This window comes from Variovorax ureilyticus (assembly GCF_037889935.1).
Taxonomy (GTDB): domain Bacteria; phylum Pseudomonadota; class Gammaproteobacteria; order Burkholderiales; family Burkholderiaceae_C; genus Variovorax; species Variovorax ureilyticus.
In genome coordinates this window covers 276368-330092 of record NZ_JBBKZU010000002.1, presented here as the reverse complement: position 1 = coordinate 330092, position 53725 = coordinate 276368, and the positions used below count along the sequence as shown (strand labels likewise).

Genomic DNA, 53725 nt, shown 5'->3' with positions numbered 1-53725 from the left:
CGCGGATGGCCCGGAACTCGCATCCATCGCCGCGGCTGCCGCCGAGGCGAATGTCAACGTGGTGATCGGCTTCTCGGAGATCGATGGCGGATCGCTCTACATCAGCCAAGCCCTGATCAGCGACAAGGGCGAGATGGTCTTCAAGCGCCGGAAGCTCAAGCCGACCCACGTCGAGCGCACCCTGTTCGGGGAAGGCGACGGTTCCGATTTTCGGGTGGTCGACACCAGCGTCGGGCGTCTGGGCGCTCTCTGCTGCGCCGAACACATCCAGCCGCTGTCCAAATACGCGATGTACTCGATGCACGAGCAGGTCCATGTCGCCTCGTGGCCTTCGTTCACGCTGTACCGCGGCACCGCCTACGCGCTGGGTCACGAGGTGAATCTCGCCGCGAGCCAGGTCTATGCGCTGGAAGGCGGGTGCTTCGTCTTGCATGCGAGTGCCCTCACGGGGCAGGACATGTTCGACCTCTTGTGCGACACGCCCGAGAAGGCGCTGTTGCTGAATTCGGATGGCCGCAAGCCCGGCGGAGGGTACTCCATGATTTTCGGCCCGGATGGTCAACCCTTGGTGGAGCACATGCCGCAGGATCAGGAAGGAATCCTGTACGCGGACGTCGATCTCTCCACCATCGCCATTGCAAAGGCGGCCTACGATCCCGCCGGGCACTACGCCCGGGGCGACGTCGTCCGGTTGATGGTCAATCGCAATCCGCGCCGGACCAGCATCAACTTCGGAGAAGGCGTGACGGAAGGTGCGCAGTGGACCGAGGCGAAGGTCGAATAGTCAAATCGGATGACTGCAGATCGCTGCGGAGCACTGAGGGCCTGTTCACTCTATGGCGCCGATCGAATCCCGCGCAGTGCCGCCCTGTAAGCATCCGGGAGACCCCATTCCCAAGCACCATCGACCATGAGTCCGAGGTAGTCCGCGCTCGGGACATGCTCGACGGGTGACTTGTCGAAGACCTCGTAGGTGATCGCCTCCACCGAGCCGCCATCGGGCGTCGAGACCTGCACATGCACTCGCACGTACGCCGGCGGGCTCAGGTGCGCGCCTTCATGCCGGTCGAGTGCGGCCAGGTCCTCTTCGCTCATGTCGAACAGCGCGCCCCACACGGAAGCACCGGGTGAGGCCACGATGTCGGCGACGCCGCACTGGCGCTTCGGTGAGTAGCGCGTGAACGCCAGCCTGTAGCCGCGCAACTCCGCGACGCAGACGAATGTCCGGGACGGACAGCGCGTGCGGATCTGGTCATGCGACATGTTGGATCCGTAGGCGAAGTATCTGGGCATGGACCGGGCCTCCAGGGTGGCCGAAAGAGCGGCCGGGCAGGGGCGCACCATTGTCGTCGCGCGAGCGGAGGGTGAATCAATTGGCCCGATCCCGCCATCGAGCGAGCCGGTGCGTGCCCCCGTTCAGCCGCCGAGTTCCTCCACCCGCAGCGTCGTCACCGCGCCCGCCACCACGGGATGCGCCTGCAGCATGCGTGCCGTCGTGTCGAGCGCTCCCTGCGCGACCGGTGCCGTCAGCACCAGGACCTGGGCACCGATACCGGGCCGCTCGGTCGCCAGCACCACCTGCCGCACCGGCAGCTTCTGCACTGCCAGCCATGCGGCCACCGTCTCGACATCCGCCGCGAAGCGCACCGGCACGCGCATGTAGTGCGGCGTGCAGACGGCGGCGCCGGGCAGCACCGGCAAGGCGTTCATCGCTTGGGCCTGAAAACCCAGGTGCGGCACGCGTTGCGCTGCGTGCGTGCCGTGAAGGCGCGCCACGTCCACGAGGTCGGCGATCACCGCGGAGGCGGTCTGCTCGGAGCCGGCGCCCGCGCCGTAGTACATCGTCAGTCCCGCCGCGTCGCCCTTGACCATGACGGCGTTCATCGATCCGTTCACGCTCGCCATCAGATGCCCGGCGGGCACGAGTGCGGGCTGCACGCGCAGCTCGACCCCCTCTTCCCGCCGGCGGGCCACGCCCAGCAGCTTGATGCGAAAGCCCAGCTGTTCGGCGCACGCCACATCCAACCCTTGCAGTTGAGTGAGGCCCGTCACCTGCGCATCGGCGAAGCGCAACGGCATGCCGAAGGCATTCGAGGCCAGCAGCGTGAGCTTGTGCGCGGCATCGATGCCCTCGATGTCGAAGCTCGGGTCGGCCTCCGCATAGCCGAGCGCCTGGGCTTGCGCGAGTGCGGCGCCGAAGTCCAGCCCTTCGTCACGCATCTTGCTCAGGATGAAGTTGGTCGTGCCGTTGATGATGCCCGCCACCCACTCGATGCGATTGGCCGCGAGGCCTTCGCGCAGCGCCTTGATGATGGGGATGCTCACCGCCACCGCGCCCTCGTAGGCCACGGCCACGCCATGCCGACGAGCCGCAGCGAAGATCTCGGTGCCGTGCACCGCCAGCAGCGCCTTGTTGGCCGTGACCACGTGCTTGCCATGGGAGATCGCGGCCAGAACCCAGTCGCGCGCCGGCCCGGTGCCGCCTGCCACCTCGACCACCACATCGACGTCGGGGTGCGTGGCCACGCGCAGCGGATCGTCCGTCAGCGCGACGCCCTCGCCCACGACGCCGGCGGCTCGCACGAGGTTGCGGGCCGACACGATCACCATCTCGATCGCCCGGCCCGCGCGGCCGGCGATGTCGGCCTGATTGCGGGCGAGCACGCGGAACGTGCCCGCGCCCACGGTGCCGATGCCGATCATGCCCACCCGCAGGGGACGGGTGAATGCGTGGCTGCTGTGCAGCGGTTCGAGGGACTGGACGGGATCGCGATACATGGACTTCTCCGGACATGAACGAAAAAACCCAGCTGCCAGAGCTGGGTTTCATTCATTCGGGAGAAGAGAGACACCAGGTGGCTGCCGGAACGGCCACCTGCGCGTGCTCAGGTGGCCGCGGTGGTAATGGTGGTAATCATTCGTGCATCCATTGCCCGCACTGCCCGCGCGAAGGCGGACGGCATCATGCGGCCCATGGGGGCGGTGCTGATGGCGGTTTGAAGCGGATGGCACGACATGAGGCAGCAGTGTACAGGAGTACTCGGTTATCCGACATAACCATAATCGTCACCACAACCTCAAGGAGACAACGACCATGCCGCCCACCATCGATCTCGGCTCATCAACCTGGAACCCCTCGCGCCGACGCGTTCTGTTCGCGGGTGTGGCCGCGGGCGCGTCTGCCGCTGCGGCGCATGCGGCAGATGCGCCTGCGCCCGCACTGCCTTCGACCGCCACCACCGGCACCATCCCGATGAACGTGCCGAGGACGGAGTTCGTCTACGAATCGGTCGTCGACCTCGCGCCGACCGTGCAGCTGGGCATGTCGCCCTTCGGCGAACGCCGCATGGTTCCGATCACCGGCGGGACCTTCGAGGGACCGGGCCTGCGCGGCATCGTGGTGCCCGGCGGCGCGGACAGGCAACTGGTACGCCGCGACGGCTCGGTCGCGCTCGATGCCATCTACGAACTGCAGACGGACGACGGCGTGACCATCTCCGTGCGCAACCGCGTGCTCTCGCGTCGGCCCAAGGATGCGCCGGCGTACGTCTTCTCGAACATCGAACTGACCGCGCCCGAAGGCCGCTACGGCTGGCTCAACGACTTCGTGTACGTCGGCACCCTCAACAGCCTGCGCCCGCAACGCGCTGCGGTGGTCATCCGGGCCTTCCGCGTTCTCTAGAGTTGGGCCGCGAGCAGCTGCGCGACGTGGATGGCCTCGCGCTGCGCGCCGTCGGCGATCTGGTGGCGGCAGCTCGTGCCGTCGGCCACGACGATGGCGTCGGGGCTCTTGCGCACCGCGGGCAGCAGGCTGGCTTCCGCCATCTGCATCGAGACCTCGTAGTGCGAGGCCTCGTAGCCGAAGCTTCCCGCCATGCCGCAGCATGAACTCTCGATCAGCTCCGGCCTGGCGCCGGGGATCAGGTTCAAAACATCGAGGATCGGGCTGACCGCACCGAACGCCTTCTGGTGGCAATGGCCGTGCAGCAGGATCGGCTTGTCGATCGCCCTCAGCGCCAGCTGGAAGCGGCCCGCCTTCACTTCGCGCGCGATGAACTCCTCGAACAGCAGCGCCTGGCCCGCGACCGTCTCCGCCTTCGTGCCCAGGCCCATGACCAGCGTCTCGTCGCGCAGCGTCAGCAGGCACGAGGGCTCGAGCCCCACGATCGCGATGCCCGCTTCTGCCAGCGGCAACAGCGCGTCGATCAGCGCGCCGGCCTTGGCCTTGGCCTCGTCCACCATGCCGCTCGCGAGGTAGGTGCGGCCGCAGCAATGGTGGCCGCCGTCCTTTTGCACCGTGTGAAGCGCATAGCCGGCGGCCTTGAGCACGCGTGCGGCCGCCAGCGCGTTCTCGCTCTCGAAGTGGCCGTTGAAGGTATCGACGAACAGCACCGCCGCCTTGCGCCCTTCGCGCGCCGCGGCGATGACCTCGTCGCGACCCGCGAACATCGAAGCATCGCCGGCGCGCCAGAAGGTGTCGCTTCGCCATTCGGGCAGCGAGCGCTTCGCCGAAAGCCCCAGCACCTTCTCGCCGAGCCAGCGCGCGCCCGGCACCGTGTTGCGCAGGTTGAAGAGCCATGGCACGCGGCTGGCCGCATGCGCGTAGTCCGGCAAGCGGGCGATGAGCTTGTCCTTGAGCGAGTGCCCGTGCTTCGCCTTGTAGTGGGACAGGAACTCGATCTTCATCTTCGCCATGTCGACGCCCGTCGGGCAGTCGCGCTTGCAGCCCTTGCAGCCGACGCACAGGTCCATCGTCTCGTGCATCGCCTGGCTGGTGAAGGCGTCGGGGCCGAGCTGGCCCGAGATCGCGAGCCGCAGCGTGTTGGCACGGCCCCGCGTGAGGTGCTGCTCGTCGCGCGTCACGCGGTAGCTTGGACACATCGTGCCGGCGTCGAACTTGCGGCAGTGGCCGTTGTTGTTGCACATCTCCACGGCTTTGGCGAAGCCGCCCGTGACATCGCCGCCGGTGCCCGGCGCCGTGGTCACCTCGGTCACCGGATCGGCCTGCACGTTCCATGCGGACCAGTCGAGCACGGGCGTGAGCGGGATGCGCCGATAGGGCCTGGGCGCGGTCTCCGGCGCGAAGCGGAACAGCGCGCCATCATCCATCTTCGGCGGATCGATGATCTTGCCGGGATTGAAGAGATTGACCGGATCGAGCTTCTGCTTGATGGCGCGAAAGGCTTCGTTGAGCGCAGCACCGAACTGCCATTCGATCCACTCGCCCCGGCACAGGCCATCGCCGTGCTCGCCACTGAACGCGCCCTTGTACTTGCGCACGAGCGCGCTCGCCTCCTCTGCGATGGCACGCATCTTGGCCGCGCCGTCGGTGCGCATGTCCAGGATCGGGCGCACGTGCAGCGTGCCCACGGACGCGTGCGCGTACCAGGTGCCCCGGCTGCCGTGCTTCGCAAAGACTTCGGTGAGACCGTCGGTGTATTCCGCCAGGTGTTCGAGCGGCACCGCGCAATCCTCGATGAAGCTCACCGGCTTGCCGTCGCCCTTGAGGCTCATCATGATGTTGAGGCCGGCCTTGCGTACTTCCCAGAGGTTCTTCTGCGGCGCGTCGCCCTGCATCTCGACCACGCTGCCCGGCAGGCCGAGCTCGCCCATCAGGTCGACCAGGTCCTTCAGCTTCGGCAGCAGCGACGCCTTGTCGCCGCCCGAGAACTCGACCAGCAGGATCGCCGCGGGCCGGCCGATCAGCGCCGTCTCGACCGTCGGCCTGAAGGCCGGGTTGGCGAGGCTCAGCTCGATCATCGTGCGGTCGACCAGCTCGACCGCCGAGGGACCGAGCTTCACGATGTGCTGCGCCGAATCCATCGCCGCATGGAAGCTCGGGAAGTTGACGATGCCGAGCACCTTGGCGCGCGGCAGTTCGGCAAGCTTGAGCGTGAGGTTGCGCGTGTAGGCGAGCGTCCCTTCCGAGCCGATCAGCAGGTGCGCCAGGTTGACGCTGCCGTCTGTGGTGTAGGGCTTCTCGCTCTGGTTGTCGAAGATGTCGAGGTTGTAGCCCGCGACACGGCGCAGCACCTTGGGCCAGTGGGCCTGGATCTCGCTGCAATGCTGCACCGCCAGTTGCTTTACGTGCAGCGCGATGTCGCTCGCCCGTGCGCTCAATCCCGACACCGGTCCGAAGTCGACCCGTTCGCCATCGGACAGCCATGCACTCGCGCCGGCCACGTTGTGCACCATGTTGCCGTACGCGATGGAGCGCGAGCCGCAGGAGTTGTTGCCCGCCATGCCGCCGAGCGTGGCCTGCGCACTGGTCGACACGTCGACCGGATACCAGAGCCCGTGCGGCTTGAGCTGCGCGTTGAGGTGATCGAGCACGATGCCCGGCTCGACCGTGACGGTGCGGCGTTCGAGGTCGAGGTCCAGCACGCGCCGGAAGTGCTTGCTGTTGTCGATGACCAGCGCCGCGCCCGTGGTCTGGCCGCACTGGCTGGTGCCGCCGCCGCGCGCCAGCACCGGCACCTTGAGGTCGCGCGCGATGTCGATGGCCGTCGCGATGTCGCGCTCGGTCTTCGGCACCAGCACGCCGGCCGGCATGATCTGGTAGATGGACGCATCGGTCGCATAGCGGCCGCGCGACGCGTCGTCGAAGAGCACCTCGCCCTGTGTCTCGGCCGCAAGTCGCCTTGCGAGCGCCTCGCAGGTTTCGTTGGGGGGAAGAACCGTACCGGCTGGCTGGAGACGACTCGCGGGCTCGATGCGCATGGGATGAGGCTTCAGGTCTTGGCCGCGCTGGGCCGTGGATAGATCTCGCCGGCGCGCAGCAGCGCCAGCACGGTGTCGCGCTTGCGGTTCAGGTGCTCGATCAGCACCTGGCGCATCGCGGCGGGGTCGCGCGCATCGAGGGCTTCGATCATCCGTCCGTGTTCGGCGACCGCGTCCGCCCACTTCGCTTCGTCCTGGTTGGTGCGAAAGCGCAGCGACTGCACGCGCGCGTTGACCGAACGGTAGGTGCTCGTCAGCAGCGGGTTCTTGGCCGCGTCGTTGATCGCCGCGTGGATTCGCGCGTTGATGCGGTAATAGCCGGACAGGTCGCGCCGGGCGAAGCAGGCCAGCATCTCGTAGTGCAGCGCACGCAGTTCGGCCAGCTCCTCGTCGGTGATGCGCTGCGCCGCCAGCTCGCCGGACATGGCTTCGAGCATCGAGAGCAGCTCGAAGGTGTTGAGCACGTCGGCCTCCGTCAGCTTGACGGCCACCGCGCCGCGGTTGGGCAGCAGGTCGACCAGGCCTTCCGCCGCCAGCAGCTTGATCGCCTCGCGCAGCGGCGTGCGCGAGACGCGCAGCTGCTCGCACAACTCGCGCTCGTTGAGCTTGGCGCCGGGCGCGATCTGGCCTTCGATGAGCATCGTGCGCAGCCGAGACGCCACCTGGTCATGCAGCGCGAGACGCGAGATTTCAATCACTTCCGCCATGGGTTCACTTCCTTGAGTTGCATTTTGAATGCAAATTCAGGCTGTCTCAAGCCACACGTCTAGGTGATAACCATCAGCAGGATTTGCGTTTTGAATGCAAAACTGAAAAAGAAAGGACGGTTCCATGCTTCAACTCGACTCCCATCCCACCGGCAGGCACTTCCTGCAGATCCCCGGTCCGAGCCCGGTGCCCGACCGCATCCTGCGCGCGATGAGCCTGCCCACCATCGACCATCGCGGACCCGAGTTCGGCGCGCTCGGCCGCCAGGTGCTCGCGGGCATCCGGAAGATCTTCAAGACGCAGCACCCCGTCGTGATCTACCCGGCTTCGGGCACCGGCGCCTGGGAGGCCGCGCTGTCGAACACGCTCGGCCCCGGCGACCACGTGCTGATGTACGAAACCGGCCACTTCGCATCGCTGTGGCAGAAGATGGCCACCCGGCTGGGAATCTCGACGGAGTTCCTGGCGTACAGCGGCACGGACGAACATCTGCCGCAGGCGCCCGGCTGGCGACGCGGCGTGCAGGCGGACCTGATCGAAGCGCGCCTGCGCAAGGACACGGAAAAGAAGATCAAGGCAGTGTGCGTCGTGCACAACGAGACGTCGACCGGCGTCACCTCCGACATCGCCGCCGTGCGCCGCGCCATCGATGCGGCCGGCCACCCCGCGCTGCTGATGGTCGACAGCATCTCGGGCCTCGCGAGCGCCGACTACCGCCACGACGAATGGGGCGTGGACGTCACCGTCAGCGGCTCGCAGAAGGGCCTGATGCTGCCGCCGGGCATCAGCTTCAACGCCCTTTCGCCGCGCGCGCTCGAAGCGTCGAAGAGCGCCGGCCTGCCGCGCTCGTTCTGGGCCTGGGACGAGATCGTCGAGATGAACAAGGACGGCTACTGGCCCTACACGCCCAACACCAACCTGCTCTACGGCCTCTCGGAGGCGCTGGACATGCTCCTCGGCGAGGGCCTGGACAACGTCTTCGCGCGCCATCAGCGTTGGGCAGCCGGCGTGCGCGCCGCGGTGAATGCCTGGGGCCTGCCGATCCAGTGCGCGGACCCTGCGGTGTACTCGCCGGTGCTGACGGGCGTGATCACGCCGGAAGGTGTCGACGCCGATGCGGTGCGCCGGCTCATCCACCAGCGCTTCGATCTGTCGCTGGGCACGGGGCTCGGCAAGCTCAAGGGCCGCATGTTCCGCATGGGCCACCTCGGCGACAGCAACGACCTGACGCTGGTCGCGATGGTCGCCGGTGTCGAGATGGGCCTGAAGCTCGCCGGCGTGAGGCTCGCCGGCAGCGGCGTGCAGGCCACGATGGACCATTTCGCCGCCCATGCCGCGCCGGCCGCGCTGCAGAAGGCCGCCTGAACACCCACGCGTTCATTCAAGAATCGGAGATGGTATGGACGCCTCCCCCTCACTGATCGATTGCGAGTGGTGGAGGTGCAGGTGATGAAAAGGGGGGCCTCGCAGTCGACGGCATCGAGTGCCAAAGTGGAAGTTCGATCTACCCACTTACAGACGGAGGCCCCGAAATGGATCGTACGACGTATGGCTTGGACATTGCAAAGAACGTGATGCAACTTCATTGGGTTGATGGCGAGACGGGCGAGATCGGGCGCAAGAAGCTCGCTCGAGCCAGGCTGAGCGAGTTCTTCGCACAGCGGCAGCCAGCGCGCGTGGCGATGGAGGCGTGCGGCAGTGCGCACCACTGGGCGCGCGTGCTGGGCGGTCTTGGCCACCAGGTGGAATTGCTGCCGGCCAGGCAGGTGCGCGCGTTTGTACGCAGCAACAAGGATGACGCGGCCGATGCGCGTGCGATCTGGCTGGCGGCGCAGCAGTCGGACATCCGTTCGTGCACCGCTGAAGACCGTCGAGCAGCAGACGGTGATGTCGCTGCACCGGGCGCGTTCGCACTGGGTGAGCGTGCGCACGGCCACGATCAACATGCTCAGAAGCTTGTTGTACGAGTTCGGTGTCGTGCTGCCGGGCGGCAAGAAGGCCGGACTGAAGACGATGAGTACCAGGCGCGCCGAGATCGACGACCAACTACCGCAGTTGATGCGTCGACTGGTCGAGCTGCAACTCGAAGCGCTCAAGGCGGTAGAGCGCAGCATCGATCAGCTCGAAGCCGAGATCGCCCAGCAGCAACGCCAGATCGGCACGGCGCGCACGCTGCGTGAGGTGCCCGGCATCGGCGTGCTCGGTGCGTCGGCGCTGGCCGCCACGCTGGGAGACGCGAGCGGCTGGCGCTCGGGGCGAGAGTTCGCAGCCAGCCTGGGGCTAGTGCCTGCGCATAGCGGCACGGGCGGCAAGACCCGCGTGGGCCATCTGAGTAAGCGCGGCGACCCTTACCTGCGGACATTGCTCATCCATGGCGCGCGGGCAGTGATTGCGCACGCCAAGGCCATGCCCGCATGGCTCGAAGAATTGCTGCGACGCCGGCCGCTGAATGTGGCGGTGGTGGCGTTGGCCAACAAGATGGCTCGCACGGTCTGGGCGCTCCTGGCGCACGGGCGGGCGTACCAATCGGAGTGGAAGAGCACTCCACCACGTGGTTGCGGCGTGCGAGCGCAGGCAGCTTAAGTCAACAACCAGAGACAACAACCATAGGAGTGGATGCCGCAAAGAGTGCGTGAGTCGAGTCGATGAAGTGATGGTGGAGCGGTCGGACCGCGGGTCGGGTAAAGCTGCATGTTGTCTCGGGCAAGCGTTGAGCGAAGCCCGCAACGGAGATGAGCACCGGCCTCGCGCATGACCATCAAGGCCAGCGGCGGACTTCGGTCCGATCTGCACATACAGGCCGGATATAAGACCGCAGTCATTACCGCCCAGTCTGAACTTCAAGAACTCGCTTGCCACACGGGAGGCGTCCATATAAGACAACATGCAACGACGTTCGTTCATCCAGGCCGCCGGCGCGGCTGCGGCCACCCTCGGCGTACCCGGCGTGTTCGCGCAGGACTGGCCCTCCGGCCCCGTGCGCATCGTGGTGGGTTTTCCGCCGGGCGGCGGCACCGATGCACTGGCCCGCGTGGTCGCGCAGAAGCTGTCCGTGATGTGGAACCAGACCGTGATCGTCGAGAACAAGGGCGGCGTGGCCGGCGTGCTGGCGGCCGAGTACGTCGCAACGCAGCCGAGCGACGGCAGCACGCTCCTGATGGCGCACATCAACAGCCACGCCCTCGCGCCAAGCCTGCAGCCCAAGCTGCGCTACAGCGTGGAGCGCGACTTCGTGCCGATCGTGCTGGTCGGCGTGACGCCCAATCTGCTGATCGCGAGCCCGACGCAGAAGGCCCTGACGGTCAAGGACATCACCGCCCTGTGCGCTGCGGAGCCCGGCAAGGTGAGCTTCGGCTCGGCCGGCTCCGGCTCTGCGCAGCACCTGGCGCTGGAGATGTTCAAGCTGCAGGCCAAGGTCGATGCGATGCATGTGCCCTACAAGGGCAGCGGTCCCTTGCTGACCGATCTGATGGGCGGCCAGATCCAGTACAGCTTTGAAACCATGACGGCCGCCACGCCGCATGTGAAGAGCGGCAAGGTGATCGGCGTGGCCCAGACCCGGACCAAGCGCGCCAAGGGCCATCCGACCATTCCGACCATGCAGGAGCAAGGCTTCGACGGCTTCGAAGCCACCACCTGGTACGGGCTCGCGGGCCCGGGCAAGCTGCCGACGGCCATCGCCGACAAGATCAACCGCGACGTCAACACGGTGCTGGCCATGCCCGACGTGCAGGAGCGGCTCGATGCCTATGGCGCCGAAGACGGCGGCGGCTCGCGCGACAAGTTCGCCAGGTTCATCTCGACCGAGATCGACAAATGGGCACGCGTCGTCAGGGACGGCAAGGTGAAGGTGGACGCATGACGGACCTCGCGGCATCGCTCGCATCGGCCTGGCGCGAGCACCGCGCGCTGGACCCATCGGCGTGGACAGGCAGCGTCGTCGACGCGGCACAAGCCTATGCCGTGCAGGACCGCGTGGCACAGGCGATGGGCTGGTTCGGCGCGGCCGTACCGGGCCACTGGAAATCCGGCGGGCCTTCGCGCGATGCGGTGCTGACGCACGCCCCCTTGCCGCCCGCCGGTGTGCGCACCAGCCCTGCGAACTACGGCGACATGCACTTCCATGCGCCTGGCATCGAATCCGAGATCGCACTGCGTCTGGGCGACGCCGTGACGCCAGAACGCGCTGCGACGCTCACGCCCGAGAGCGCCGCGGACTTGATCGACGCGATGACCGTCTCGATCGAGATCGTCGATTCGCGTTGGAAGGACCCGACACAGGCCACGCCCCTGCTCCGGCTCGCCGACCAGCAGTCGCACGGCGCGCTGGCGCTGGGCACATGGGCGCCCTATTCCGCGCGCGACTGGATGGCGCAGACGTGCGAGACGCGCATCGGCGGCAACCCCCCCGATCTGCGCCGAGGTACGCATCCGATGGGCGACCCCGCGTGGCTGCTGCCGGTCTGGCTGCGGCACGTGACCCGCGATGGCGCGACCGTGCCGTCCGGCACGGTGGTCACCACGGGCTCATGGGTCGGCGTACTCCCTGTGCAAAAGGGCGACACCGTCGTCGTCGAGTTCCCGGGCATCGGACGGGCCGAAGCGCGGCTCTGAAACGCCGGGGCAAGGCCCCTCAGCGCAGCGTCAGCGCGAACTCGTCGAGCTGCGTGATGCAGGTGTTCCAGCCTTCGTAGAAGCCCATTTGGTCGTGGCGGTCGCGCGTGGCCTTGTCGGGATGCATCACCGTGGCGACATAGCGGGTGCCTTCGGCCTCGTCGGCCATGGTGATCACGGCCGAGAAAGCCATCCACGGCGTGGCCGGCCGCCATCCGCCGGTGAGCATCGAGGTGAAGGCGATGCGCGATTCGGGCACCACTTCGAGGAAGCAGCCGGGGTTGTCGCTGGTGCCGCCGTCCGGCCCCTGCATGAAGGTGTGGAAATCCCCGCCGGGGCGCAAGTCGAAGGCGCGGACCTCCGTGGTCCATGGCCGCGGGCACCACCACTCCTTCAGCAGCCGCGGATCGGACCACGCCTGCCACAACGCCTTGCGCGGCGCGCGGACGATGCGCGAGATGACGAGATCCTGATCACTGCCGACGCTTGCGTTTTCCTTGGGCACGGGTGTTCTCCTGATGAAGTTTCTCCACGAAGGCGACCATGCGATCGGTGCGCGCTTCCCATGTCGCACGCTCCTCGGCCAGCCAGCGCTCCGCATCGTTTAACGACGCGGGCACGAGCTCGCAGGTGCGCACACGGCCAACCTTGTCCGAGCGGATGACGCCGCTTCGCTCGAGCACCGACAGGTGCTTCATGAACGAAGGCAGCGCCATGTCGAACGGCGCGGCGAGCACCGAGACCGTTTCCGGTCCGCGGCCCAGCAGGCTCACGATGTCCCGGCGCGTGGGATCTGCCAGGGCATAGAAGATGTCCGTGAGGGTCGCGGTGTCGACGCATTGGTTAGCCATTTGGATAAGTATAGACGCTCAATCCGAGTTGTCGAGCGAAGGCTTCTGGTGCGAGCGAACAGGGTGTCGAAACGCGAAGCCCTGCATGGACGCGAATTTCCTCCGGTCCAACTCTCTCGCCAGGTCTTGGTGAATCCGATCACTCGCAGCCGGTGACATCGCCCCCGGAATTCCATGGGCTTCGATTCCCTATCAACAAATGGCGCCGCATCGCACGGGTGGCCGGATTTCCGGTCCTGTTCAGATCACCAGGCCCCCGTTCGGGCTGATGACCTGTCCGACAAGGTAGTGCTCGTCGGATGCGAGATAAACGGCGAGCGAAGCGTACTCTTCGGGACGACCGACGCGCCCGAGCGGCACCATCTGGAACAACGTGTTCTTCTGCGCTTCCGTCGCGCGGTCCAGGTAGTCCTGGAAGGGCGGCGTCAGTACGCCGCCGCAGGCGATCGCATTGACGTAGATGTTGGCGCCAGCGGCGTCGAGAGCCGTGGTCTTCGTCAGGCTGATCACGCCGGCCTTGGTGGCGGAGTATCCGGGGCTGTGGGTACTCGCCGTCCCCAGTCCGGCGACCGATGCGATGTTGACGATCTTGCCTGAGCGGCGCGGCTCCATGATTCGAAGCGCCGCACGCGTGCAGTAGAAGACCCCGTGCATGTTGACGTCCCACCACTTGAGCCAGTCGTGGTCGCTCAGCGAGGAGACGATGCCCAACGACTGGCGCGGCATGGGCGTGGTCAGGTACGCATAGTGACGATTGCGCCGAGCCTCCTCGGCCGCAGAGGTGGGGATGCGCGCCGCATTGTTCACCAGGATGTCCAGCGTGCCGAAGCGCTCCACGGCCTGTGCGAACGTCGCATCGACGGCTGCGCTGTCGGAGACATCGCAGCGCAGCGCGAGGCATTCGCTTCCCAGGTCCTCAAGCCGTCTTGCCGTATGGGCCAGCGCTTCGGCATCGATGTCGCAGATGACGATGCTGGCGCCTTGTTGCGCCATGCCATGCGCTATGACGCCGCCGAGACCCGGACCCGCGCCGGTGATGAGCGCGACCTTGCCGGCCAGGCGCCCCAGTTTGCTGGATGTAGTCATGGAGAAGTGCCCGTTTTTTCAGTCGATCAATGCGCGGCGATTGGCGTCTGGGCGCCCATTACCTTCGGCCCGCGCGCGGCAAGGATGAAGAACACGCCCGCGATGACGGAGAAGACATCCGTTGCCAACAGGACCGTCGTCAACGGGGATGTCGATCCTCCCGCGGCGAGGCGGTCGCTCACGGCGCCGGCGGCCAGGTTGCCGATGGCGATGGCGACGACGTTGATAAGCAGCATCGTCACCCCGGTCACCGTGGAACGCATCTGCGCCGGGGTGTGCCCCTGTATCACTGCAAGCGCCGGCCCATAGAGCGCCAGCGGCAGGAAGAAACTGGCGCACAGCCCGACGTAGAGCAGCGGCGAACCTGCCGGCACGAAGCGCGAGGCGATCATGAGCGGCGCGCAGAGGACAACGAGCGTGGCCATGAAGCCGGCGTGACCGCCGGCCATCCGGCGCGCGAAACGGTCGCCGAGCACCCCGCCCACGAGCGAGCCGAGCACACCGAAGAGGATCTGCAGGCCGCCGATTTGCCGGGCGATCTGGCCCGGGTCGAATCCGCGCTCGCGAACCAGCCACAGTTGCATGAACGCGAGCCCGACGAAGGCCATGTGCGCGAGGACGAAGCCGGCTATCGCCGCCTGGATGGTGCGGCTGGATCGCAGCACTGCGAACACATTGCGCACCTGCTGGCGGAACGGCGCGCCACGTGGGGCCTCGTCCTTCGTGCCGCGGTGATCCCGCAGCAGCACCAACGGCAGCGCAACCATCACGCCCGCCACACCGAGGGCGGTGAATGTGGACCGCCAGCCCTGACTTTCAAAGCTGCCGGCCAGCAGGAAGCTCAGCCCGATGCCCAGCGGAATTCCCATGAAGAACACGCCCATGGCACCGCCGCGCCGCTCGGCGCTGAACAGTTCCGCCAGGAGCGAAACGGCGGCGGGCACCAGCGCGGCCTCGCCGCTGGCGACGAAGAAGCGCGCCAGCGCCATCTGCTCGAAGCTGTGTGCCATACCGGAGGCGGCGGTGCACGCGCTCCAGACCAGGATGCCCGCTGCCATCACCCGGGTGCGGCTGAAGCGATCGGCCAGCGTCCCCATGAAGAGAGCCATCACGCCGAAGCTCAGCACCCATACGGCACCCGTGAGGAATCCGTATTGCGCGTTACTCAGGGCAAGGTCGCGCGTGATCTGCGGCGAGAAGCCGAGCACCATGTTGCGATCGATGTGCGCCAGGATGTGGATCACCAGCAAGGCGATCAGCACCGCGCGGGGGTTGCTTTTCCAGCTCATCGTTGTCTCCTGTACTTGCCCCGCACGACGCTCAGGCGACGCGGCGCAGCGGCTCGCCGCGTTCGCCGCGCTCGCCGGCGCGGCGGTTCGGGGCGTAGCCGAGGCGAGCCAGCGTCTCGTCGGCGCTCTTGTATTGCGTGCCGATCTGGTAGATCTGCCTGGCCTGCTCGCCGGTAGCGACCTCGCGGTACAGCTCGCGCGAGATGCGCGCCATCTGCTCGACCTGCTGGACAGAGGTCATGCGCTCGCCCTTGCGGCCCCACAGGTTGTCCTCGATGCCCACGCGTACATGCAGGCCCATTGCGATGGCCATGGTGTTCAGCGGCAACACATGGCGCATCAGGCTCTCGACAGTCAGCACAGCGTTTTCCGGGCAGCGGTTGATGAACTCCATCACGTTGCGCGGGTTCGGGCCGTCGGCGCCGCCGCCGATGGCGACCCAGTTCAGCACCAGCGGGCCTGTGTAGACGCCGCGACGGATCAGCCGCTCGACCGATTCGAGCTGGCCGACATCGCCGAGCATGAAGTGCGGCTGGATACCGTTGGCCTGCAAGCGCTTGAGGTGCTCGGCGACAAAGGACGGACCGGAGGGGATCGTCATTTCGCTGTAGGCGGCCTGGAATACCGGGTCGGCCAGCGAGGTTCCGGCCACGTCGTCGGCGGTCAGGAGCTCGCAGATGTTCATCTGATTGGTGTTGATCGCGATCGTCACCTGGTCGGGCTTCGGGGTCAGCTCGGCGAGCATATGGCGCGTGTCGTCGTTCAGCCACTTCGCTTCGACGCCTTCGCCTTCGGGAGCGAACGAGATCGAGCCGCCGACCTGCAGCACCATCTTCGGCACCGCGGTGCGCAGGCGATCGAGCATCTCGTTGAACATCGACAGGCGCTTGCTGCCCTTGCCGTCGGCTTCGCGGCAGTGCACGTGCAGAACGGTGGCTCCGGCGTTGTAGCAGTCGACCGCCTTTTGTACCTGTTCGGCCATGGTGACCGGGATGTCGTCGGAATCACCGGGCAGGAACTCGGGGCCGTAGGGCGCGACCTGGATCACCAGGGGTTGCTGGTTCTCGGGCAGCAGGGAATCGTCGAGGAATTGCATGAGGGTCTCCTTTTTCAGCGTTGATGGGTGTTGGGGGTGCTGCGCTCATGCGCTGCGAATTCTTCGAGCAGGATCGGTGCGCTCAGGCTCATGGTGTGAATGCCGAGGACCGATACGCACTGCAGCACAGCGGTGATCTCTTCCTTGGTCGCGCCCAGTTCGAGCGCCTTGCGGATGTGCCGGCGCACGCCGGGCCCGTACATGTGGGTGCAAGAGGCGTCCACGGCGATGGCGATGAATTCGATGGTCTTGGCATCGAGGACGCCGCTGCGCATGGGCGACAGGCCCATGTCCATGAATCTCTCGGTCCAGGCAGGGTCGAGTTCGTAGAACGGATCCCAGTTGGGATTCCATTGCTTCGCCTCTCGCAGGTGGTCGCACAGTGGTGTGGCGATGGTTGCTTTGTCGGTCATTTCGGGGCTTTCACGATCGGTTCGGAGTGACACGATTCTTCTTCTGAAGGCCCGGAATCACTTGACCGAACGGGGCATCGACTTACCATTTCGGGTCAACAGGAATCTCCCGATGACGGCCCTCGTTCGCAGCGCCAGCCTCACCGGCTTCACCGAAGTCGCCACGTCATGTGGCCTGGATCCCTATGCGCTGGCCACCGAGGTCGGCCTGCCGCGCCGCGGTCTGGACGAACCAGACCTGATGATTCCCACGCAGTCCGTGGGGCAGTTGCTGGAACTCGCGGCCGCGCGCGGGCGCGAGCCGGCGTTCGGGCTGCGCATGGCCGAGTCGCGCCGGCTGTCGAACCTGGGGCCGCTCGCGCTGCTGGTGCGTGACGAGCGGACCTTGCGTGATGCCCTCGAAGTGCTGGTGACCCACATCCACATGCACAACGAGGCCCTGTCGGTCCGTGTGGAGCAGGTGGGCAATCTCGTATCGATCCGCGTCGAGATGGGCGTCGGACCCGGCGCGTTCCGTCAGTCGAGCGAGTTGGTCATCGGCGTGACCTTCCGGGTCCTGAGCGTCTTCATGGGTGCCGGGTGGCAACCGCGCCTCGTGTGTTTCACGCATCGCGCGCCGGCCGACCTGCGGGTTCATCGGCGCCTGTTCGGCCGCGCGGTGGAGTTCGGGCACGAGTTCGACGGCATCGTGTGCAATGCCTCCGACCTCGACGTGCCCAATCCCGGCGCCGACCCGGTGATGGTCCGCTACGCACGGCGCCTTCTGGAACAGTCCTCCGGAAAGCGGCCGCGCGACTCCGCCAGGGTGCGCGAGCTCGTGGTGGTGCTGATGCCGCGCGGACATTGCCGCGTCGAGGTTGTCGCGCAGCACATGGGGATGGACCGTCGCACGCTGGCGAGGCGCCTGGCGGCCGAAGGCACAACCTTCAGCGCGGTGGTGGACAACGTGCGCCGCGACCTCCTCGGGGGCTACCTCAAGGACGGCGCCCGGCCGCTTGCGGAGGTTTCGGACCTGCTCGGCTTCTCTGCGCCAAGCGCGTTCTCGCGCTGGCATCGCAACCAGTTCGGGATTGCGGCGCGAAGCAGAGTGAACCAGCCCTAGCCGTTCCTCAACTCAACCCCGATTTCGACGATTCTTCAATCCCTCTTCACCTACCAGAACTTCCAGAACGGCCATCGGCGCGGCGGATGCTCCAAAGGAGCCCCGATGGTCGTGCCGCTCCCAAAGCGGCGCCGAACTTCGCGCTCATGCTCGTGGGCGGGACCACGCGCATCGGAATGCCCGCGCAATGCCAGCAACCGAAGCTGGTGAGCTCGATCGAGCAGATCCTCGTCTGATAGTTGGGCGGGTTCAGTCATCATGGCGATCACATTTTGCAGCAGGCGCCCCACTCGGCTGCTTCGAAAATGGCCTCCCTCCTCCACTCTCCCCGGTGATCGTCTCGCCAGTCATAGGCCGCCACTTGCCCGCCGGCGACCGCGCCCTCGAAGTACCGAGCATCCGCTCTGTCGGCCATCGTGGCAGTTCGGGCCCAAAGCAGGCGTCCGATGTTCGAGAAAGCAGTGATCCGCGTCCCTCAACTGGGTCTCTCCGCCTCTGCGAGGCCTTACTTGCAAAGCGCAAGCAGAGCCTCAATTCCCGTCAAGGGTTTCGCAGTCCAAGGCACCACGTACGTCCTTCGAGCAAGGTTTCGCACTCTGTCCAACTGCTTCGCCTCGCCGGCCATCCGCGAGGCCAGGAGAGGGTCCCGGCTCCCGCTCGCCATCAGACTGCGGTTGACGACCCAGGCAAACGGTTCGATGTTGGCACGCCGAAGGTCGTCTTGCAGGGCCGCAGCCTCTGAAACAGGGGTGACTTCGGGCAGGGTGACGATGATGATGCGGGTGTAGTCCGGGTCTTGAAGACGCATCAGCGGGGTCACTATTCGGCTGCCCGCTTTCCCCTCGAACTCGCGGGCCATCTGCCGGTGATATGCCCCGGTGGCGTCCATGAGCAGCAAGGTGTGCCCGGTGGGGGCTGTATCGAGCACGACAAAGGCACTGCGAGCCTCGCCCACCGTCCGCGAGAAGGCGTGGAAGACGGCGACCTCTTCGGTACACGGCGAACGCAAGTCTTCGAGCAAGAGTGCGCGGCCCTGTTCGTCCAGGTCCTTGCCTCGACTGGCCAGGATTTTGTCGATGTATCGCTGGGTCTCGGCAACTGGGTCGATGCGGCTCACTTCGAGTCCCGCCATCTGGCCCTCGAGGGTCGAGGCGAGATGCGCGGCGGGGTCAGTGGTCGAAAGATGCACGGACTTGCCGCGCTGGACGAGCGCAGCCGCGAGTGCCGCGGCGATGCTGGTCTTGCCGACGCCTCCCTTGCCCATCACCATCACCAGCCCATGGTCCTGCTTTGCGAGCTCATCGGTCAGCGCCTGCAGTCTTTGAACGTCTTCCGGAACCTTCGACACCGTTGCTTCGGCAGTCACGACGGTCGCCCGCGGCGCGAGCAAGGCTCGCAGCGCCGGCAATCCCACCATGTCGAACGAGCGCAGGGGTACTTGGTCTTGCGGCAGGGCTCGCAGGGCATCGGGCATTTCTGCAAGGGCCTTCTCACCGATGTGCTGCAACGCATGGGCCACCGCATCGTCCGGCAAGGTGGCGCGGAACACCGCATTGACAAGCAGGCGCTGGTTGGCCAATCCCAGCTGCAGCAGTTCCTGATGCGTGCGCGCAGCCTCGCGAAGAGCGCCGCTGTCGGCGCGCGTCACCAGCACGATGGACGTCTGGTCCAAATCGGAGAGGGCCTCGAGACCGGCCCGGAAACGCGCCTCCTGCATCTTCAGGCCCGAGTGCGGTCCGAGACACGAGGCCCCGCGGTCGTTGCCTTCAAGGAACCCAGTCCAGGCCCTGGGCAGGCTGAGCAGGCGCAAGGTGTGCCCGGTCGGGGCCGTATCGAAGACCACGTGGTCGTAGCCTGTCGCATCCCCCGCCAGCAGGCCGATGAATTCGTCGAAGGCCGCAATCTCGGTCGTGCAGGCCCCAGAGAGTTGCTCGCGAACGGCGTCGCGCTCTGGTGTCGAACTGCCTTCGGCCATCTTGTCGAGGACGCGAAGACGGTAGGCTTCTGCGGCTGCGTCCGGGTCGATGTTCATGGCCCAAAGCCCCGAAGCATCCGGCACCTCGCGCGGCTGGTCCGACAGGGCCACGCCGAGCATTTCATCGAGATTGGAGGCCGGGTCGGTGCTGACGAGCAACACGCGCTTTCCTCCGTCGGACAGGGCCAACGCGCAAGCGCAGGCGATGGAAGTCTTGCCGACGCCTCCCTTGCCGGTGAAAAAGAGGAAGCGGGGGGTGTCGCGCAGCAGCGAGAGAGGTGGTTCGGCCTGGTCCATGTTTGTCCTTGAAGGTCGCGTAGCCACGATACGACATGAATGCCGTCTTCCTCAATACTACGACTTTTCCGGTATGATGGCGCAATGGAAGAACGCGACGTCATTCAATCCCTTGCAGCTCTCGCCCACCCGCTGCGCCTCCAGGTCTTTCGGGCCTTGGTGGTGACGGGACGGCAGGGGCTTACGCCGGCCGTGATGCAGGAGGCTCTGGGTGTGCCTGCGACGACGCTGTCGTTCCATCTCAAGGAGCTTGCCTCTGCCGGCCTGGTGACCCAGGAACGAGCCAGCCGGAACATCATCTACCGAGCCGCTTTCGAGCGGATGAATGGCGTCCTGGGATACCTCACCGAAAACTGCTGCCAAGGCGAAGAGTGCCTCGCCGACGCCGCGACATCCTGCAAGTGCTGAATCCATGAAGGAGCGACAAATGAAGCGATTCCACGTCCATGTGCACGTCAACGACCTGAAGGCGAGCATCGCCTTCTACTCGAAGCTCTTTGCAGCCGAGCCGGCCCGCGTCGAGGCGGACTATGCCAAGTGGATGCTCGAAGACCCGCGCATCAACTTTGCCATCTCGACGCGCGGCGAGGCCGCGGGTGTCGACCATCTCGGGTTCCAGACCGACGACGCCGAAGAACTCGCCGAGTTGAAGGCCCGGGCCACGGAAGCCGACATGGCGCTTCTGGACCAGGGCGAGACCAGTTGCTGCTACGCGCGCAGCGAGAAGCACTGGGTCACCGACCCACAGGGCATCGCCTGGGAGCACTTCCACACCCTGGACAGCATTCCGGTGTTCGGCGAGGGTAGCAAGGAGCCAGCAGCAGCGCAGGCGTCTGCGTGTTGCGCGCCCACTTCTCGCCGCAAGCCTGTCGGTGTGGCCGTCAAACCTGCCTCCTGCTGCTGAAGGAACATCTTGGCCGACAGGACCTGCAACGTGCTGTTCATCTGCACGGGAAACTCCGCGCGCTCCATCCTTGCCGAAGCGCTCATGAATGAGCTTGGCAAGGGGCGCTTCCACGCGTACTCGGTCCGAATTCGAGCGGACGGGTTCCAGTCATGACCATCAACGTACTCATCCTCTGCACCCACAACTCGGCACGCAGCGTGCTATCGGAGGGGATGCTCAACCATTGGGCCAAGGCTCTCGGCAAGGACGTTCGAGCGTTCAGCGCAGGTAGCGCACCGAGCGGTCGCATCAATCCTCGGGCACTCGAGGCGCTCCAGACTGCCGGGATAGAGACCGGGGGCTATCGAAGCAAGAGCTGGGACGAGTTCACCGGCGACGCTGCGCCGGAGATGCACATCGTCATCACCGTGTGCGACAGCGCCGCGGCCGAGCAGTGCCCCTATTGGCCGGGCAGCCCGGTCAAGGTCCACTGGGGGTACCCGGACCCCTCGAACGCACCGGAGGCCGACAAGGCGACCGCCTTCGAACTCACGCGCCAGGCCATCGGCTACCGCATGTTGCAACTCCTGGCGCTGCCGCTGGCCGACCTTGGGCACGCCGATCTGCAGGCAGCGCTCACCCGCATTTCGAAAAACTAGTGCTCCCATGACGACATCCACCATCGCCGCGGCGGCGCCGGCCAGGCCCGCCATCAGCTTCTTCGAGCGTTACCTGACCGTATGGGTGGGCCTGTGCATCGTCGTCGGCGTTGCCCTGGGCCAAGTGGTGCCGGGCTTCTCGAAGGCAGTGGCCAGCTTCGAAGTGGCCAAGGTGAACCTTCCGGTGGGTTTTCTCATCTGGGTGATGATCATTCCGATGCTGCTGAAGATTGACTTTGGTGCCCTCGGGCAGGTCACTTCTCATTGGCGCGGCATCGGCGTCACGCTGTTCATCAACTGGGCGGTCAAGCCATTCTCGATGGCGCTATTGGGCTGGTTCTTCATTCGCCACGTCTTTGCGCCGTACCTTCCTGCCGAACAGCTCGACAGCTATGTGGCGGGGCTCATCCTGCTCGCAGCGGCTCCATGCACTGCGATGGTCTTCGTGTGGAGCCAGCTCTGCAAGGGCGACCCCTACTTCACGTTGTCCCAGGTGGCCTTGAACGACGCCATCATGGTGGTTGCCTTCGCGCCGATCGTCGCGCTGCTGCTGGGCCTTTCCTCCATCACCGTTCCGTGGGACACCCTGCTTGTCTCGGTAGGCCTCTATATCGTCGTGCCGGTCATCCTCTCGCAGCTCTGGCGCAAAGCGCTTCTGCGTCGAGGGGTCGGGCACTTTCAGGCCGTGACTGCCAAGCTGGGCCCGCTCTCCATTTCGGCACTGCTGCTGACGCTGGTCCTGCTGTTCGCGTTCCAGGGAGAAGCCATCCTGAACCAGCCATTGGTCATCGCGCTGCTGGCCGTGCCAATCCTCATCCAGGTGGTTTTCAACTCGGGTCTTGCCTACCTGCTCAACCGCAAACTCGGCGTGAAGCACTGCGTGGCCGGGCCCTCCGCCTTGATTGGCGCAAGCAACTTCTTCGAGCTGGCCGTGGCCACCGCCATCAGCCTGTTTGGCTTCCAGTCCGGCGCCGCGCTGGCCACCGTGGTGGGCGTTCTCATCGAGGTGCCCGTGATGCTCGCGGTCGTTGCAGTGGTGAACCGTACCCGAGGCTGGTACGACGCCGGCCAAGCTACCTCCTGAGACAGAGCAATATGTCCGACGCTACCCCGCTCAGAACGCCCGCGTCCTTCCCGGCTCTCGATGCCGAACTGTTCGACCCGCCGACGCCCGAACGCTTGAGCGTGCGTGAACCCTCGCAGCACAAGCCGCGCTTCTTGATGCTCTACGGCTCCCTGCGGGAGCGCTCTTACAGCCGTCTGGTCACCTTCGAGGCGGCCCGGCTGCTGGAAGCGATGGGAGGTGAGGTCAAGATTTTTGACCCCGCCGGCTTGCCGCTGCCAGACAGTGAGCCGGACAGTCACCCCAAGGTTCGAGAGTTGCGTGAGCTCGCACGGTGGGCCGAGGGAATGGTCTGGACCTCACCGGAGCGGCACGGCGCGATGACCGGCATCATGAAGGCGCAGATTGACTGGATTCCACTGGCCTTGGGCGCCGTTCGTCCCACCCAGGGCAAGACACTGGCCGTGATGCAGGTCTCGGGCGGCTCGCAATCCTTCAATGCCGTGAACCAGATGCGTGTGCTCGGGCGATGGATGCGCATGGTGACCATCCCCAACCAGTCGTCGGTCGCCAAGGCGTTCCTGGAATTCGACGAGGCCGGCCGGATGAAACCCTCCAGCTACTACGACCGCATCGTCGACGTGATGGAGGAGCTCTTCAAGTTCACGCTGCTGACCCGCGATGTCAGCAGTTACCTGGTCGACCGATACAGCGAGCGCAAGGAAAGCGCCTCCGAGCTCTCGAAGAGAGTCAACCAGAAGTCCATCTGAACCGAGCACCATGTCCGACATCGTTATTCGACCAGCGAAAGAGTCGGACTGGGCTGCCGTGGCAGAGTTGTTGCGGGTCTGCGCGCTTCCGCTGGACGGAGCACAGGAGCACCTGAGTGGGTTCTTGCTCGCAGTTGTCGATGGTGTCGTGGTGGGCACCGCTGGCCTCGAGGCATATGCCGACACAGCGCTGCTACGCTCGGTCGCGGTATCGCCCGCCGTTCGAGGGCGGGGTATCGGCCATGCCCTGGTTGAGGCCATCCATTCAGAAGCGCGTCGGCGCGGCGTCAAAAAGCTGTACCTGCTCACAACGACCGCAACGAACTACTTCTCGAAGATGGGATTCTCGACCGTAGCTCGACGCCAGGCACCAGCAGAACTTGAAGCTTCGGCCGAGTTCCAGGGCGTGTGTCCCAGCTCTGCAGCGTTCATGTCACGAGAGGTCTAAGGACTTGAATCTCCGAACGGGCCACGTTCTGACCGAGTTGTGCGGACGGTTGAGACGAATGACCGGTCAGGAACGAATCCTGCGTTGACCGCAACGGGCAGCGCCTGGCCGCGATGCGACCTTGCCTTGACCATATCGGCTGAATCCGCGGCCGGTTCGTTCAAGCCGGCTCGCGCTCGCCGGGGCGTCAAGGTATGCTCCCATCGTGCAGCGCGACGCCGCAATCATCGGTTCCGCGATCTTCCTGGTCATTGCTCCGGGCACGCTCGCCGCGTACGTCCCTTGGTACCTCACGCACTGGGACTTCTCTCCTCCGCTATTCCCGATCGCGCGCGTGCTCGGCGCCGCCCTGATCGTCGCCGGCTTGCCCATCTTGCTCGATTCGTTCGCTCGCTTCGCGTTGCAGGGCCTCGGCACGCCGGCGCCCGTGATGCCTCCCAAGCGCCTCGTCGTCACCGGGCTCTATCTCTACGTCCGCAATCCGATGTACGTCGCAGTCACGGCGTTGATCACCGGGCAGGGACTCCTGTTCGGAAGCGTCACGGTGCTGGAGTACGGCGCGATCGTGTGGGGCGGATTCTTCTTGTTCGTTGTCGCCTACGAAGAGCCTGCGCTGAGCGAGCAGTTCGGCGACGAGTACAAGCGCTACCGGGCGAACGTGAGGCGATGGTTGCCGCGCATCACCCCATGGCGCGGGTAGGCTCCGACGCCTGACACTCCGCAGGCTCCAACTCGCGTTTCGCCAAACACAACGCGTTTCGCACAATGCAATGGCATTGTGACGTGTGGAACGGCCATCTAAAGTCTCCCCCAACCCAGCGCGCAGACGCTGGGGAAATTCGGAGACAGACAGATGCCCGCTTCGCAAAGCGTTCACAGCCATGTTCCGGCCGGGGTGCCTTACTCGGCTGGCTCGCAGCCACCCGCCGCGCTCGTGCCCCACGATGCATGCGATTGCCATCTGCATGTCTACGACAGCCGCTTTCCGACCGCGCCGGGTGCACGCCTTCTTCCTCCGGACGCATCGATCTTCGACTATCGCCTTCTTCAGCAGCGCATAGGCACGCGCCGCGCCGTCCTCGTCACGCCTTCGACCTACGGCACAGACAACCGGGTCATGCTGCAGGCGCTGGCCGTACTCGGCGCGGAGGGCCGCGGTGTCGCGGTCATCGGCGGCTCGGAGAGCGACGCACAGCTTGAGGAATTCCACGCGCAGGGCGTCCGCGGCGTTCGCCTCAACCTGTCGTTGGGTGTGACGGGTTCGGTCCAGATGCTTGCGCCCATCGCACATCGCATCGCCGAACTGGGCTGGCACCTTCAACTGCTGATGTCGCCCGAGGTCCTTGCAACGCTCGGCGACACGTTGCACCGGCTGCCGGTGCCACTGGTCTTCGATCATTTCGGCCGCATCGCCCCCGCCCAGGCAGGCAGTCATGCTGCGCATGCCCTCGTGCTCGCGTTGCTCCGGGAAGGCCGGGCATGGGTCAAGTTGTCCGGCGGCTACCTCGTGAGCGCGCAGGCCTCCACCGACGATCCGGCCCTGGCTCCCCTGGCTCGCAGCTATCTCGACGCTGCGCCCGACCGTGTCATCTGGGGAAGTGACTGGCCCCACGCCACCGCGTCAGCGGGCCTCCAACCCATGCCGGACGACGCGAACCAGATCGACCGGTTGGCCGACTGGAGCGCAGATGAGGGCCTGTTTCATCGCGTGCTCGTCGACAACCCGCGTGCCCTCTACGGCTTTGCCGCCTCGACCACCCGCCATTGAAAGACAAAGAGACATGACGAAAAGCAGCCATCCGCCGTCCTCGCCGCTTCGCAGAGGCCTTCTCCTGGGCGGCCTCGCCTTGGCGGCGCCCTTCGGCGCATTCGCCGAAAGCAACTGGCCGACGGGCCGCGTCATCACATGGGTCGTTCCGTACCCTCCGGGTGGAAGCACGGACGTGCTGGGCCGCAGCGTCGCGCAGCGGATAGCCAGCGCGCTCGGCACCAACGTGATCGTCGACAACCGCGCCGGCGCGACGGGAACCATCGGCGCCGCCTACGTCGCAAAGGCCGCGCCGGATGGCTTCACGCTGCTGGGCACGTCCATCGGCCCGCAGGCCATTGCGCCTCACCTGATGGTGAAGCTTCCCTACGACCCGATCAAGAGCTTCGCGCCGGTGGTGACGATCGGCACGATCCCGCACATTCTGGTCGTCGGAATCAATGAGCCCTACAAGACCGTTGCCGACCTGATAGCCGCTGCAAAGGCACAACCAGGCAAGCTGGCTTTCGCTTCGGGAGGAACCGGGACGGTCCTGCAGATGCAGGGCGAACTGCTCAAGCAGCAAGCCGGCGTGCAGTTCATCCATGTGCCCTACAAGGGCGACGTGCCTGCGCTGCAGGACACCCTGGGTGGGCAGGTGAACTTCATGTTCGCTCCTGCGGCCGCGGCGCTTCCCCATGTCCAGTCGGGAAAGTTGCGCGCGCTTGCAGTGACCTCGGCGGCTCGCCTCAAGGCGCTCCCGGATGTCCCCACGATGGGCGAAGCCGGCATGAAGAACTTCGTGGTCGAGCAATGGCAGGCCGTCTTCGCGCCTGCCGGCACGCCTGTGCCTGTCGTCGAGCGACTGAACCGCGAGATCAATGCCGCACTGAAAGATCCGTCCGTGGCTGCGCTCGCCGACAAGTTGGGCGTGACCCTCGTCGGCGGTACTCCGCAACAACTCGGCGACCTGCAGAAAGCCGACTTCGCCAAATGGGGCGAGGTCATCCGCAAGGGAAACATCAAGGCCGAGTGAGGCGATCCGTTTCGCCCGTTCCTGTCTTCCACCTGTCTTCTTCCCCTCCTCTTCCAACCCTCGAGAGACCCATCACCATGAGCCAGCTTCCTGAAATCGTTCGCGAGTTCGAACGCGTGTCCGCCGACGTCGTCGCCAAGGCGGCAACCTTCCAGGCCGCCATCCTGGCGGACGTCGCGGGACGTCGCGGCACGATGAACGCCCGCGTCGCTCCCGTTCACCACAGCATGGCCGTCGCCGGGCCTGCCTTCACGGTCGAAGTGCGCCCCGGAGACAACCTGATGGTCCACGCCGCGATCGCGCTGGCCAAGCCCGGCGACGTCCTGGTGATCGACGGCAAGGGCGACCAGACCGCTGCGCTGATGGGCACGCTGATGCTCAGCGCCTGCAAGAAGCAGGGCCTGGCCGGCGTGATCGTCGACGGCGCCATCCGCGACAAGCTCGACCTGCTGGAACTGGGCTTTCCTGTCTTCAGCGCGGGCTTCAATCCCGCAGGGCCGACGAAGTTCGTGCCGGGTCGCATCAACCACACCATCTCCGCAGGCGGCACGATGGTGAATCCGGGCGACCTGATCGTCGGCGACGCCGATGGCGTGGTCGTGATCGAACGCGAAAAGGCGCCCGCCATGCTGGCCCTCGCCGACAAGAAACTCGCGGACGAAACCGCACGCCAGGAGGCCATCAACCGTGGGGACACCGCGTCCAAATGGCTGCCCGCCGCTCTGCGCGCCGCCGGCGTGCTCAAGGAAGGGGAATCGCTGTGAGCACCATCGTCGTGACGGGTGCGGACCTCGCCCCGCAGGCTCTCGAATTGCTCGACGGCTACGAAATGGTCTATGCAGGCAAGACGCCGACAGAAGAGGACATGGTCGCTCTCTGCAGGAGGCACAACCCGGTCGCCATCATCGTGCGCTATGGCAAGGTCACCGCCGCGATGATGGACGCGGCTCCTGCCTTGAAGGTCATCGCCAAGCACGGCACCGGCACGGACACGATCGACAAGGTCGCAGCCAAGGCGCGCGGCATCGAGGTCGTCGCCGCGGTCGGGGCCAATGCGGCGGCGGTGGCCGAACAATCGCTCGCGCTCATGCTGGCCTGCGCCAAGTCGGTGGTCGAGCTCAACGATCGCATGCATCACGGCCACTGGGACAAGGCAACCCACAAGAGCCTCGAACTCGGGAGCCGGACCGTGGGGCTGGTCGGCCTCGGTGCCATCGGGCAGCGCTTCGCCAGGATGGCGGACGCGATGGGCATGCGCGTGATCGGCTTCGATCCCTATGCCAAGGACGTACCCGACTACATCAAGGTCGTGGACCTCGACACCATCTGGCGCGAATCGGATGTCGTCTCGCTGCACTGTCCGCTCACCGACGACAACCGCGGCATGCTGAACGCGACGGCACTCGGGAAGTGCAAGCGGGGCGTGATCATCGTCAATACCGCGCGTGGAGGTCTCGTCGACGAGGGCGCGCTGCTGGCTGCGATCCAGGCCGGTCAGGTCGCGAGCGCAGGCCTGGACTCGTTTGCCATCGAACCGCTGACCGCCGGCCATCCTTTCCAGAAGCAGGAGCGCATCGTGATGAGCCCGCACATCGGCGGCGTCACCGGAGATGCTTACGTGAACATGGGTGTCGGCGCTGCCCGGAACCTGCTCGCCGTTCTTGCCCACGCTTGACCAAGGGAACACCGATGCCCGACTCACGCTGCCTGATGAGAGTTGCTGCCACGTCCTTCGTCGTGTCCCTCGCGGCATGCGCCCAGACGCCGTCACGAGCATTGGATGGCACGGCGTCCGAAGCAACGATCGCCGCGCACGTCGCGGCCGCCACGAAAGCCGCAGGCGGCGATCTGGGCGAGTTGCTTTCGCTCTGCAAGCCCGCCCCCGCCTCGCGCGCGCCGCAGAGCGAACTGGACAAGGGCCTTCTGGCACTCATCGACAAGCCTGCGCCGCCTCCGGGCAAGGCCTTCGACAACCTGTACTTCGTCGGCGCCGATTGGGTCAGTGCCTGGGCGATCCGGACGTCCGACGGGATCATCCTGATCGATGCGCTCAACAACCAGATGGAGGCCGCCGCGCTGATCGAAGCCGGCATGCGCAAGCTGGGCCTGGACCCATCGCAGATCAGGTACGTGATCGTGACGCACGGCCATGGCGATCACTACGGCGGCGCGCCCTACCTTGCGCAGAAGTACGGGGCCCGAGTAGTGATGAGCGATTCCGACTGGACGATGACCGAAACCCGCCTCGAGTTCGCCACGCCCATCTGGGGCGCACCACCCAGGCGGGACATCTCGGTCAAGGACGGCGATCGCATCACGCTGGGTGACACCTCCGTGACGCTGTACCTGACCCCGGGGCACACGCTCGGTACGCTTTCTCCGGTGTTCGATGCGCAATGGAAAGGCGAGAAGCACCGCGTCATGCTATGGGGTGGCACGGGCTTCAACTTCGGCAAGGATGTGCCACGACTGGTCAGCTACAGCGAGTCGGCGCGGCGGATGGCATCCGTGGCCAAGGCTCAGGACATCGACGTCCTGATCTCGAACCACTCCCGGGTCGACGGTTCGCAGACCAAGCTTGCCGAATTGCGGAAATCAGGCCCCCGAGAACCGAACCCCTTCGTCCAGGGCACGCCGACGGTCGAGCGCGCACTGACCGTCATGGACGAATGCGCACAGGCGCAGCGCGACAGATTCGTGCTGCAGCCGTAGGAGACAAGACATGCATCACCCAAGCCATTCCAAGACTTTGCGCCGGACCGCATGCCTGAGTGCGGCGCTGTTTGCCGCAGCGATACCGCTTGCTCACGCGGATGCGGCCAACTACCCCTCCAAGCCCGTGCGAGTCATCGTCGGCTTCTCGGCCGGTGGGCCGACCGATGTGGTCGCGCGAGCCTTCGCCGACTTCGCCGCGCGGTCGCTCGGCAAGCCTTTCGTCATCGACAACAAGCCGGGCGCCAACACGATTCTTGCGGCCGAGGCCGTGGCAAGCGCGCCTGCCGACGGCTACACACTGCTCGTCGGCGCCACGAACCACACCATGATCCCGGCGCTCTACAGCGCCCGGGTCAAGTTCGATTCGGTTCGATCCTTCGTGCCGCTTTGCACGGTGGCCGTGAGCCCGACGGTGCTCGTGGTGGGCCCGTCGATGAAGACGCCGACCCTTGCCGCCTTCCTTCAGCAGGTGAAGGCGGAGCCCGGCAAGCGCACCTATGCCACGCCAGGCACCGGCAGCTCGGGTCACTTCGCGAGCGAGCAGTTCACCCGCCTGACCGGCACCCGCATGAACCACATCCCTTACAAAGGGGCAGCGCAAGTCGTGACGGACCTGATGGGCGGCCAGGTGGACAGTTCCTTCGCCACGCTCGGCTCCGTCCTTCCGCAGATCCAGGCAGGCAAGCTGACCGCCCTCGCCGTGGCGTCGCCGCAGCGCTCGTCGCTTCTGCCGCAGGTGCCCACGTTCGAGGAAGCCGGCGTGAAGGGCTACCGGGCGGACATCTGGTACGGACTGCTCGCGCCGGCGGGCACGCCGCCCGAAGTGGTTGCCACACTGCAAAAGACGGCGCAGGCATTTGCGCAAGCCCCGTCGACGCAGGAAAAGCTGAAGGGCCTGGGCATGGAGTCGCAGAGCGTGTGCGGTTCCGCGTTCGGCGACCAGCTCCAGCGCGAAGTGCAGAGCTACACGCAGCTCGCACGCGAACTCGACATCAAGGCCGAGTGACCACAGAGCCGCCCCCCTCTTCTGAAACCGGAATCCACACCATGTCTTCGTTCAAGTTCTCGTTCGCCCGCCGCACCGTCGTCGCAGCCCTTGCGCTTGCTGCCTTCGCTGCGCACGCGGCCTATCCCGACCGGACCATCACCGTCGTCGTGCCCTATGCGCCGGGCGGCGCTGCGGATGCGGTCGCACGGGTCGTTTCCGCGCGGCTGGGCGCCAAGCTCGGCGCCACCGTGATCGTCGACAACCGCGCAGGCGCGAGCGGCACCATCGGCGCCGCCTATGTCGCCAAGGCCGCACCCGACGGCTACACCGTGCTGTACGACGCGACGCCCTACTCCATCAATCCGCACCTCTTTCCCAAGATGCCGTTCGCTGCGGGCGCCCTGCAGCCGCTGTCTCTGGTGCTGCTGGCGCCCAATGCGCTGATCGTCAAGGCAGATTCGCCCTTCAAGACCGTCAACGACCTCGTCGCGAAGGCCAAGGCCCAGCCCGGCAAGGTGAACTTCGCCTCGGGCGGCAGCGGCACGGTGCAGCGCCTTGCGTCGGAGCTGTTCCGCCAGAAGCTGGGCCTCGACATGGTCCATGTGCCGTACAAGAGCGGCGGCCCGGCGATCACCGACGTGATGGGCGGCCAAGTCGACTTCATGTTCGCGACGGTCGCCGCAAGCTACCCGCTGATCAGCTCGGGCAAGCTTCGCGCGTTGGCCGTGTCGTCGCCGAAACGATCGCCTCGCCTGCCGGATGTGCCAACCGTCGCCGAGACCGTCATTCCGGGCTATGAAGCCTTCGAATGGAATGGCATGCTGTTGCCCGCCAGGACGCCGAAGGAAATCACCGAGAAGCTTCAGCGTGCCCTGGTCGAAGTCCTGAAGGAGGATGAGGTGCAGAAACGCCTGAGCGACCTGGGCGCCCAGCCCGTCGGATCCACGCCCGAGGAGTTCGCCACCTTCCTCAGGAGGGAAGACGCGAAGTGGGGCGAGGTCGTGCGCAAGGGCGACATCAAGCTGGACTGACGCGCCGTGACCTCGAGGCCCACGCTTTCGCAGCCGGTGCCGCATTCGGCCGGTACGGCGCGGCCTGCGCGCCGGCTGCCGCCGATGGCGTGCGACAGCCACATGCACATCTTCGATCCGCGGTTCCCGCCCTCGCCGCACTGGACGCGTCAGCCGCCCTGCGCGCCGGTTTCCGCCTATCGAGGCCTGCAGGAGCGCCTGGGAACGAGCCGGGCGGTCGTGGTGACGCCGTCGACCTATGGCGCGGACAACGCGTGCACGCTCGATGCACTCGCGCAGTTGGGCTCCGAGGCCCGAGGCATTGCCGTGGTGAACCAGGATGTGCCCGAAGCCGAGCTCGACCGCCTGGCGTCACATGGCGTCTGCGGCCTTCGCGTGAACTTCGTGACGCCGCAGTCATGGGGCGCCACGACGCCGGCCATGCTGACCACGCTGGCCTCGAAGGCGGTTCGGCTCGGATGGCACATCCAGGTCCTGATGCGTCCGGAGCAGCTGATCGAGCTGGCCGCTGTTCTCAGGGCGCTTCCGGTGCCCGTGGTCATCGATCATCTTGGACTCCTCGATTCAAGCCGGGAGACTGAAGCCGTCGCCGTTCTGATGCAGCTCGTCGACTCCGGCAACACCTGGGTGAAACTCTCGGGCGCGTACATGCGTTCGTCGACCGGAGGGCCCTCTTACGCGGACACGGTGCCTTGGGGGCAAGCGCTGGTGCGCTCCGCGCCGCATCGGCTCGTCTGGGGAAGCGACTGGCCGCACACGACCGAGTCGCACGGGACCGTGGATGACGCTGCGCTCGTCGATCTGCTCGGTACATGGTGCTCCGACGACGACGCGGTGATGGACCGAATCCTGGTCGATAACCCTGCAGGGCTCTATGGCTTCTTTTCCTGATCGGATCACCACCCCATGTTTCTCATCCAGCCACCCCATGTCCGCGAACTGAACCTGTTCAGCGCGATGCCCGATCATTTCCGCCGGCCCGAGCGAAGCGCATGGGCGGATGCCAATCGTGGCGGCGCGCCGACCGATTCGTTCCTCGAAGGGCCCGTCTTCGACGATGCCGGCAATCTCTACGTCACGGACATTCCCTGGGGGCGGATCTTTCGCATCGATCCGCAGGGCGGCTGGTCGCTGGTGGCCGAGTACGACGGCGAACCCAACGGCATGAAGTTCCTCGACGCAGCGACGCTGCTCGTCACCGACTACAAGAACGGGTTGACGCAGGTCGACGTCGGAAGTGGCCGCGTCGCGCCTTTCCTTGCGCGCCGCAACAGCGAACGATTCAAGGGCGTCAACGACCTGGTGTTCGATGCCTCGGGCAACCTCTACTTCACCGACCAGGGCCAGACTGGCCTGCACGATCCCACCGGGCGGCTTTACCGTCTGGGCCGTGATGGCCGGCTCGATCTGCTGCTGGACAACATCCCCAGCCCCAACGGCGTCGCGCTGTCACCTGACGGCAAGGTGCTGTACCTCGCGGTGACACGGGGCAACTGCGTGTGGCGCGTCCCCTTGCTGCCCGATGGAAGCGTGTCGAAGGTCGGCCAGTTCTTCACCTCCTACGGCCCGAGCGGTCCCGATGGACTGGCGGTGGATGCGCAGGGCCGGCTGCTGATCGCCAACCCGGGCCTGGGCTATGTATGGGTGCTCAACGGACGGGCCGAGCCCATCGAGGTGTTGCGCGGACCGCCCGGTGCGTCGATCACCAACCTTGCCTTTGGCGGCCCCGACCGACGAACGCTGTTCGTCACCGATTCGACGCACGGCCGCGTCCTGTGCGCCGACATGGAGGTTCCAGGATTGCCCTTGGCGCGACGCTGAGATCAGCGCCCTCGCGCCGGCGCTATGGGTGCCATTTCGAGACGACCGGCGGCGTCGCTGCCGAGCGCTCGCCGGCCAGGGCGTACGACAGCTTGTTGGCCGCCTGCACCACGCTCTTGGCGTACTTCTCGAGCTTCGCCTTGGTGAGGCGCGAACTCGGCCCCGAGATGCACATCGACCCGAGCAGATTCCAGTTCGTCCGGAACACCGGCGCCGCCACGCTCGACACCTCGGACTCACGCTCTCCCATGGAAATATGGAAGCCGCGCGAACGGATGGATTCGTAGGGCTCTCCCTTCGCGCCGCTGAACGCGAGGATCACCCGGCCCGGGGCACCCAGGTTCAGCGGCAGGCGCTCGCCGATCCGGACGTTGTGCCGCACGGACTGGGGCCCCTCCACCCGTGCGACGCAGGATCGGATGTCGCCCTCGCGCACGTAGAAGGACGCGCTTTCGCCGGTCAGCTTGACCAGTTCGTGCAGGCCCGGCTCGACGACGTTGTTGACGTCGAAGCCCGCCTGATAGCGCGCGCCAAGCCATCCCGCGGCAGGCCCGAGCCGCCACTGGCCGTCGTCCGTCTGCACCATGTAGTTGGACTGGGCCAGCGTGCGTGCGAGTCGTAACACCGTTGTCTTGTGCATGCCGCCGCGGCGGCTCAACTCCGCGAGCGACAGAGCCGACTCTCCCACCCGAAATGCTTCCATCAGGGACAGTGCCCGGGTGACTGCAATCACCCCGCCGTCGCGCTCCGCGACCGGCTCGTCCTTGCTGTCGTTGCCGTCCTTGCTGTCCTTGCTGTCCTTGCGCATGCTGCACCTCGGTTCACTGTATGCAACGCGATGGTACTTGGTGCAACCATGCGAGTTCCATGCTTACCCTGGCACTTCAGGTGATTCACGCCTTCGCGCCGCTCGCCTTCCACGCCTGATACCTGGCCCTGTTGGCCTCGTTCGGTGGATAGAGGCCAGGCAACTCTGCGCCGTGGCCGACCTGCTCCATGATCCAGGCCTCGAGCCGCTCCTGCTCGACCGACTCGCTGACGATTTCGTCGAGCAACGCAGCGGGAATCAGCACGGCGCCGTCTTGATCGACCACGATCACGTCGTTGGGGAATACCGCAACACCGCCGCAGTCGATGGATTCCTGCCATCCGACAAACGTCAGTCCGGCCACGGAGGGTGGTGCGGCAGTCCCTTGGCACCACACGGCAAGGCCCGTACCCAGCACGCCTTCGACATCGCGCACGACACCATCGGTCACCAGCGCGGCCACTCCCTTCTTCTTCATCCGGGCGCACAGGATGTCTCCGAAGATGCCCGCGTCGGTGGTGCGCATCGCGCCCACCACCGCAACGCATCCTTCGGGCATGGCTTCGATGGCTGCGCGCGTCGAGATCGGCGACCCCCACGAGGCCGGGGTCGCTAGATCCTCGCGCGCGGGGACGAAGCGCAAAGTGAACGCCCTTCCAACGATGCGAAGCTGGCCCGGAGCGATGGGTCGGGTGCCGCGAATCCACACATTGCGCAGACCGTGCTTGAGCAACACGGTCGTCAGCGTGGCGGTCGAGACCTGGGTCAGTGCGGCCTTGATACCGGGGTCCAGAGCTTGGGATTCGATGTTCATGATGTGCGCGGTGGATTGAATGGCTGGACTACTTGGCAAAGAGCGAAGAGAGGTCGGCGAAGGCCTTGATCTCGATCGCATTGCCCGATGGGTCGTGAAAGAACATGGTCGCCTGCTCCCCGGCCTCGCCTTTGAAACGGACATACGGCTTGATCACGAACTCGGTGCCCAGGGCGGTGAGTCGATCCGCCATCGACCGCCACTGGTCCATCGGCAGCACCACACCGAAATGGCGAACCGGCACGCCGTGGCCATCGACCTGGCTGGTTCCCACCTCGAGACAGGCATCGGGAGCGAGGTGCGCCACGATCTGGTGACCATGGAAGTTGAAGTCGACCCACTCCGGCGAGCTTCGACCTTCGGAGCAACCCAGCACGTCCCCATAGAAACGACGGGCTTCACCGAGGTCACGAACGGGAAAAGCGAGGTGAAAAGGCGGCAACGTCGCCGCGTCTTGCGCAGGGGTAGGCATGTGAGCTCCAACAAAAACTCGGACAGCAATCCCGCCAATGCTCGCAACTCTCGATGGAGCCTTCGCGGTTCGACCTCGGGATTCTCGACGTCGCCCTGCGTTTGCAGAAACGTGTTTTTCCTGTTTTAGACTGAAGAAAATCCTTGCCCTGGAATGCAGACCCAATTCGTGGACAGCTTCGTTGTCGTGGTCGAGTGCGGATCGATCGCAGAGGCCGCGCGTCGACTGAACATCACCGCGACCGCGCTGGCCGCTCGTGTCGATGCCCTGGAGACCGAGTTCGGGCAGAAGCTGCTGATCCGCTCCGGCCGAACCGTGCGTGCGACGGAATCGGGTCTGCGCCTCGCGGCCAGCGCCGGAACACTCCAGAAGGCTCTGCGAGAGCTTCGCTCCGCAGTGGCGGGCGAGCAGGTTCCCGGCGTTCTGCGGCTTGGGTCGATCAGCACGGCGCTCAGCGGCTGGTTGCCGGAGCGATTGCGGCGGCTGTGCACCCGGTATCCGCACGTGGAGCTTCGACTGGAAGCCGGCGTGTCCAGAGACCTGTACCACGCCCTCCAGCGAGACCAACTGGACATCGCGCTCGTGGTGGCGCCACCCTTTGCGTTGCCGAAGTCCCTGGTCTGGCGGCCCGTTCGCCGCGAACCACTGGTGGTACTCGCCCACCGTCGGCATCGATCCACGGATCCCCTGCAGCTTCTGACGACCCAACCCCTGATCCGGTACGACAGGAACAACTGGGGCGGATCTCTCGCGGACCAGTTTCTGGTGTCGAAGCGCATTCGGCCCAAGGAGCGGGCGGAACTCGATGCGCTCGAAGCGCTCGAGGTCCTGGTGAGACTCGATATGGGCGTGTCGCTGGTCCCTGATTGGGCGCGTGCGCATGCGCTCTCCCCCGACCTCGTGACGCTCCCGCTGGAAGACGCTCCGTGTCGCGAGATTGGCTTGCTGTGGCCCGGTGGATCTGCTCACAAGGACCTGGCGGAGATGATTGCCGAGGGCGTAGGGCTCGCGCCAATCCGTGACGCAGCAGGCTTTTCATGACTGTCGTTTCGCACGCCGCACCACGGTCCACACCGTGAAACCGGATTGTGCAGAACGCAACCGGCTTCTAGAGTCTCCCCATGCGCCGCCGAGGCGCTTCATTGGAGACAAGACTCATGCAATTTCCCCGCCGTGCGGTTCTCACGTTTGCCGCCGCATCCCTGCTCGCCTTCGCGGCCCACGCGGAGACGTGGCCATCCAAGCCGATTCGGCTGATCGTTCCCTTTCCCGCAGGCGGCGGAACGGACATCATCGCGCGAGAGCTGACCAACAAGCTCACGACCTACGGCTACACCTTTGTCGTGGACAACAAGCCCGGCTCGGGCGGCAATCTGGGCGTCGACGCGGCCGCGAAAGCAGCGCCCGATGGCTACACGCTGGTTCTGGGTCAGACCAGCAACCTCGCCATCAACCCGACGCTCTATACGAAGCTGCCCTACGATCCCCTCAAGGATCTCACTCCTGTGAGTCTGGTGGCGAGTTCGCCACTGGTGATCGTGGCGGGCCAAGCCACGCCCTACAAGACGCTCGCGGATGTCATCAAGGTTGCCAAGGCAAAGCCCGATGCAATCAACTATGCCTCTTCCGGCAACGGCACGGTCGCGCACCTGGCGGCGGAATCCCTGCAGAAGGCCGCTGGCGTCAAGTTCACGCATATCCCCTACAAAGGCGCAACGCAGGGGGCCACCGACGTGATCAGTGGACAGGTCCAGCTCTACTTCTCCACGGTCACGACCTTGCTGCCTCACATCAAGAGCGGAAAGATGCGTCCGCTTGCCGTGACGTCGTTGCAGCGCGTGCACGACTTGCCACAGGTGCCCACCGTCTCGGAGTCTGGCTACAAGGGTTTTGAATCCGTTTCGTGGTTCGCGGTGTCGGGCCCCGCCAACCTGCCCAAGGAAGTGGTGAGCAAGCTCAATGCGGACATCAACAAGGCGCTGCAAGAGCCTGAACTGAAGCAGAAGCTCGCCAATCAGGGCGCCGACGTGACCGGCGGAACGCCTGAGCAGTTCGCCAAGCTCCTGCGCGAGGATATTCCTCGCTGGGGAAAGCTGGTCAAAGACTCGGGCGCCAAGATCGACTGATGCTGCTTGCTCATTCAGGCTGAATCCCGGCCTCGCGAATGACCTTGCCCCATTTGCCGATGTCGGCCTTCATTCGCGCCGCGTATTCTTGTGCCGTGCCGCCCTGCACCTCGATGCCGGCGGCTTCCAGCTTCTCGCGCACGTCCGGCTGCTGGAGGGCCGCGTTGATCTCGGCATTGAGCCTGGCAATGATGGGTTGCGGAGTGCCCGACGGGGCGAGGAAGCCACCATTCGTGTTGGCCTCATAGCCCTTGAGGCCTTGTTCGTCGGCAGTGGGGACATCGGGCAGAGAAGAAGCGCGCCTGAGCGAGGTCACCGCGACGCCACGCACCGAACCGGCCTTCACCTGCGCCTGGATCGCACTCACGGTGTCGATGTACAGGATGGTCCGGCCGGCCAGCAGATCCGGCTGGGCCGCGGACGAGCCTTTGTAGGGCACCATCAGCATGGGCACGCCGCTGGCGAGGCGAAACAACTCCGCTGCCATCTCCTGCGCGCTGCCGCGGCCGGACGTCGCAACTTTCGCCTGGTCCGGATGAGCCTTCATCCACGTCACGAGTTCGGGCAGCGTCTTGACCGGAATCTCGCGATAGACGGCGAAGACCAGCGGGACCTCGTGCGTATAGACGATGGGCTCGAAGCTCTTCTGCGGATCCCACCCGAGGTTCTTGAACAGAAACTTGTTGATGGTGTGGCTGCCGCCGACGATCCCGATGGTGTAGCCGTCCGGCACCGACTTCGCGAGCACCTCGGTGCCCAGGTTGTTCGAAGCGCCGGGTCGGTTGTCGATGACGACCGGCTGACCCATCGACATGGAGAGCTTGTTGCCGACAACGCGGGCCAGGATGTCGATGGCACCGCCCGGCGGAGCCGGCACGATGATCTTGATGGGACGGCTGGGATAGCTCTCCGCGGCAACGGTACTGGTGGCCAGCACGGCGGCGAGCGCGGCGGCGAGAAGCTTGAACGGCGAAATGCGTGGCACGGGGGTCTCCTGGGCTTCGATGGGGAACGGAAGGGTCCTGGCGGCTTCAGCCTCGACCGACGAAAGGCATGGAACTGGCCATGACGGTCATCGTGAGCACATTCACATCCAGCGGCAGCGCCGCGATGTGCCGCACGGCATTGGCCACGTGCACGGCAGGCATCATGGGCTCGGGTGCCACGGTGCCGTTGGCCTGGAGCACGCCACGCGTCATGCGTTCGGACAACTCCGTCAGGGCATTGCCGACATCGATCTGGCTGGCGACGATGTCGAAGGCCCGGCCGTCCAGCGCCAGGGCCTTGGTCAGTCCGGTGACCGCGTGCTTGCTGGCCGTGTACGGGGCCGTGAAAGGACGCGGCGCGTGCGCGGAGATCGACCCGTTGTTGATGATCCGCCCGCCTTGCGGTGACTGCCGACGCATCAGTGCGAAGGCGGCGCGTGCGCAGAGGAACACCCCGGTCACGTTGGTATTGATCGCGTTGAACCACTTCTCCAAGGGCAGTTCATCCACCGGCACCGCCGGGGCATTGACCCCGGCATTGTTGAAGACCACGTCGAGCCGGCCGTAGGTGCGTTCGATGGTGTCGAAGAGCGCCTGCACGCTCGCCGGATCTGTGACATCGGTGGGCACTGCCAGGGCCTCCCGGCCATGTGCAGCGGCTTCCTCCGCCAGTGTTTGCAGGGGTTCTGCGCGGCGGCCCGCGAGGACGACGACGAAGCCGTCGTCCAACAGACCCGCGGCCGTCGCGCGACCGATGCCGCTGCCCGCACCCGTGACGAGTGCGATCCTGGATTGCACATGGCCGGTCGGCGCGAAGATGTAGCCCATGGCAGACGTCCTCAGTCGATGGTGATGTTTCGGCTGCGAATGATCTGGCCGTAGCGGCCACGGTCATCGGCAATCAGTCGGGCGAACTCCTGCGGAGAGGTCGCACGGGGAACCCCACCGAGCGCTGCAAACCGGGCCTTCACGGCATCGTCGGACAGCACGGCACGCACATCTGTCGCGATGCGCTCCACGATGTCGGGCGGGGTCCCCGCAGGCGCCAGCAGGCCGATCCACGAGATCGCGTTGAAGTTGCGAAGACCGCTCTCGGCGAGGGTCGGCACGTCCGGCAGCGCCGAGACCCGCTTGTCGCTCGTCACGGCGAGCGCCCGCAGCCTGCCGGCCTTGATATGGCCGGAAGCTTCCAGCACGGTCAGGAACGACATCTGCACTTGTCCGCCGAGCAGGTCGGTGATGGCCGGTCCGCCGCCGCGGTAAGGCACATGCAGGATGAAGGTGCCCGTACTGTCCTTGAAGAGTTCCGCAGCCAGGTGCGGTGCGCTTCCGGCGCCCGAGCTGCTGTAGCTCATCTGGCCCGGCTGCGACTTGGCCAGTGCGATCAGTTCGGCGGGGGTCTTGGCGGGGACGGCCGGATTTACCATGAGCGCCAACGGCAGTTCGGCGACCAACGACACCGGTGCGAAAGCCTTGTCGGGGTCGTACGGAAGCTTGCGATACAGGGAAGGGTTGATCGACTGCGTCCCCACATTGCCGAACAGCAGCGTGTATCCATCGGGCCGGGCCTTCGCCACGTTGTCGGCACCGATCTGTCCGGCCGCACCGCCCTTGTTGTCCACCAACACGGGATGGCCCCAGCGCTTGCCCAGTTGCTCGGCCATGATGCGAGCGCCGGTGTCGGTTCCTCCGCCGGGCGGAAAGGGCACGACCAGCGTCACCGGTTTCGACGGGAAGGCCTGGGCAAGGCACGCACCGTGCGCGAGCGCCATCGAGAGTCCGGCCAATGCGGCCGCAAAGCGGGTTGCAAACATGTCTTGTCTCCTGATCTTTGGTCTAGGGGCGATGGCCCTTGTTTTGATCCGCCTGCCCGGTCGCAGGCCGGCTCAGGTCGTGAGGCTCATCGCCGGCCTGTCGCCACTGAACGCCTGGGCCAGACTGTCCAGGACCATCTCGGCCATGTCCGCGCGCGTTTCCCATGTGGCGCTGGCCCGGTGCGCCTGCAGCGTGGTGCGGTCCGACTCGCGCAGTTCGAGCGGCACGTTGGGCTCGTCGACGAAGACGTCCAGGGCCGCACCGGCAATGCCCCCTGCGGCGACGACGCGGGACAGCGCCGCCTCGTCGACGAGGCGGCCGCGCGCCACGTTCACCAGGAAGCCGCGCGGACCCAGGGCATCGAGGACCGCCGCATTCACGATGCCTTCCGCCTTGTCCGCAGCGGCGCAGAGCACCAGCGCATCCACTTCGCGTGCCAGGTCGATCAAGCCGGGCACGAACCGGTGAGGCACATCGTCCATGCGCTGCAGATCGGTGTAGCCGATGGTGCAGCCGAACGCGGTGGCTCGCTGCGCCACGGCGCGGCCGACACGGCCCATGCCCACGATGCCCACACGCATGCCGCTGAAGCGACGTGCCAGTGGAATCGCACTTGGCTGCGGATGGGCAGGCCAGTGGCCCTCGCGCACGAAGCGATCTCCGGCGCACAGATTGCGGCAGGCCGCGATCAGCAGGCCGATCGCGAGATCGGCCACATCCTCCGTCAGCGCACCCAGCGTGGCCGTGACCGGCAGGCCGCGGGCCCGGCAGTACGCCAGGTCGACGGCGTCGGTTCCCACGCCGTTGATCGCCACCACCTTGAGCGCGGGCATCTTCTGCAGCATGGCTGTGGAGACGCCTGTGTGACCTCCGGTGATGACGGCACCGATGCCGGCGCCATGCGCGTCGAGCCAGGCTTGCCTGTCCTCGATCTCGAAGAGCCTGTGAACGTCGTACAGCATCGCGAGCCGCTCGTTGACGGACGGAATCAATATGGGATTGAGTTGAAGGACCTGGGCTTTCATGGCGCAGGAGTGTGTATTCAGTTGATCAACATGACAATCTTGATCATTAAAATCAACATAATTTCATTCAAGGTCACCCCTGATGGCAATCTGGATCTCGATGGACGACGCGTGCCGCCAGCTGGATGTGCGTCCTCAGACGCTCTACGCCTACGTGAGCCGAGGCAAGCTGGAGGTCATTCCCGACCCCGCAGACTCGCGGCGCAGCTTGTACCGGGCCGAGGACGTCGACGCCCTGTCGAAGCGCAAGCATGCCGGCCGCAAGCGCGAGACCGTGGCCACCAACACGCTCTACGGGGCCGAGCCGAGCATTCCCACGGCGCTGAGCACCTTCTACCGCGGCCGGCTGTTCTACAGAGGCCAGGACGCGGTGCAGCTCGCACGGTCAGCCAGTCTCGAAGACGCTGCCCGGTTGCTCTGGGCCGCCGAGCAGCCGGTGGACTTCTCCGCCGCCGGCGCCACGCGTCCGGCGCAAGCCGGGCGGGCCGCTGCGTTCACTTCGCTTGCGGCGCTCGCCGCGGTCGGTCATTCGACGGGCGGCCGCATGACCCGCGTGCTGCATGAAGAAGCGCAGGACCTGGTGGGGCACGTGGCCTGCGCGTTTGGCGCACAGCCGGGCACGCAGCCCCTGCATCGGCGCTTCGCGGCGGGCTGGCGGCAGCCCGCGAGAGTGGCGGAGATATTGCGGGTGGCCATGGTGCTGATGGTCGATCATGAGCTGACGAGTTCGGCCTTCGTGGCTCGCATCGCAGCATCGACCGGCGCTTCGCTGCCGGCGACTCTTCTGGCAGGACTGACGACGCTGTCGGGGCCACTGCACGGCGATGCGTCCGGCAGGGTGCGCGCCCTGTTCAGCGAAGTCGAGCGCCTCGGAGAGGACGCGGTACTGGGCCACTACCTTTCGACCGGCCTGTCCCTTCCGGGGTTCGGTCACCACATTTACCCGGAAGGCGATCCGCGGGCGGCAGCGCTGTTCGCCATGTTCGAACCTCCGGAAGCGATCTCGCGCTTCGTCGAGAAGGCGCAGACGCTCACGGGGCTGAAGCCAAACATCGACCTGGCGCTTGCCGCGCTGGTCGCACGGATGCGGCTTCCCCAGGATTCGGCATTCGGCCTTCAGGCGACCGCGCGCAGCATCGGGCTGCTGGCACACAGTCTCGAGCAACTCAGCCGGCCGCAGGTCATTCGGCCAAGGGGTCGCTATGTGGGAGCCCATCCAGGCATGCAAGAAGGCACGGCCGTCGTGCACGCACCCAACCATGTTGCAGGTCCGGTCCCACGCAACGTCCCGCCGAAGCCACCGTCTCGCAAACGACCGGCGCGGACCGCCCCATAGCGAAGCGCACCTCATCGAGTCACCAGGAGTCTCCTATGCACCCCACTGAACAGCGCCGCGCGCGCAGCCTGAGCGCCGATGTCGTCGACGAGCTGAGCAAGCGCATGAGGATCGGCCCGCTGCGCGCGGGCGACAAGCTGCCGACCGAGGCGGCGATCATGCAGGAGTTCGGCGTGAGCCGGACCGTGGTGCGCGAAGCGCTCTCGAAGCTGCAGGCCGCCGGCATGGTGCGGCCGCAGCGCGGCGTGGGCACCTTCGTGGTGGGCGCTTCGCGCGCGAAGCCGTTCCACGTCGACAGCAGCCCCGACGACAGCCTCGCCCAGGCGATCGCGCTCATCGAGTTGCGCATCGGCCTCGAAACCGAAGCGGCGGCGCTCGCGGCGCAACGCCGCTCCGCGAGCGACCTCGCCGCGATCAAGAGTGCGCTCGACGCGATCAGCGCCGCCATGGACCAGGACATGGACACGGCCCTGCCCGACTACCAGTTCCACCTGGAGATCGCACGCGCGTCGCACAGCCCGCATTTCGCGGCGGTCCTGGAGGCGCTGGGGCCGACCTGCGTCCCGACCGCATTCCTCAAGACGGCAGGCTGGAACGAGGACGGTGAAGGCGAAGCCTTGGGCGATCGGGTGCGTGACGAGCACCTCCGGATCTACAACGCGATCGCGCAGCAGGACGTCGAAACGGCCCGCGCCGCGATGCGGGGCCATCTGGTCAACGGCCGGGAAAGGCGGCGCGCCTCCCAGGGACCCGAGGCGCCGGCTCGAAGCTAGGGCCGGTTCACAGGCCCTAAATCGCGGTCGATTGCCGCTCGATCATCCGGAAGCCGACATCGATGACCGGCTGCGCGATCGCCTCACCCTTGCAGCGGGCAACGATGAGGCGTGCGGCGAGACGGCCGATCTCGGCGCCGTCCACGTGCACCGTGGAGATCGATGGCACGGTGTGCGCGCCGAAATCCGCATTGCCGAAGCCGCAGACTGCAAGGTCCTGCGGCACACGCAGGCCGCGCGCCAGCGCTTCGACGATCACACCATGCGCGAGTTGGTCCGAGCTGCAGCAGATCGCCTGCAGCTTCGGGTCCTTGGCCAGCAGTTCGCCAAGTGCGCGACGGCCCAATTCGAGGCTGCTGGGCGCCGGCACGAAGACCGTCGGAACCTCGCGGCCGAGTGTGGTCTGGAAGCCGTCGCGCCGCATGCGCGCGCGGTGGTCGTCGCCGCTCGCGATGCCGATTCGTTTCCATCGCTTCCCGAGAAAGTAGCCGCCCACGGCGCTGCCGACCTTGACATGCGAGAAGCCCACGAGCATGTCCACGGGCCGGTCGCTCAGATCCCACGATTCGACTACCGGAATGCCCGAGCGGCGCAGCCGGTCCCTGGCCTTCTGCGACTGCACCAGGCCAGTCATGAAGATGGCGTCGGGCTGCCGGCCGATCATCGCGTCGAGCACGGACTCTTCCTGCGCTGCGTCGTACGAGGTCTGGCCGAGGATCAGCTGATAGCCCGCCGTCGCCAATTCGGCAGTCAGTGCCTCCAAGGTCGGCAGGAACTGCGCCACCGAGAGCGCCGGCACGATGCCACCCACCATGAGGCTTCGCTTCGACTTGAGGCCGCCGGCGAGGCGGTTCGGGATGTAACCGGTCGCCTCCACCGCCGCCTGCACCTTCTCGATGGTCGCTTTCGACACCACGCCCGGATTGCCGAGCGCGCGCGACGCCGTGATCAACGAGACGCCGGCGGCCTTCGCCACGTCATGCAGCGTGGCGGACTTGGGTGAGGAAAAGGTACTCATGCGGGGCCAGGGAGGCGACCATGACAACGATAGCAGAAGCAATTGGCATGGGAAAACCCCAGGAGCTGGCTCATTGACCGCCTCTGAATGACAACGTTATCATCTCATCACATCGATCATAGCCCTGGGCGATTCACTGCGGATGCCGGGCGCTCACGCAGAGATGACAACGATGTCATATCCCTATCCAAGGAGACAACCCATGAAGAAGCACTTCGCAGCCCTCGCCCTGGGCCTCGTGGCATTTGCCGCCGGCGCGCAGAACTGGCCCGACAAGTCGGTGACGTTGATCGTTCCCTTCCCGCCGGGCGGCTCGACCGACCAGGTCGCGCGCGCCATCGGCCCGCGCCTCACGGAGAAGTTCAAGCAATCGTTCCTCGTCGACAACAAGGCCGGCGCAACGGGCACCATCGGCGCCACCTTCGTGAAGCGCGCGGCGCCCGACGGCGCCACCTTTCTCGTGACCTCGCTGGGCCCGCTGGTCATCGTGCCGCATCTCATGAAAGGCCTCCTGTACGACCCGCTCAAGGACTTCGATCCGATCACCGTCGCCGTCGCCTCCCCCAATGTGCTGGTGGTCCCGGCGGACTCGCCGCACAAGAGCGTGGCCGACGTGATCGCCTATCTCAAGGCCAATCCCGGCAAGATGACTTTCGCCTCGGCCGGCAACGGATCGAGCGACCACCTGACCGCCGAGCTCTTCTGGCAGCAGACCGGCACCACCGGCATTCACGTTCCATACAAAGGCGGTTCGCCCGCGCACACGGACCTGATGGGCGGCCAGGTCAACGCCTCCTTCCAGAACATCAATTCGGTCGTGCAGTACATCAAGGGCGGAAAGATGCGCGCACTCGCCATCACGAGCCCGAAGCGCTCGCCCGTGCTGCCCGATGTGCCGACGCTGGCTGAGGCGGGCGTCAGGAACGTCGAGGTCGCATCGTGGCAGGCCATCGTCGCGCCCAAGGGATTGCCGCCCGCGCTGCGTGACAAGGCCCATGCCGCCTTCGTCGAGGCGATCAACGACCCGAAGGTCAAGGAGCAGTTCACCTCGATCGGCTTCGAGATCGTGGCCAACACGCCGGCGCAGTTCGCCGAGTTCCAGCAAAAGGAATACGCACGCTGGAAGAAGGTGATCGAGACCGGAAAGATCACGATCGATTGACTCACCCCAGGCTCGCACCGAAAGCAACCGCCACATGACCACCATGACGCCCTCCTCCGCCAACGACAGCATCACCTGGGTCCGCATCTCCTCGTGCTACCTGCCGCTTGCCAATCCGATCAGCGACGCCAAGGTGCTGACCGGGCGCCAGAAGCCGATGACCGAGATCGCGATGCTGTTCGCGGAAATCGAGACCCGCGACGGCCACCGCGGGTTGGGCTTCAGCTATTCCAAGCGGGCCGGAGGACCCGGGCAGTTCGCGCATGCGAAGGAGATCGCCCCGGCCCTGATCGGCGAAGACCCCAGCGACATCTCGAAGCTGTGGACCAAGCTGTGCTGGGCCGGCGCGTCCGTCGGGCGCAGCGGCATGGCCGTGCAGGCCATCGGCGCGTTCGATGTGGCGCTGTACGACCTCAAGGCAAGGCGCGCGGGACTGTCGCTGTCGAAGCTGCTCGGCTCGCAGCGCGACTCGGTCCAGTGCTACAACACATCGGGCGGCTTTCTGCATACGCCGCTCGACCAGTTGCTGGTCAACGCGGCGGCATCTCGCGAGCGCGGCATCGGCGGCATCAAGCTCAAGGTCGGTCAGCCCGACCGCGCGCTCGACGTCAAGCGCGTCGAGGCCGTGCGCAAGCATCTGGGCGACATGCCGCTGATGGTCGATGCGAACCAGCAGTGGGACAGGCCGACCGCGCAGCGCATGTGCCGCACCTTCGAGCAGTTCAATCTCGTCTGGATCGAAGAGCCGTTGGACGCCTACGACTTCGAGGGCCACGCCGCGCTCGCATCGCAGTTCGACACGCCGATCGCCACCGGCGAGATGCTGACCAGTGCGGCGGAGCACGGCGAGTTGATCCGCCACCGCGCCGCCGACTACCTGATGCCCGATGCACCACGCGTCGGCGGCATCACGCCGTTTCTGAAGATCGCGGCGCAGGCGGAGCAGGCAGGCCTGAGCCTCGGCCCGCACTTCGCGATGGAACTGCATGTGCACCTCGCTGCGGTCTACCCCACGGAGCCGTGGGTCGAGCACTTCGACTGGCTCGAGCCGCTCTTCAACGAGCGACTGGAGATCCGCGACGGCCGCATGCTGGTGCCCACGCGCCCCGGTCTCGGGCTGAGTCTCAGCGAGCAGGCCAGGGGCTGGACACGCGAAGAAGCCGAAGTCGGCAAACGTGCCTGAATCGGCAGCGCCCGAACGGCCATCGCGGTCAACAGCCGATCGCAGCCTGCAGCTTGGGTGATCGCGACGAGCGTCGAGGTGAGGGGTCTAAGAGCCTCTCAGGGCCCGACAAAGGAACATGGCCAGGTTGCGTTCCAGTTCGTCCCCGCGCGCCGCATCCGCCTGCCCGCTCGACAGGATGGCGATGCGATTGCCGGGCGCAGCGTCCGTCACCGCGGGCATCACCGTGCCGACCATCAGGGTGTAGCGCCACACCCATTCGGCGCGCGGCACGCGCTTGTCGGTGAGGCACAGGGCATCGATGAACTCAAGTGCGAAGGGATCCATGTACTGTTCGTACACGCGCCGGGTCATCTCGCTCGGATGCAGCCTGTGCTGCAGGACGAAGCGGGCGAACAGGCCCCCGTTGATGCCAGGCTCGAAGCAAGGCCGGATGAGGCAGGCGACGAGATCCTCCAGCTTCAGCGCTTCGCCTTTCGCCTCTGCCGACGGGGGCTCACGTGCGGGTCGGTCTTGAGGACAGCCTGTACCTCGGGCCAGGTCGAATGGCCGAGAGCAATACCCAGCAGGTGTCGAAGATTCGCCGAATCCTCGAGGAACTCGGTGACGAGATCGCCACGCCCGGCGAAGCGCGCAGCCTGCTGGGCCTGAAGGGCGCCACCAAAGTCGCATTCTGAAAACAGAGTCCGCTCATGCCGCGCCAATTCATCGACTTGTCCATCTACCTGGAGAACGATGTCGTCGTGGTCGTGAATACGCGTGCCGGCGCCCGCTATGGTCACCCCGACTTCGTATCGTCCGGGTGCGGCATGGGCTACGAGGCCACGATGTACTTGCTCGAGCGCGGCGTTCGCTTGACGGGAACGGACGCATGGAGCTGGGATGCGCCCTTCGTGCATACCGCGGAAAAGTATGAGAAGACGCGCGATGCGTCCTTGATCTGGGAGGGCCACAAGGCTGGGCGCGACATCGGGTATTGCCACCTGGAGAAGCTTCACAACCTTGAGGCTCTGCCCTCCTCGGGTTTCTACATCTCCTGCTTTCCGCACAAGATCCGCGCCGCGTCGGCGGGTTGGACGCGGGCGGTCGCCATCATCGATGACCGGCTCTGCAGGGTTGAGCCCGCATAGGGCTCGATCAGCGTCGGCCGCAGACATGGCTCGCAATGGGCATCCTCGTGGACGCAGTGAGAAGCGTGAGCGCTCGGCTGCGTATGGATCAGCGGAGACCGGCCGCCCGCGCCTCAATGCAGCACCTCATCGGCGTATGCTGGACTCAGGACACGTTGAAGGAGTTGGCGATGCTCTATACCTACGTCAATGAGGACGAAGATAAGGATCCGGTCGGCCCGCGCGATGCACTGGAGTTGTTCAAGCAAGCGGCCGTGGAGGTAGGACTGATCCGGGCCGGCGATCCACTCGACCAGAACGTGGTCGACTTCGCCAAGCTGGTCGTGGAGATGTGCGCTTCGATCGGCGACAACTACATGCAGCCGGAGAGCGCAGATGGAATTACTGTCGGCGATCGCATTCGAGGAGACCTCCAGGCGCGCTGACGTCGCGTGCTTCAAGTCTCAGCCGTGGAGGATCGCAGCGCGCCGCTGCACGGCGCTGGCGATCTCGTGAGCATTGCTGTCGAAGCGCAGCGGCGACGATTGCCATGCCCGCGCTCATGCGTGAGCAAGGCGACCCTGAAAGCCCAGATTGCAGTGGCGGCCCGAGACGACCCGACGAGGCGAGGGAGGTGTCATCTTCTCCGAAAGATGCTCTCTTGCCGCTTCTGGGGAAGGTCCTCCAGATCGTGAGGAACCGTCGGGGCGAAAGCAGAAGTGGCGCCAACGCCTGCATCACTTTCGAAGGTCCACGATGCAACCCTGAACTTTGTTCCTTCCTCAGGCCAGACCATCACGCAACAACCATCCTTCAGCTTTGCTTTGACTTGCTGGAGCGCGTCTTCCAGCGCGTTGAACCCTGTCGTGGCGTCATTGACCTGGTCGGCGGGAATTGGAGACTTGATCATGTTGGTTGTACTCCCTGCGGCTCAAGGCACAGGAGTTGAAAAAAGTCGAAATGATGGGCGGCAGCCCTGCCCCATCGGCAAGACGACGTCCGCAGCCGATGTAGGAAAAGAGCGTGCCTCGCCGCGGCCTGACCGACAGTCGCCAGGGCCTCGATGTGGCGAGCGGCCTCGGGCCCCTCCTTGCGTGCCTGGAAGGGTCTGTTCAGCGCTAAGCGCAACGCTCGGCCAGCGCTGGCCGACATAAACCGCCATTCGGCGCCTCGCATCCGCCGTTTGCATCGGTATCTCTCCCCATGAATGGGGACCTCCGCGGGCCTAGGCTGGAACAGAGTTTGCAAAGCGATGGTCGGCCGTCGGGGTCGGCCCCCAATCAACCTGAAGGACGGCAAGGAGCCACACAGGAAGACATATACGAACGAACCGCGGGAGACGAGAACATGCTCAGTGCACGACACAAGGCCCAGATCCTGGCCAGGGCTGGGGTCAAGGTCCCACCCTGTCCGACCCCGCCCGAACCCGGCCGAGGGATTCGACAGCGACAGACCCAAGGCAGCGCGGGCGGCCAGCGTCAGGCGACGAATGAAGTCGGCGAGCCCGACACAGCGTGGCGCCGGCAGATCGACATCCTGTATTCGCAGTACGCCGCGGAGCGGGCAGCCAGAAGTCTGCGCGAGGCAGAAGAGGCGCGACTGCTCCAATCTCTTCGGCGCACGGGCGAGAGGTAGCGCACCTGCTGCACCGGCAAGAGGCAGCGCGACACATTGGGGTCCGCGACCGCACCGGTGACCCGCTGCGGCAATCGCGCCCCGCACCATGGTCGCGCACGACGGCGACTCGAAGACCGGCGCACTTCGCATCGGCGGGGCGAAGGCCTCGGTCGCCAGGCTCAACTCCGCCGCGAGAAGCCGGCACCTCGCGGCGAGCCGCGGATCACTTCGCTCGGCACTTGTTCCCACACCCGAAGTGAGGCTAGCCTGACAGGAGAGGCAGCTGACCGAGTCGATACATGGGGCACCCGTATCTCGGAGAAGAAATGGCTACCAAACCGCGAATCCGGGCCCTCCCGCCGGCGTTGGTCAACCCGAAGGGGGAGGCAGAGCAAAGCAGCACCTGCGCGTGTTCACGCTGGCCAGGGGCTCGCCAAGCTTCACATCGTTGGTCGATTCATGCTTGAACGCGCGGACTCCTCTGCCAGCATTCGTGCTGCGACCACTGCCACCACGAGCGCGACCGCCAGTGCGTGCGCCGTGACCGACGGCAAAGACCTGTCGCAAACGCAAGGGCGTGATGGGCGAAAACCAGCTCGTGGGTTGCGCCCGCCACGCCTTTCGCTGGCAGCGTGGAAGCAGTTCCTGCAAGTGGCCAAGCCCTTCTGGTTGGGCGACAAGCGATACACCGCATGGATGCTGCTCGCGGTACTTGTCGCTTTGATGCTGATGGACACCCAGCTGGCGGTGATACTCGTGGCCAAGACCGGCGAGCTGACTTCGGCGCTGGCGGCGCAGGATTCGGATCGCTTCTGGAAAGCAGTGCATGGCAGCCTGGTGGTGCTGGCGATAGCGGTGCCGATCTACGCCATCTACTACTACATGCGCGATTCGTTTGCGAACCAATGGCGCAAGTGGCTCACGGCGCGTTTCCTGGATGGCTACCTGAACCAAAGGCGCTACTACCATCTCGGGACTCATCCCGACATTGACAACCCGGATCAACGCATCGCGGACGACATCAACACGTTCACCGGTCGCAGCATCAATTTCCTGCTGATCCTGCTGGGTTCCGTGATGCAACTGGTCGCTTTCAGCGCCGTGCTCTGGGGCATCAGCAAGCTCCTCGTGGCGTTTCTGGCGATCTACGCCATCGTCGGCACGGTGGTGGCACTGTGGATTTTTGGCCAGCCTCTCATTCATCTGAATTTCTGGCAATTGAAGCGCGAAGCGGACCTGCGCTTCGCTCTCGTGCGCGTGCGCGAGAACGCCGAGAGCATCGCCTTCTACAGAGGCGAGGCGCAGGAACGCGCACAGATCGATCGACGTTTTGATGAGGTCTATTCGAACTACAACAGGCTCATCAAGAAGCAGCGCAACCTGAATTTGTACCAACGTGCGTACAGTCAACTCACGTTGGTATTGCCGGTCGTCATCCTTGCCCAATCCGTTTTGAGCGGCGAACTGGAAGTCGGACGCGCCACGCAGGCAGTTGCAGCCTTCGCCGCAGTGCTGACGGCCGTGACGGTGATCGTCGACAACTTCGAATCGCTCAGCCGCTTTGTCGCTGGCATTGGTCGGCTCGATACCTTGGCAAAGGCCGTTGCATTGCCGCAGCTGGGCAAGTCCCGCGCAAAGGACCCCGCCAAGCCGCCCTCACGCAAGGACGAGCACATCAGCTTGCACGAGGAGGGACAGGGCCTGGTGATCGAATCGCTGACGCTGCATACCCCAGGCTCCGGCCGGGTGTTGATTCAGGACCTGCAAGTCGAGCTGAACGCCGGCGATGGCTTGCTGATCACCGGGCCCAGCGGAAGCGGGAAGAGCAGTCTGTTGCGAGCCATCGCCGGGCTTTGGGATCACGGTTCCGGAACTGTGCGCCGCCTGCCTCTACAAAACGTGCTGTTCTTGCCCCAGCGGCCCTACATGCCCGTTGGCAATCTACGGCAGCAGATGTTGTATCCGACGCAAGAGAACACGGACGTGACGGACGATCGTCTGCAGGAAATCCTGGCGGACGTGCAGCTTCCGGATTTGCTGGAGCGCGTGGGCGGCTTCGATGCGGTTCAGGACTGGGGAAAGGTCTTGAGCATGGGTGAGCAGCAACGCCTCTCGTTCGCTCGCGTCCTGGTTCATTCTCCTGAGTTCGTGATCCTGGATGAGGCCACGAGTGCACTCGACGACGCGAACGAGGCGGCCCTCTATGAGCGCTTGAAACACGAGGGCCTCACGCTGATCAGCATCGCGCACCGGGCAGCTGTCATTCCGTTTCACACCCAGGTGCTGCGGTTCGGCGGTGATGGCAGCTGGGAATTGCAGGACACGGCGTCGTTTCTTGCTATGAGCCGCGATCATTCGAACACGCGTTTCGCCGGAAATCCGGGTTAGGCGGAGAGATGCCATGAAGACCCAAGAATGAAACCTGGCTGGCGGCAATCAAGAAACCGGACTCAAACCGACAGGACTTCCCAGGCGAGCACCTCATTGCCACGAATGCTCGCCCCTTCGTGCACCTTCGAGCTTCGACAACAACGAACGCTGCGCGCCACGTACTCGCATTGGAGTTGCATCGCATGCGTGCGGCGGATGCCGGTCGCCCACGTGGACGCCCGGCTCGCGTTTAGTCGTCGACCTGCCATGTGCCCCGACTCGGCGGTTGCTGCATCGGCGATCGTCAGGTCCTGTTCACCGCCACTTGAGCGCCGCGCTACGAATGCGGACTTCGCCCAGGTAGATCCGCAGGAGCTTGGAGGCCCTGCTTCTGAGTGAGCGCGCGTAGGCCAGTTCGGCAACGGTCGCGAGATCGTCGCCTTCTACTCGGCAGGCTCTCTGAAAAATGGATTGCTCGGCGGCGCGCGCCGCTGATTCGGCCTCTTGCCAACTGACGAAATGGGAATGCAGAGCTCCGCGCATGGACGCACCTCGCGTATCGAGTGCATCGACAAGGCTGATTGAGTTGACTCTGCGGCTTGGGTGCACCAAGGGAAGCCGCTCAGGACGTATCGACTTGGCAGGCGAACGAATGCAATCTACCAGTTCCGGCGCACAGGTGCCAGCGGAGCCTTCGGTCGGCGCAGCGTTTCTACCCGCCAACTCAGCAGGCTATCGGCTCGTGATTACATCGAGCGCACACGCCCCATGTATACTGGCGAGATCACTGCGGCTTGCTTGCTGCCGCAGTGGTTGCTTGACCTGACTGCAAACGCGCAGCTCATATTCTTCCCGGACAGCCCTTGAAGATGGTCAGTCTTCATTCGGCACGCTCCCCGTCGGTCCAGCCACATCCATCGGACCGCCCTCTCATCCGATCTCCTGAGCGACCCGCTTCCCACGAGGGATCAATGTCGTTCGGCCACGGGCCGTGGGGCCCGCTTCTACATGCAAAACAACACCATCGCGGTGGGCAAGTACCTTGTCACGCCGCTCACGAAACTCATTGGAGCCAATGCGTATGCCGCATCGGTTTCCCTCCGCAGAGGCATGCACGACCGGGTTTTCCGGCTGTTGCCGCGCTTCACGAGCGAATCGCAAGCCCTTTGCTACGCGCTCGACCAAGGCCGGCTCATGGCAGCTCACAACCAGCAATCGTGAACGTCTCGTACCTGCTGCTTCAACCCAGGGAGGCCGGTGGCCAAAGAAGAACTCATTGAAATGCAGGGTCGAATCGAAGAGGTTCTACCCGATTCACGCTTCCGCGTGGTCCTCGACAACGGGCACATGCTCATCGCCTATACCGGTGGCCGCATGCGCAAGCACCGCATCCGCGTCCTCGCGGGTGATCGTGTATCTCTGGAAATGTCGCCCTACGATTTGACCAAGGGCCGTCTCACATTCCGGCACCTGGAGCCGCGTGCCCCAGGGGCTGCCTCCGTCGCAAGACGGCCACGGCGTTGACGCCCGCCCCCAGCGCGTTCTCACCCCCTCAACCTTCAACGCCGGTTCAGCACACAGAGCCGGCACAGCCATTCAACTCAAGGCACTTATGGAAAACAAACTCTACGTCGGCAATCTCTCCTACTCGATGCGCGACGACGACCTTCGGCAGCAGTTCGCTGCGTTCGGCCACGTGGAAACCGCCAAGATCATGATGGAGCGGGATTCGGGCCGCTCGAAAGGGTTCGGCTTCGTCGAGATGGCAACGCCCGCCGAAGCGCAGGCCGCTATCC

General features: G+C 65.5%; 56 protein-coding genes and 4 pseudogenes (2 of these 60 cut by a window edge). 38 read left to right on the top strand and 22 right to left on the bottom strand.

Annotated features, from left to right (window positions below):
- Nucleotides 1-784, top strand: the 3' portion of a protein-coding gene (locus WKW77_RS06005) for a nitrilase (RefSeq protein ID WP_340355928.1). The gene continues 230 nt to the left of window position 1, outside the view; the window shows 784 of its 1014 coding nt (coding positions 231-1014); its start codon lies off the left edge, out of view; its stop codon occupies nt 782-784.
- 50 nt (nt 785-834) lie between these two features.
- Here the strand turns inward: WKW77_RS06005 and WKW77_RS06000 are convergent, their stop codons facing one another.
- Both WKW77_RS06000 and WKW77_RS05995 read right to left on the bottom strand, forming a co-directional pair.
- Nucleotides 835-1293 carry a gamma-glutamylcyclotransferase family protein gene (locus WKW77_RS06000; RefSeq protein WP_340355926.1) on the bottom strand — a complete coding sequence of 153 codons (459 nt, stop codon included), beginning with the start codon at nt 1291-1293 and terminating at the stop codon, nt 835-837.
- Nucleotides 1294-1416: 123 nt separating this feature from the next.
- Nucleotides 1417-2778 (bottom strand): homoserine dehydrogenase, encoded by a 1362-nt coding sequence (locus WKW77_RS05995; RefSeq protein ID WP_340355925.1) that lies wholly within the window; start codon nt 2776-2778, stop codon nt 1417-1419.
- A 316-nt stretch (nt 2779-3094) separates the two neighbouring features.
- On the opposite strand from WKW77_RS05995, the gene WKW77_RS05990 reads away from it, so the two are divergent.
- Nucleotides 3095-3682: a DUF3237 domain-containing protein gene (locus tag WKW77_RS05990; protein WP_340355924.1), complete on the top strand. Its 588-nt coding sequence runs from the start codon at nt 3095-3097 to the stop codon at nt 3680-3682.
- Here the strand turns inward: WKW77_RS05990 and WKW77_RS05985 are convergent.
- Both WKW77_RS05985 and WKW77_RS05980 read right to left on the bottom strand, forming a co-directional pair.
- Complete coding sequence (locus WKW77_RS05985) at nt 3679-6720, bottom strand: FAD-binding and (Fe-S)-binding domain-containing protein (protein ID WP_340355923.1); 3042 nt, start codon at nt 6718-6720, stop codon at nt 3679-3681. The genes WKW77_RS05990 and WKW77_RS05985 overlap by 4 nt on opposite strands.
- 11 nt (nt 6721-6731) lie before the next feature.
- Nucleotides 6732-7427 carry a GntR family transcriptional regulator gene (locus WKW77_RS05980; protein ID WP_340355922.1) on the bottom strand — a complete coding sequence of 232 codons (696 nt, stop codon included), beginning with the start codon at nt 7425-7427 and terminating at the stop codon, nt 6732-6734.
- Between the two features lie 124 nt (nt 7428-7551).
- Here WKW77_RS05980 and WKW77_RS05975 point away from each other — a divergent pair, with 124 nt between their 5' ends.
- The 4 genes and pseudogenes from WKW77_RS05975 (at nt 7552) to WKW77_RS05960 (ending at nt 12042) form a co-directional block, all read left to right on the top strand.
- Nucleotides 7552-8793, top strand: coding sequence for a pyridoxal-phosphate-dependent aminotransferase family protein (locus tag WKW77_RS05975; RefSeq protein WP_340355921.1), 1242 nt, complete (start codon nt 7552-7554; stop codon nt 8791-8793).
- A 167-nt stretch (nt 8794-8960) separates the two neighbouring features.
- Nucleotides 8961-10011 (top strand): annotated as a pseudogene (locus WKW77_RS05970) (IS110 family RNA-guided transposase).
- A gap of 301 nt (nt 10012-10312) precedes the next feature.
- Nucleotides 10313-11290, top strand: a complete 978-nt coding sequence (locus tag WKW77_RS05965; RefSeq protein WP_340355920.1) for a Bug family tripartite tricarboxylate transporter substrate binding protein — start codon at nt 10313-10315, stop codon at nt 11288-11290.
- A complete protein-coding gene (locus WKW77_RS05960; RefSeq protein ID WP_340355919.1) occupies nt 11287-12042 on the top strand; it encodes a fumarylacetoacetate hydrolase family protein in 756 nt (251 codons plus the stop codon). The genes WKW77_RS05965 and WKW77_RS05960 overlap by 4 nt, the downstream gene beginning before the upstream one ends.
- Nucleotides 12043-12061: 19 nt before the next feature.
- On the opposite strand, the gene WKW77_RS05955 is transcribed toward WKW77_RS05960, so the two are convergent.
- The 6 genes from WKW77_RS05955 to WKW77_RS05930 all read right to left on the bottom strand — a co-directional run bounded on the left by WKW77_RS05955 (nt 12062) and on the right by WKW77_RS05930 (nt 16777).
- Nucleotides 12062-12547, bottom strand: coding sequence for an SRPBCC family protein (locus WKW77_RS05955; protein WP_340355918.1), 486 nt, complete (start codon nt 12545-12547; stop codon nt 12062-12064).
- Nucleotides 12516-12893 carry an ArsR/SmtB family transcription factor gene (locus WKW77_RS05950; RefSeq protein ID WP_340355917.1) on the bottom strand — a complete coding sequence of 126 codons (378 nt, stop codon included), beginning with the start codon at nt 12891-12893 and terminating at the stop codon, nt 12516-12518. Before WKW77_RS05950 ends, WKW77_RS05955 begins: the two co-directional genes overlap by 32 nt.
- 240 nt (nt 12894-13133) lie before the next feature.
- Nucleotides 13134-13979 carry an SDR family NAD(P)-dependent oxidoreductase gene (locus WKW77_RS05945; RefSeq protein ID WP_340355916.1) on the bottom strand — a complete coding sequence of 282 codons (846 nt, stop codon included), beginning with the start codon at nt 13977-13979 and terminating at the stop codon, nt 13134-13136.
- Nucleotides 13980-14005: 26 nt separating this feature from the next.
- A complete protein-coding gene (locus WKW77_RS05940; protein WP_340355915.1) occupies nt 14006-15268 on the bottom strand; it encodes an MFS transporter in 1263 nt (420 codons plus the stop codon).
- Nucleotides 15269-15299: 31 nt separating this feature from the next.
- Entirely contained in the window at nt 15300-16364 is a 1065-nt protein-coding gene (locus WKW77_RS05935) for a beta-keto acid cleavage family enzyme (protein WP_340355914.1), read from the bottom strand.
- Between the two features lie 14 nt (nt 16365-16378).
- A complete protein-coding gene (locus WKW77_RS05930) occupies nt 16379-16777 on the bottom strand; it encodes a carboxymuconolactone decarboxylase family protein (RefSeq protein WP_340355913.1) in 399 nt (132 codons plus the stop codon).
- 112 nt (nt 16778-16889) lie between these two features.
- Between WKW77_RS05930 and WKW77_RS05925 the strand changes: the two genes are divergently transcribed.
- Together WKW77_RS05925 and WKW77_RS05920 are read left to right on the top strand one after the other, a co-directional pair.
- Nucleotides 16890-17879 (top strand): AraC family transcriptional regulator, encoded by a 990-nt coding sequence (locus tag WKW77_RS05925; protein WP_340355912.1) that lies wholly within the window; start codon nt 16890-16892, stop codon nt 17877-17879.
- A gap of 86 nt (nt 17880-17965) precedes the next feature.
- Entirely contained in the window at nt 17966-18115 is a 150-nt protein-coding gene (locus WKW77_RS05920) for a hypothetical protein (protein WP_340355911.1), read from the top strand.
- 269 nt (nt 18116-18384) lie between these two features.
- On the opposite strand, the gene arsA is transcribed toward WKW77_RS05920, so the two are convergent.
- Nucleotides 18385-20151 (bottom strand): arsenical pump-driving ATPase, encoded by a 1767-nt coding sequence (gene arsA / locus WKW77_RS05915; RefSeq protein WP_340355910.1) that lies wholly within the window; start codon nt 20149-20151, stop codon nt 18385-18387.
- 84 nt (nt 20152-20235) lie between these two features.
- On the opposite strand from arsA, the gene WKW77_RS05910 reads away from it, so the two are divergent.
- The 17 genes and pseudogenes from WKW77_RS05910 to WKW77_RS05830 all read left to right on the top strand — a co-directional run bounded on the left by WKW77_RS05910 (nt 20236) and on the right by WKW77_RS05830 (nt 33315).
- Nucleotides 20236-20559, top strand: coding sequence for an ArsR/SmtB family transcription factor (locus tag WKW77_RS05910; protein WP_340355909.1), 324 nt, complete (start codon nt 20236-20238; stop codon nt 20557-20559).
- A gap of 19 nt (nt 20560-20578) precedes the next feature.
- Nucleotides 20579-21055, top strand: coding sequence for an ArsI/CadI family heavy metal resistance metalloenzyme (locus WKW77_RS05905; protein ID WP_340355908.1), 477 nt, complete (start codon nt 20579-20581; stop codon nt 21053-21055).
- A gap of 9 nt (nt 21056-21064) precedes the next feature.
- Nucleotides 21065-21199: pseudogene (locus WKW77_RS05900) on the top strand (arsenate reductase/protein-tyrosine-phosphatase family protein); the annotation flags it as partial.
- Between the two features lie 8 nt (nt 21200-21207).
- The gene (locus WKW77_RS05895; protein WP_340355907.1) at nt 21208-21696 is read left to right on the top strand and encodes an arsenate reductase ArsC; all 489 of its coding nucleotides are present in this window, start codon (nt 21208-21210) and stop codon (nt 21694-21696) included.
- 7 nt (nt 21697-21703) lie between these two features.
- Nucleotides 21704-22780: an ACR3 family arsenite efflux transporter gene (gene arsB / locus WKW77_RS05890; protein WP_340356198.1), complete on the top strand. Its 1077-nt coding sequence runs from the start codon at nt 21704-21706 to the stop codon at nt 22778-22780.
- 11 nt (nt 22781-22791) lie between these two features.
- Nucleotides 22792-23529, top strand: coding sequence for an arsenical resistance protein ArsH (arsH, locus tag WKW77_RS05885; protein ID WP_340355906.1), 738 nt, complete (start codon nt 22792-22794; stop codon nt 23527-23529).
- 10 nt (nt 23530-23539) lie between these two features.
- Nucleotides 23540-23977: an arsenic resistance N-acetyltransferase ArsN2 gene (gene arsN2, locus WKW77_RS05880; protein WP_340355905.1), complete on the top strand. Its 438-nt coding sequence runs from the start codon at nt 23540-23542 to the stop codon at nt 23975-23977.
- A 205-nt stretch (nt 23978-24182) separates the two neighbouring features.
- Nucleotides 24183-24677 (top strand): methyltransferase family protein, encoded by a 495-nt coding sequence (locus WKW77_RS05875; protein WP_340355904.1) that lies wholly within the window; start codon nt 24183-24185, stop codon nt 24675-24677.
- 153 nt (nt 24678-24830) lie between these two features.
- The gene (locus WKW77_RS05870) at nt 24831-25745 is read left to right on the top strand and encodes an amidohydrolase family protein (RefSeq protein WP_340355903.1); all 915 of its coding nucleotides are present in this window, start codon (nt 24831-24833) and stop codon (nt 25743-25745) included.
- A 13-nt stretch (nt 25746-25758) separates the two neighbouring features.
- On the top strand, nt 25759-26760 hold the full coding sequence (locus WKW77_RS05865; RefSeq protein ID WP_340355902.1) for a Bug family tripartite tricarboxylate transporter substrate binding protein: 1002 nt from the start codon (nt 25759-25761) through the stop codon (nt 26758-26760).
- A 77-nt stretch (nt 26761-26837) separates the two neighbouring features.
- On the top strand, nt 26838-27524 hold the full coding sequence (locus tag WKW77_RS05860; RefSeq protein ID WP_340355901.1) for an RraA family protein: 687 nt from the start codon (nt 26838-26840) through the stop codon (nt 27522-27524).
- Nucleotides 27521-28435: a hydroxyacid dehydrogenase gene (locus WKW77_RS05855; protein WP_340355900.1), complete on the top strand. Its 915-nt coding sequence runs from the start codon at nt 27521-27523 to the stop codon at nt 28433-28435. The genes WKW77_RS05860 and WKW77_RS05855 overlap by 4 nt, the downstream gene beginning before the upstream one ends.
- A gap of 14 nt (nt 28436-28449) precedes the next feature.
- Nucleotides 28450-29472 carry an MBL fold metallo-hydrolase gene (locus WKW77_RS05850; protein WP_340355899.1) on the top strand — a complete coding sequence of 341 codons (1023 nt, stop codon included), beginning with the start codon at nt 28450-28452 and terminating at the stop codon, nt 29470-29472.
- Between the two features lie 10 nt (nt 29473-29482).
- Nucleotides 29483-30481 carry a Bug family tripartite tricarboxylate transporter substrate binding protein gene (locus tag WKW77_RS05845; RefSeq protein WP_340355898.1) on the top strand — a complete coding sequence of 333 codons (999 nt, stop codon included), beginning with the start codon at nt 29483-29485 and terminating at the stop codon, nt 30479-30481.
- Nucleotides 30482-30522: 41 nt separating this feature from the next.
- On the top strand, nt 30523-31494 hold the full coding sequence (locus WKW77_RS05840) for a Bug family tripartite tricarboxylate transporter substrate binding protein (protein WP_340355897.1): 972 nt from the start codon (nt 30523-30525) through the stop codon (nt 31492-31494).
- A gap of 84 nt (nt 31495-31578) precedes the next feature.
- Entirely contained in the window at nt 31579-32385 is an 807-nt protein-coding gene (locus tag WKW77_RS05835; RefSeq protein ID WP_340356197.1) for an amidohydrolase family protein, read from the top strand.
- 15 nt (nt 32386-32400) lie between these two features.
- Nucleotides 32401-33315 (top strand): SMP-30/gluconolactonase/LRE family protein, encoded by a 915-nt coding sequence (locus WKW77_RS05830; protein ID WP_340355896.1) that lies wholly within the window; start codon nt 32401-32403, stop codon nt 33313-33315.
- Nucleotides 33316-33337: 22 nt separating this feature from the next.
- Here WKW77_RS05830 and WKW77_RS05825 read toward each other — a convergent pair whose 3' ends face one another.
- From WKW77_RS05825 to WKW77_RS05815, 3 genes are all read right to left on the bottom strand, one after another.
- The gene (locus WKW77_RS05825) at nt 33338-34123 is read right to left on the bottom strand and encodes an IclR family transcriptional regulator (RefSeq protein WP_340355895.1); all 786 of its coding nucleotides are present in this window, start codon (nt 34121-34123) and stop codon (nt 33338-33340) included.
- 85 nt (nt 34124-34208) lie between these two features.
- A complete protein-coding gene (locus tag WKW77_RS05820; protein ID WP_340355894.1) occupies nt 34209-34937 on the bottom strand; it encodes a ribonuclease activity regulator RraA in 729 nt (242 codons plus the stop codon).
- Between the two features lie 28 nt (nt 34938-34965).
- The gene (locus tag WKW77_RS05815) at nt 34966-35409 is read right to left on the bottom strand and encodes a VOC family protein (protein ID WP_340355893.1); all 444 of its coding nucleotides are present in this window, start codon (nt 35407-35409) and stop codon (nt 34966-34968) included.
- Between the two features lie 153 nt (nt 35410-35562).
- On the opposite strand from WKW77_RS05815, the gene WKW77_RS05810 reads away from it, so the two are divergent.
- Both WKW77_RS05810 and WKW77_RS05805 read left to right on the top strand, forming a co-directional pair.
- A complete protein-coding gene (locus WKW77_RS05810; protein WP_340355892.1) occupies nt 35563-36450 on the top strand; it encodes a LysR family transcriptional regulator in 888 nt (295 codons plus the stop codon).
- Between the two features lie 116 nt (nt 36451-36566).
- Nucleotides 36567-37535 (top strand): Bug family tripartite tricarboxylate transporter substrate binding protein, encoded by a 969-nt coding sequence (locus WKW77_RS05805; RefSeq protein WP_340355891.1) that lies wholly within the window; start codon nt 36567-36569, stop codon nt 37533-37535.
- A gap of 10 nt (nt 37536-37545) precedes the next feature.
- Here WKW77_RS05805 and WKW77_RS05800 read toward each other — a convergent pair whose 3' ends face one another.
- The 4 genes from WKW77_RS05800 to WKW77_RS05785 all read right to left on the bottom strand — a co-directional run bounded on the left by WKW77_RS05800 (nt 37546) and on the right by WKW77_RS05785 (nt 41361).
- Nucleotides 37546-38520 carry a Bug family tripartite tricarboxylate transporter substrate binding protein gene (locus WKW77_RS05800; protein WP_340355890.1) on the bottom strand — a complete coding sequence of 325 codons (975 nt, stop codon included), beginning with the start codon at nt 38518-38520 and terminating at the stop codon, nt 37546-37548.
- A gap of 46 nt (nt 38521-38566) precedes the next feature.
- Entirely contained in the window at nt 38567-39349 is a 783-nt protein-coding gene (locus WKW77_RS05795) for an SDR family oxidoreductase (protein WP_340355889.1), read from the bottom strand.
- 11 nt (nt 39350-39360) lie between these two features.
- Complete coding sequence (locus tag WKW77_RS05790) at nt 39361-40335, bottom strand: Bug family tripartite tricarboxylate transporter substrate binding protein (RefSeq protein ID WP_340355888.1); 975 nt, start codon at nt 40333-40335, stop codon at nt 39361-39363.
- Between the two features lie 72 nt (nt 40336-40407).
- Nucleotides 40408-41361: a 2-hydroxyacid dehydrogenase gene (locus WKW77_RS05785; RefSeq protein ID WP_340355887.1), complete on the bottom strand. Its 954-nt coding sequence runs from the start codon at nt 41359-41361 to the stop codon at nt 40408-40410.
- 82 nt (nt 41362-41443) lie between these two features.
- Between WKW77_RS05785 and WKW77_RS05780 the strand changes: the two genes are divergently transcribed.
- Both WKW77_RS05780 and WKW77_RS05775 read left to right on the top strand, forming a co-directional pair.
- Nucleotides 41444-42697 (top strand): citrate/2-methylcitrate synthase, encoded by a 1254-nt coding sequence (locus WKW77_RS05780; RefSeq protein WP_340355886.1) that lies wholly within the window; start codon nt 41444-41446, stop codon nt 42695-42697.
- Nucleotides 42698-42732: 35 nt separating this feature from the next.
- Complete coding sequence (locus WKW77_RS05775) at nt 42733-43470, top strand: FadR/GntR family transcriptional regulator (protein WP_340355885.1); 738 nt, start codon at nt 42733-42735, stop codon at nt 43468-43470.
- A gap of 16 nt (nt 43471-43486) precedes the next feature.
- Here the strand turns inward: WKW77_RS05775 and WKW77_RS05770 are convergent, their stop codons facing one another.
- Nucleotides 43487-44488, bottom strand: coding sequence for a LacI family DNA-binding transcriptional regulator (locus tag WKW77_RS05770; protein WP_340355884.1), 1002 nt, complete (start codon nt 44486-44488; stop codon nt 43487-43489).
- A gap of 202 nt (nt 44489-44690) precedes the next feature.
- On the opposite strand from WKW77_RS05770, the gene WKW77_RS05765 reads away from it, so the two are divergent.
- Both WKW77_RS05765 and WKW77_RS05760 read left to right on the top strand, forming a co-directional pair.
- Nucleotides 44691-45650 (top strand): Bug family tripartite tricarboxylate transporter substrate binding protein, encoded by a 960-nt coding sequence (locus WKW77_RS05765; RefSeq protein WP_340355883.1) that lies wholly within the window; start codon nt 44691-44693, stop codon nt 45648-45650.
- Between the two features lie 34 nt (nt 45651-45684).
- The gene (locus WKW77_RS05760; RefSeq protein WP_340355882.1) at nt 45685-46833 is read left to right on the top strand and encodes an L-talarate/galactarate dehydratase; all 1149 of its coding nucleotides are present in this window, start codon (nt 45685-45687) and stop codon (nt 46831-46833) included.
- A gap of 87 nt (nt 46834-46920) precedes the next feature.
- On the opposite strand, the gene WKW77_RS05755 is transcribed toward WKW77_RS05760, so the two are convergent.
- The gene (locus tag WKW77_RS05755) at nt 46921-47268 is read right to left on the bottom strand and encodes a hypothetical protein (protein ID WP_340356196.1); all 348 of its coding nucleotides are present in this window, start codon (nt 47266-47268) and stop codon (nt 46921-46923) included.
- A 56-nt stretch (nt 47269-47324) separates the two neighbouring features.
- On the opposite strand from WKW77_RS05755, the pseudogene WKW77_RS05750 reads away from it, so the two are divergent.
- From WKW77_RS05750 to WKW77_RS05740, 3 genes and pseudogenes are all read left to right on the top strand, one after another.
- Nucleotides 47325-47510, top strand: a pseudogene (locus WKW77_RS05750) (3-keto-5-aminohexanoate cleavage protein); the annotation flags it as partial.
- 63 nt (nt 47511-47573) lie between these two features.
- Nucleotides 47574-47963: pseudogene (locus tag WKW77_RS05745) on the top strand (cyclase family protein); the annotation flags it as partial.
- 170 nt (nt 47964-48133) lie between these two features.
- On the top strand, nt 48134-48388 hold the full coding sequence (locus tag WKW77_RS05740; protein ID WP_340355881.1) for a hypothetical protein: 255 nt from the start codon (nt 48134-48136) through the stop codon (nt 48386-48388).
- 191 nt (nt 48389-48579) lie between these two features.
- On the opposite strand, the gene WKW77_RS05735 is transcribed toward WKW77_RS05740, so the two are convergent.
- Nucleotides 48580-48852: a hypothetical protein gene (locus WKW77_RS05735; protein WP_340355880.1), complete on the bottom strand. Its 273-nt coding sequence runs from the start codon at nt 48850-48852 to the stop codon at nt 48580-48582.
- A gap of 1166 nt (nt 48853-50018) precedes the next feature.
- Between WKW77_RS05735 and WKW77_RS05730 the strand changes: the two genes are divergently transcribed.
- Nucleotides 50019-51947 (top strand): ABC transporter ATP-binding protein/permease, encoded by a 1929-nt coding sequence (locus WKW77_RS05730; protein ID WP_340355879.1) that lies wholly within the window; start codon nt 50019-50021, stop codon nt 51945-51947.
- A 297-nt stretch (nt 51948-52244) separates the two neighbouring features.
- On the opposite strand, the gene WKW77_RS05725 is transcribed toward WKW77_RS05730, so the two are convergent.
- Nucleotides 52245-52472: a hypothetical protein gene (locus tag WKW77_RS05725; RefSeq protein WP_340355878.1), complete on the bottom strand. Its 228-nt coding sequence runs from the start codon at nt 52470-52472 to the stop codon at nt 52245-52247.
- 465 nt (nt 52473-52937) lie between these two features.
- Here WKW77_RS05725 and WKW77_RS05720 point away from each other — a divergent pair, with 465 nt between their 5' ends.
- The 3 genes in view from WKW77_RS05720 to WKW77_RS05710 are tightly spaced (at most 36 nt apart) and all read left to right on the top strand, a layout consistent with a single transcriptional unit that may run on beyond the window.
- Nucleotides 52938-53150, top strand: a complete 213-nt coding sequence (locus tag WKW77_RS05720; RefSeq protein ID WP_340355877.1) for a hypothetical protein — start codon at nt 52938-52940, stop codon at nt 53148-53150.
- A 36-nt stretch (nt 53151-53186) separates the two neighbouring features.
- Entirely contained in the window at nt 53187-53453 is a 267-nt protein-coding gene (gene infA, locus WKW77_RS05715) for a translation initiation factor IF-1 (RefSeq protein ID WP_340355876.1), read from the top strand.
- On the top strand, nt 53410-53725 hold the 5' portion of the coding sequence (locus tag WKW77_RS05710) for an RNA recognition motif domain-containing protein (protein ID WP_340355875.1). The gene runs 110 nt beyond the window's last position; only the first 316 of its 426 coding nucleotides appear in the window; the start codon lies at nt 53410-53412; the stop codon falls past the right edge of the window. The genes infA and WKW77_RS05710 overlap by 44 nt, the downstream gene beginning before the upstream one ends.

What these genes read in the sequence shown, in the direction of transcription:
- WKW77_RS06000 (WP_340355926.1), bottom strand. Translation starts at nt 1,293, where the DNA reads ATGCCCAGATACTTCGCCTACGGATCCAACATGTCGCATGACCAGATC.
- WKW77_RS05995 (WP_340355925.1), bottom strand. Translation starts at nt 2,778, where the DNA reads ATGTATCGCGATCCCGTCCAGTCCCTCGAACCGCTGCACAGCAGCCAC.
- WKW77_RS05990 (WP_340355924.1), top strand. Translation starts at nt 3,095, where the DNA reads ATGCCGCCCACCATCGATCTCGGCTCATCAACCTGGAACCCCTCGCGC.
- WKW77_RS05985 (WP_340355923.1), bottom strand. Translation starts at nt 6,720, where the DNA reads ATGCGCATCGAGCCCGCGAGTCGTCTCCAGCCAGCCGGTACGGTTCTT.
- WKW77_RS05980 (WP_340355922.1), bottom strand. Translation starts at nt 7,427, where the DNA reads ATGGCGGAAGTGATTGAAATCTCGCGTCTCGCGCTGCATGACCAGGTG.
- WKW77_RS05975 (WP_340355921.1), top strand. Translation starts at nt 7,552, where the DNA reads ATGCTTCAACTCGACTCCCATCCCACCGGCAGGCACTTCCTGCAGATC.
- WKW77_RS05965 (WP_340355920.1), top strand. Translation starts at nt 10,313, where the DNA reads ATGCAACGACGTTCGTTCATCCAGGCCGCCGGCGCGGCTGCGGCCACC.
- WKW77_RS05960 (WP_340355919.1), top strand. Translation starts at nt 11,287, where the DNA reads ATGACGGACCTCGCGGCATCGCTCGCATCGGCCTGGCGCGAGCACCGC.
- WKW77_RS05950 (WP_340355917.1), bottom strand. Translation starts at nt 12,893, where the DNA reads ATGGCTAACCAATGCGTCGACACCGCGACCCTCACGGACATCTTCTAT.
- WKW77_RS05945 (WP_340355916.1), bottom strand. Translation starts at nt 13,979, where the DNA reads ATGACTACATCCAGCAAACTGGGGCGCCTGGCCGGCAAGGTCGCGCTC.
- WKW77_RS05940 (WP_340355915.1), bottom strand. Translation starts at nt 15,268, where the DNA reads ATGAGCTGGAAAAGCAACCCCCGCGCGGTGCTGATCGCCTTGCTGGTG.
- WKW77_RS05935 (WP_340355914.1), bottom strand. Translation starts at nt 16,364, where the DNA reads ATGCAATTCCTCGACGATTCCCTGCTGCCCGAGAACCAGCAACCCCTG.
- WKW77_RS05930 (WP_340355913.1), bottom strand. Translation starts at nt 16,777, where the DNA reads ATGACCGACAAAGCAACCATCGCCACACCACTGTGCGACCACCTGCGA.
- WKW77_RS05925 (WP_340355912.1), top strand. Translation starts at nt 16,890, where the DNA reads ATGACGGCCCTCGTTCGCAGCGCCAGCCTCACCGGCTTCACCGAAGTC.
- WKW77_RS05920 (WP_340355911.1), top strand. Translation starts at nt 17,966, where the DNA reads ATGCTCCAAAGGAGCCCCGATGGTCGTGCCGCTCCCAAAGCGGCGCCG.
- arsA (WP_340355910.1), bottom strand. Translation starts at nt 20,151, where the DNA reads ATGGACCAGGCCGAACCACCTCTCTCGCTGCTGCGCGACACCCCCCGC.
- WKW77_RS05910 (WP_340355909.1), top strand. Translation starts at nt 20,236, where the DNA reads ATGGAAGAACGCGACGTCATTCAATCCCTTGCAGCTCTCGCCCACCCG.
- WKW77_RS05905 (WP_340355908.1), top strand. Translation starts at nt 20,579, where the DNA reads ATGAAGCGATTCCACGTCCATGTGCACGTCAACGACCTGAAGGCGAGC.
- WKW77_RS05895 (WP_340355907.1), top strand. Translation starts at nt 21,208, where the DNA reads ATGACCATCAACGTACTCATCCTCTGCACCCACAACTCGGCACGCAGC.
- arsB (WP_340356198.1), top strand. Translation starts at nt 21,704, where the DNA reads ATGACGACATCCACCATCGCCGCGGCGGCGCCGGCCAGGCCCGCCATC.
- arsH (WP_340355906.1), top strand. Translation starts at nt 22,792, where the DNA reads ATGTCCGACGCTACCCCGCTCAGAACGCCCGCGTCCTTCCCGGCTCTC.
- arsN2 (WP_340355905.1), top strand. Translation starts at nt 23,540, where the DNA reads ATGTCCGACATCGTTATTCGACCAGCGAAAGAGTCGGACTGGGCTGCC.
- WKW77_RS05870 (WP_340355903.1), top strand. Translation starts at nt 24,831, where the DNA reads ATGCCCGCTTCGCAAAGCGTTCACAGCCATGTTCCGGCCGGGGTGCCT.
- WKW77_RS05865 (WP_340355902.1), top strand. Translation starts at nt 25,759, where the DNA reads ATGACGAAAAGCAGCCATCCGCCGTCCTCGCCGCTTCGCAGAGGCCTT.
- WKW77_RS05860 (WP_340355901.1), top strand. Translation starts at nt 26,838, where the DNA reads ATGAGCCAGCTTCCTGAAATCGTTCGCGAGTTCGAACGCGTGTCCGCC.
- WKW77_RS05850 (WP_340355899.1), top strand. Translation starts at nt 28,450, where the DNA reads ATGCCCGACTCACGCTGCCTGATGAGAGTTGCTGCCACGTCCTTCGTC.
- WKW77_RS05845 (WP_340355898.1), top strand. Translation starts at nt 29,483, where the DNA reads ATGCATCACCCAAGCCATTCCAAGACTTTGCGCCGGACCGCATGCCTG.
- WKW77_RS05840 (WP_340355897.1), top strand. Translation starts at nt 30,523, where the DNA reads ATGTCTTCGTTCAAGTTCTCGTTCGCCCGCCGCACCGTCGTCGCAGCC.
- WKW77_RS05835 (WP_340356197.1), top strand. Translation starts at nt 31,579, where the DNA reads ATGGCGTGCGACAGCCACATGCACATCTTCGATCCGCGGTTCCCGCCC.
- WKW77_RS05830 (WP_340355896.1), top strand. Translation starts at nt 32,401, where the DNA reads ATGTTTCTCATCCAGCCACCCCATGTCCGCGAACTGAACCTGTTCAGC.
- WKW77_RS05825 (WP_340355895.1), bottom strand. Translation starts at nt 34,123, where the DNA reads ATGCGCAAGGACAGCAAGGACAGCAAGGACGGCAACGACAGCAAGGAC.
- WKW77_RS05820 (WP_340355894.1), bottom strand. Translation starts at nt 34,937, where the DNA reads ATGAACATCGAATCCCAAGCTCTGGACCCCGGTATCAAGGCCGCACTG.
- WKW77_RS05815 (WP_340355893.1), bottom strand. Translation starts at nt 35,409, where the DNA reads ATGCCTACCCCTGCGCAAGACGCGGCGACGTTGCCGCCTTTTCACCTC.
- WKW77_RS05810 (WP_340355892.1), top strand. Translation starts at nt 35,563, where the DNA reads ATGCAGACCCAATTCGTGGACAGCTTCGTTGTCGTGGTCGAGTGCGGA.
- WKW77_RS05805 (WP_340355891.1), top strand. Translation starts at nt 36,567, where the DNA reads ATGCAATTTCCCCGCCGTGCGGTTCTCACGTTTGCCGCCGCATCCCTG.
- WKW77_RS05795 (WP_340355889.1), bottom strand. Translation starts at nt 39,349, where the DNA reads ATGGGCTACATCTTCGCGCCGACCGGCCATGTGCAATCCAGGATCGCA.
- WKW77_RS05790 (WP_340355888.1), bottom strand. Translation starts at nt 40,335, where the DNA reads ATGTTTGCAACCCGCTTTGCGGCCGCATTGGCCGGACTCTCGATGGCG.
- WKW77_RS05785 (WP_340355887.1), bottom strand. Translation starts at nt 41,361, where the DNA reads ATGAAAGCCCAGGTCCTTCAACTCAATCCCATATTGATTCCGTCCGTC.
- WKW77_RS05780 (WP_340355886.1), top strand. Translation starts at nt 41,444, where the DNA reads ATGGCAATCTGGATCTCGATGGACGACGCGTGCCGCCAGCTGGATGTG.
- WKW77_RS05775 (WP_340355885.1), top strand. Translation starts at nt 42,733, where the DNA reads ATGCACCCCACTGAACAGCGCCGCGCGCGCAGCCTGAGCGCCGATGTC.
- WKW77_RS05770 (WP_340355884.1), bottom strand. Translation starts at nt 44,488, where the DNA reads ATGAGTACCTTTTCCTCACCCAAGTCCGCCACGCTGCATGACGTGGCG.
- WKW77_RS05765 (WP_340355883.1), top strand. Translation starts at nt 44,691, where the DNA reads ATGAAGAAGCACTTCGCAGCCCTCGCCCTGGGCCTCGTGGCATTTGCC.
- WKW77_RS05760 (WP_340355882.1), top strand. Translation starts at nt 45,685, where the DNA reads ATGACCACCATGACGCCCTCCTCCGCCAACGACAGCATCACCTGGGTC.
- WKW77_RS05740 (WP_340355881.1), top strand. Translation starts at nt 48,134, where the DNA reads ATGCTCTATACCTACGTCAATGAGGACGAAGATAAGGATCCGGTCGGC.
- WKW77_RS05735 (WP_340355880.1), bottom strand. Translation starts at nt 48,852, where the DNA reads ATGATCAAGTCTCCAATTCCCGCCGACCAGGTCAATGACGCCACGACA.
- WKW77_RS05730 (WP_340355879.1), top strand. Translation starts at nt 50,019, where the DNA reads ATGCTTGAACGCGCGGACTCCTCTGCCAGCATTCGTGCTGCGACCACT.
- WKW77_RS05725 (WP_340355878.1), bottom strand. Translation starts at nt 52,472, where the DNA reads ATGCGCGGAGCTCTGCATTCCCATTTCGTCAGTTGGCAAGAGGCCGAA.
- WKW77_RS05720 (WP_340355877.1), top strand. Translation starts at nt 52,938, where the DNA reads ATGCAAAACAACACCATCGCGGTGGGCAAGTACCTTGTCACGCCGCTC.